The sequence below is a fragment of the Curtobacterium sp. SORGH_AS_0776 genome, assembly GCF_031453355.1.
In the GTDB taxonomy this organism is placed as follows: Bacteria; Actinomycetota; Actinomycetes; order Actinomycetales; family Microbacteriaceae; genus Curtobacterium.
This window is the reverse complement of the sequence record NZ_JAVIYU010000001.1, coordinates 2,834,615-2,892,285: the sequence shown is the minus strand read 5'-3', so window position 1 is coordinate 2,892,285 and position 57,671 is coordinate 2,834,615. Positions and strand designations below refer to the sequence as shown.

Annotated in this window: 48 protein-coding genes and 1 tRNA gene (2 of these 49 running past the window's edge); 42 read left to right on the top strand and 7 right to left on the bottom strand. The window is 71.7% G+C overall.

The window, feature by feature from the left end; translation table 11 throughout:
• The 3 genes from QE359_RS14200 to QE359_RS14190 all read left to right on the top strand — a co-directional run.
• Positions 1-941, top strand: the final stretch of a protein-coding gene (locus tag QE359_RS14200) for a primosomal protein N' (protein ID WP_309779667.1). It extends 1,042 nt beyond the left edge of the window; the window shows 941 of its 1,983 coding nt (coding positions 1,043-1,983); its start codon lies off the left edge, out of view; the stop codon is at positions 939-941.
• 295 nt (positions 942-1,236) lie between these two features.
• Entirely contained in the window at positions 1,237-2,286 is a 1,050-nt protein-coding gene (tdh, locus tag QE359_RS14195; RefSeq protein ID WP_309780439.1) for an L-threonine 3-dehydrogenase, read from the top strand.
• Positions 2,286-3,479, top strand: a complete 1,194-nt coding sequence (locus QE359_RS14190; RefSeq protein ID WP_309779666.1) for a glycine C-acetyltransferase — start codon at positions 2,286-2,288, stop codon at positions 3,477-3,479. Before tdh ends, QE359_RS14190 begins: the two co-directional genes overlap by 1 nt.
• Before the next feature lie 28 nt (positions 3,480-3,507).
• On the opposite strand, the gene QE359_RS14185 is transcribed toward QE359_RS14190, so the two are convergent.
• Positions 3,508-3,966, bottom strand: a complete 459-nt coding sequence (locus QE359_RS14185) for a DUF4383 domain-containing protein (RefSeq protein WP_309779665.1) — start codon at positions 3,964-3,966, stop codon at positions 3,508-3,510.
• 53 nt (positions 3,967-4,019) lie between these two features.
• On the opposite strand from QE359_RS14185, the gene QE359_RS14180 reads away from it, so the two are divergent.
• Genes QE359_RS14180 through QE359_RS14170 form a run of 3 tightly spaced genes read left to right on the top strand, consistent with a single transcriptional unit; the run spans position 4,020 to position 9,488 of the window.
• Entirely contained in the window at positions 4,020-7,004 is a 2,985-nt protein-coding gene (locus QE359_RS14180; RefSeq protein ID WP_309779664.1) for a hypothetical protein, read from the top strand.
• Positions 7,005-7,062: 58 nt separating this feature from the next.
• The gene (locus QE359_RS14175) at positions 7,063-7,998 is read left to right on the top strand and encodes a methionyl-tRNA formyltransferase (RefSeq protein WP_309779663.1); all 936 of its coding nucleotides are present in this window, start codon (positions 7,063-7,065) and stop codon (positions 7,996-7,998) included.
• Positions 7,995-9,488 carry a transcription antitermination factor NusB gene (locus tag QE359_RS14170; RefSeq protein ID WP_309779662.1) on the top strand — a complete coding sequence of 498 codons (1,494 nt, stop codon included), beginning with the start codon at positions 7,995-7,997 and terminating at the stop codon, positions 9,486-9,488. Before QE359_RS14175 ends, QE359_RS14170 begins: the two co-directional genes overlap by 4 nt.
• Positions 9,489-9,516: 28 nt before the next feature.
• Here QE359_RS14170 and QE359_RS14165 read toward each other — a convergent pair whose 3' ends face one another.
• A complete protein-coding gene (locus tag QE359_RS14165; RefSeq protein ID WP_309779661.1) occupies positions 9,517-10,170 on the bottom strand; it encodes an NAD(P)H-binding protein in 654 nt (217 codons plus the stop codon).
• Between the two features lie 62 nt (positions 10,171-10,232).
• Between QE359_RS14165 and QE359_RS14160 the strand changes: the two genes are divergently transcribed.
• The 17 genes from QE359_RS14160 (at position 10,233) to QE359_RS14080 (ending at position 29,724) form a co-directional block, all read left to right on the top strand.
• Positions 10,233-10,835 carry a TetR/AcrR family transcriptional regulator gene (locus tag QE359_RS14160; protein WP_309779659.1) on the top strand — a complete coding sequence of 201 codons (603 nt, stop codon included), beginning with the start codon at positions 10,233-10,235 and terminating at the stop codon, positions 10,833-10,835.
• A 47-nt stretch (positions 10,836-10,882) separates the two neighbouring features.
• A complete protein-coding gene (rpe, locus tag QE359_RS14155) occupies positions 10,883-11,542 on the top strand; it encodes a ribulose-phosphate 3-epimerase (RefSeq protein ID WP_309779658.1) in 660 nt (219 codons plus the stop codon).
• Between the two features lie 101 nt (positions 11,543-11,643).
• The gene (locus QE359_RS14150) at positions 11,644-11,907 is read left to right on the top strand and encodes a phosphoribosyl-ATP diphosphatase (protein ID WP_031259753.1); all 264 of its coding nucleotides are present in this window, start codon (positions 11,644-11,646) and stop codon (positions 11,905-11,907) included.
• A 45-nt stretch (positions 11,908-11,952) separates the two neighbouring features.
• Entirely contained in the window at positions 11,953-12,792 is an 840-nt protein-coding gene (gene hisG / locus QE359_RS14145; protein ID WP_022906699.1) for an ATP phosphoribosyltransferase, read from the top strand.
• Positions 12,793-12,806: 14 nt separating this feature from the next.
• Positions 12,807-13,586, top strand: a complete 780-nt coding sequence (hisF, locus tag QE359_RS14140; protein WP_309779657.1) for an imidazole glycerol phosphate synthase subunit HisF — start codon at positions 12,807-12,809, stop codon at positions 13,584-13,586.
• A 25-nt stretch (positions 13,587-13,611) separates the two neighbouring features.
• The gene (hisI, locus tag QE359_RS14135) at positions 13,612-14,073 is read left to right on the top strand and encodes a phosphoribosyl-AMP cyclohydrolase (protein WP_309779655.1); all 462 of its coding nucleotides are present in this window, start codon (positions 13,612-13,614) and stop codon (positions 14,071-14,073) included.
• Positions 14,070-15,614: an anthranilate synthase component I gene (locus QE359_RS14130; RefSeq protein ID WP_309779654.1), complete on the top strand. Its 1,545-nt coding sequence runs from the start codon at positions 14,070-14,072 to the stop codon at positions 15,612-15,614. Before hisI ends, QE359_RS14130 begins: the two co-directional genes overlap by 4 nt.
• Entirely contained in the window at positions 15,611-16,360 is a 750-nt protein-coding gene (locus tag QE359_RS14125) for a Trp biosynthesis-associated membrane protein (protein WP_309779653.1), read from the top strand. Before QE359_RS14130 ends, QE359_RS14125 begins: the two co-directional genes overlap by 4 nt.
• Positions 16,357-16,596, top strand: a complete 240-nt coding sequence (locus QE359_RS14120) for an HGxxPAAW family protein (RefSeq protein WP_070416235.1) — start codon at positions 16,357-16,359, stop codon at positions 16,594-16,596. The genes QE359_RS14125 and QE359_RS14120 overlap by 4 nt, the downstream gene beginning before the upstream one ends.
• A gap of 16 nt (positions 16,597-16,612) precedes the next feature.
• Entirely contained in the window at positions 16,613-17,398 is a 786-nt protein-coding gene (gene trpC / locus QE359_RS14115; protein WP_309780438.1) for an indole-3-glycerol phosphate synthase TrpC, read from the top strand.
• 56 nt (positions 17,399-17,454) lie between these two features.
• Entirely contained in the window at positions 17,455-18,669 is a 1,215-nt protein-coding gene (gene trpB, locus QE359_RS14110) for a tryptophan synthase subunit beta (RefSeq protein ID WP_070416234.1), read from the top strand.
• Positions 18,666-19,460, top strand: coding sequence for a tryptophan synthase subunit alpha (gene trpA, locus QE359_RS14105; RefSeq protein WP_309779652.1), 795 nt, complete (start codon positions 18,666-18,668; stop codon positions 19,458-19,460). The genes trpB and trpA overlap by 4 nt, the downstream gene beginning before the upstream one ends.
• A 216-nt stretch (positions 19,461-19,676) precedes the next feature.
• On the top strand, positions 19,677-20,675 hold the full coding sequence (gene lgt, locus QE359_RS14100) for a prolipoprotein diacylglyceryl transferase (RefSeq protein ID WP_309779651.1): 999 nt from the start codon (positions 19,677-19,679) through the stop codon (positions 20,673-20,675).
• Between the two features lie 288 nt (positions 20,676-20,963).
• Entirely contained in the window at positions 20,964-25,481 is a 4,518-nt protein-coding gene (gene gltB / locus QE359_RS14095) for a glutamate synthase large subunit (RefSeq protein WP_309780437.1), read from the top strand.
• Positions 25,474-26,931, top strand: a complete 1,458-nt coding sequence (locus QE359_RS14090; RefSeq protein WP_309779650.1) for a glutamate synthase subunit beta — start codon at positions 25,474-25,476, stop codon at positions 26,929-26,931. Before gltB ends, QE359_RS14090 begins: the two co-directional genes overlap by 8 nt.
• A 140-nt stretch (positions 26,932-27,071) precedes the next feature.
• Complete coding sequence (gene pyk, locus QE359_RS14085) at positions 27,072-28,517, top strand: pyruvate kinase (RefSeq protein ID WP_309779649.1); 1,446 nt, start codon at positions 27,072-27,074, stop codon at positions 28,515-28,517.
• 127 nt (positions 28,518-28,644) lie between these two features.
• A complete protein-coding gene (locus tag QE359_RS14080) occupies positions 28,645-29,724 on the top strand; it encodes a VIT1/CCC1 transporter family protein (RefSeq protein WP_309779648.1) in 1,080 nt (359 codons plus the stop codon).
• A 39-nt stretch (positions 29,725-29,763) separates the two neighbouring features.
• On the opposite strand, the gene QE359_RS14075 is transcribed toward QE359_RS14080, so the two are convergent.
• Entirely contained in the window at positions 29,764-30,303 is a 540-nt protein-coding gene (locus QE359_RS14075; RefSeq protein ID WP_070416229.1) for an HdeD family acid-resistance protein, read from the bottom strand.
• A gap of 178 nt (positions 30,304-30,481) precedes the next feature.
• Here QE359_RS14075 and QE359_RS14070 point away from each other — a divergent pair, with 178 nt between their 5' ends.
• From QE359_RS14070 to QE359_RS14060, 3 genes are read left to right on the top strand one after another with little or no spacing between them, the layout of a single operon-like run.
• Entirely contained in the window at positions 30,482-32,023 is a 1,542-nt protein-coding gene (locus tag QE359_RS14070; RefSeq protein ID WP_070416228.1) for an aldehyde dehydrogenase family protein, read from the top strand.
• Positions 32,023-32,490, top strand: a complete 468-nt coding sequence (locus tag QE359_RS14065; RefSeq protein ID WP_309779647.1) for a DUF779 domain-containing protein — start codon at positions 32,023-32,025, stop codon at positions 32,488-32,490. Before QE359_RS14070 ends, QE359_RS14065 begins: the two co-directional genes overlap by 1 nt.
• Positions 32,491-32,535: 45 nt before the next feature.
• A complete protein-coding gene (locus tag QE359_RS14060; RefSeq protein ID WP_309779646.1) occupies positions 32,536-33,711 on the top strand; it encodes a GAF domain-containing protein in 1,176 nt (391 codons plus the stop codon).
• An 86-nt stretch (positions 33,712-33,797) separates the two neighbouring features.
• Here the strand turns inward: QE359_RS14060 and QE359_RS14055 are convergent, their stop codons facing one another.
• Positions 33,798-34,277, bottom strand: a complete 480-nt coding sequence (locus tag QE359_RS14055; RefSeq protein WP_309779645.1) for a hypothetical protein — start codon at positions 34,275-34,277, stop codon at positions 33,798-33,800.
• Positions 34,278-34,436: 159 nt separating this feature from the next.
• On the opposite strand from QE359_RS14055, the gene QE359_RS14050 reads away from it, so the two are divergent.
• From QE359_RS14050 to QE359_RS14030, 5 genes are all read left to right on the top strand, one after another.
• Positions 34,437-35,120 carry a response regulator transcription factor gene (locus QE359_RS14050; RefSeq protein WP_261646531.1) on the top strand — a complete coding sequence of 228 codons (684 nt, stop codon included), beginning with the start codon at positions 34,437-34,439 and terminating at the stop codon, positions 35,118-35,120.
• Positions 35,120-36,610, top strand: coding sequence for a HAMP domain-containing sensor histidine kinase (locus tag QE359_RS14045; protein ID WP_309779644.1), 1,491 nt, complete (start codon positions 35,120-35,122; stop codon positions 36,608-36,610). Before QE359_RS14050 ends, QE359_RS14045 begins: the two co-directional genes overlap by 1 nt.
• An 8-nt stretch (positions 36,611-36,618) precedes the next feature.
• Positions 36,619-36,699: transfer RNA gene (locus QE359_RS14040), tRNA-Leu, on the top strand.
• 44 nt (positions 36,700-36,743) lie between these two features.
• The gene (locus QE359_RS14035) at positions 36,744-37,349 is read left to right on the top strand and encodes an ANTAR domain-containing response regulator (protein WP_022905562.1); all 606 of its coding nucleotides are present in this window, start codon (positions 36,744-36,746) and stop codon (positions 37,347-37,349) included.
• Positions 37,350-37,393: 44 nt separating this feature from the next.
• Positions 37,394-37,864 carry a GNAT family N-acetyltransferase gene (locus QE359_RS14030; RefSeq protein ID WP_309779643.1) on the top strand — a complete coding sequence of 157 codons (471 nt, stop codon included), beginning with the start codon at positions 37,394-37,396 and terminating at the stop codon, positions 37,862-37,864.
• 4 nt (positions 37,865-37,868) lie between these two features.
• Here the strand turns inward: QE359_RS14030 and QE359_RS14025 are convergent, their stop codons facing one another.
• Positions 37,869-38,252 (bottom strand): VOC family protein, encoded by a 384-nt coding sequence (locus QE359_RS14025; protein WP_309779642.1) that lies wholly within the window; start codon positions 38,250-38,252, stop codon positions 37,869-37,871.
• Between the two features lie 30 nt (positions 38,253-38,282).
• On the bottom strand, positions 38,283-38,651 hold the full coding sequence (locus QE359_RS14020) for a hotdog fold thioesterase (protein ID WP_309780436.1): 369 nt from the start codon (positions 38,649-38,651) through the stop codon (positions 38,283-38,285).
• Between the two features lie 100 nt (positions 38,652-38,751).
• Here QE359_RS14020 and polA point away from each other — a divergent pair, with 100 nt between their 5' ends.
• The 7 genes from polA (at position 38,752) to QE359_RS13985 (ending at position 49,459) form a co-directional block, all read left to right on the top strand.
• Positions 38,752-41,424 carry a DNA polymerase I gene (gene polA / locus QE359_RS14015; RefSeq protein ID WP_309779641.1) on the top strand — a complete coding sequence of 891 codons (2,673 nt, stop codon included), beginning with the start codon at positions 38,752-38,754 and terminating at the stop codon, positions 41,422-41,424.
• Positions 41,425-41,526: 102 nt separating this feature from the next.
• On the top strand, positions 41,527-43,206 hold the full coding sequence (locus QE359_RS14010; RefSeq protein WP_309779640.1) for a DUF885 domain-containing protein: 1,680 nt from the start codon (positions 41,527-41,529) through the stop codon (positions 43,204-43,206).
• Positions 43,207-43,395: 189 nt separating this feature from the next.
• A complete protein-coding gene (gene rpsA / locus QE359_RS14005) occupies positions 43,396-44,865 on the top strand; it encodes a 30S ribosomal protein S1 (RefSeq protein WP_070416219.1) in 1,470 nt (489 codons plus the stop codon).
• Positions 44,866-44,960: 95 nt separating this feature from the next.
• Complete coding sequence (coaE, locus tag QE359_RS14000; RefSeq protein WP_229084959.1) at positions 44,961-45,563, top strand: dephospho-CoA kinase; 603 nt, start codon at positions 44,961-44,963, stop codon at positions 45,561-45,563.
• Positions 45,560-46,591: a BPSS1187 family protein gene (locus tag QE359_RS13995; protein WP_309779639.1), complete on the top strand. Its 1,032-nt coding sequence runs from the start codon at positions 45,560-45,562 to the stop codon at positions 46,589-46,591. Before coaE ends, QE359_RS13995 begins: the two co-directional genes overlap by 4 nt.
• Before the next feature lie 22 nt (positions 46,592-46,613).
• Positions 46,614-48,110 carry an AMP-binding protein gene (locus QE359_RS13990; protein ID WP_309779638.1) on the top strand — a complete coding sequence of 499 codons (1,497 nt, stop codon included), beginning with the start codon at positions 46,614-46,616 and terminating at the stop codon, positions 48,108-48,110.
• Positions 48,107-49,459 (top strand): acyltransferase, encoded by a 1,353-nt coding sequence (locus QE359_RS13985; RefSeq protein ID WP_309779637.1) that lies wholly within the window; start codon positions 48,107-48,109, stop codon positions 49,457-49,459. Before QE359_RS13990 ends, QE359_RS13985 begins: the two co-directional genes overlap by 4 nt.
• 161 nt (positions 49,460-49,620) lie before the next feature.
• Here QE359_RS13985 and QE359_RS13980 read toward each other — a convergent pair whose 3' ends face one another.
• On the bottom strand, positions 49,621-50,949 hold the full coding sequence (locus tag QE359_RS13980) for an MFS transporter (RefSeq protein WP_309779636.1): 1,329 nt from the start codon (positions 50,947-50,949) through the stop codon (positions 49,621-49,623).
• A 170-nt stretch (positions 50,950-51,119) separates the two neighbouring features.
• Here QE359_RS13980 and uvrB point away from each other — a divergent pair, with 170 nt between their 5' ends.
• The 4 genes in view from uvrB to uvrC are tightly spaced (at most 48 nt apart) and all read left to right on the top strand, a layout consistent with a single transcriptional unit that may run on beyond the window.
• Entirely contained in the window at positions 51,120-53,192 is a 2,073-nt protein-coding gene (gene uvrB, locus QE359_RS13975; protein ID WP_070419051.1) for an excinuclease ABC subunit UvrB, read from the top strand.
• Positions 53,182-54,126 (top strand): SDR family NAD(P)-dependent oxidoreductase, encoded by a 945-nt coding sequence (locus QE359_RS13970; protein ID WP_309779635.1) that lies wholly within the window; start codon positions 53,182-53,184, stop codon positions 54,124-54,126. Before uvrB ends, QE359_RS13970 begins: the two co-directional genes overlap by 11 nt.
• Positions 54,127-54,174: 48 nt before the next feature.
• Positions 54,175-57,201 carry an excinuclease ABC subunit UvrA gene (gene uvrA, locus QE359_RS13965; protein ID WP_229084949.1) on the top strand — a complete coding sequence of 1,009 codons (3,027 nt, stop codon included), beginning with the start codon at positions 54,175-54,177 and terminating at the stop codon, positions 57,199-57,201.
• Positions 57,202-57,671, top strand: the beginning of a protein-coding gene (gene uvrC, locus QE359_RS13960) for an excinuclease ABC subunit UvrC (RefSeq protein ID WP_396127741.1). The gene runs 1,729 nt beyond the window's last position; only the first 470 of its 2,199 coding nucleotides appear in the window; it begins with the start codon at positions 57,202-57,204; its stop codon lies off the right edge, out of view.

Sequence of the window (57,671 nt, the reverse complement as noted above, 5' to 3'; positions counted from 1 at the left end):
TCCCGAGCTCGGCGTGGCGTGCCGCGCGCGAGGCCAGCCAGCACGGAGCCGTCCTCGTGCAGGTAGCCAGTCCGGGGTTCGGCACCGGGCTCGTCTGCGCCGAGTGCGGTGAGCGCGCGCACTGCCGGATCTGCGGCGGTCCGCTCGGCAGCCCGCACCGGGGCGCGACGCCGCAGTGCCGGTTCTGCGGCGCGCTGGCGGTCGGGTTCCGCTGCCCGACGTGCGGCAACGGCACGGTGAAGCCGGTCGGGCAGGGGGCGCAGCGCACCGCGGACGAGCTCGGCCGGGCGTTCCCGGGCACCCGCATCGTGGTCGCCGACGGCTCCCGTCCGCTCGACGAGGTCCCGGCGCGCCCCTCGGTCGTGGTCGCCACCCGCGGTGCCGAGCCGAGTGTCCCGGGCGGGTACGCGTGCGTGCTCCTGCTCGACGGGGAGCGCATGCTCGCGCGCGAGGGGCTCCGCGTGCAGGAGGACGTCCTGCGCTTCTGGACGAACGCCGCCGCCAAGGGAGCCCCGGGCGCCGAGGCGTACCTCGTCGGCATCGGCGGGAAGCTCGCGACGGCCATGGCGCTGTGGCGGCTCGACGGTCCGGCGCACGACGAGCTCGCCGACCGCCGCGAGCTGCACTTCCCACCGGCCGTGCGGGTCGCGACGCTGACGGGCACGGACGAGGCGGTGACGGCCGCGGTCGAGGCGCTCGACGGCCTCACGGTCGGCCCCGTGCTCGGTCCGGTGCCGGTCGAGGACGACGCACTCCCGGGCACCGTCCGTGCGATCGTGCGCTTCCCGTACGCGCACGGTGCCGAGGTAGCGGCGACCCTCAAGGCCGAGGTGATCCGGCGTGCGTCCACGCGGCGGGTGCTGCCCGGGGGGAACCGACGTCGGGCGGCGCCGGCGCTCCGGGTGCGGCTCGACGACGCGGAGCCCTTCAGCGAGGTCTGACCCGGCCGGCCGCGCGCTGCTGGGCGCGGGCCGTCGCGTCGGACCCGCGCCGTGCCTCCAGGGCGCCTGTCGCGCGCCGCGCGTTGCCTGCGCGCGCATGTTCCGACGTTCCGCCCGTCGATCGACGTGTGTTCTGTCGACGCATGCGCACGCACCGGCCGCCCGGGCGCCCGGGTCCGGGCTGTGCATGCGACATGCGCGGCCCGCGCGCGCGACCTGTGCCAGGGTGGACGACGGCGGTCACGAGCCGCCGACGACACACATCACGCACGACGAGGTGACGCGGATGACGCCGATGAGGGCGCTGTACAAGCCGGACGCTGCTCCGGGACTGATCATGACCGAGCGGCCGGTACCGGTCCCGACGGAGGACGAGGTCCTCATCCGGGTCCTCCGCACCGGGATCTGCGGGACCGACCTGCACATCCGGCGGTGGGACGACTGGGCGGCCTCGGCGGTCACGGCCCCGCTGGTCCCCGGACACGAGTTCTTCGGCGAGGTGGTCGAGGTCGGCTCCGCCGTGCGCGACGTCGCGGTGGGGGACCGGGTCTCCGGCGAGGGCCACATCGTGTGCGGCACGTGCCGGAACTGCCGGGCCGGCCGACGCCAGATGTGCATCCGCACGACGGGCCTCGGCGTGCAGCGGGACGGCGCCTTCGCGGAGTACCTGACGCTGCCCGGCGCGAACGTGTGGGTGCACCACGCCGACGTCGACCCCGAGGTCGGCGCCCTGTTCGACCCGCTCGGCAACGCGGTCCACACGGCGCTCGCGTCCCCCGTCGTCGGCGAGGACGTGCTCGTCACCGGGTGCGGGCCGATCGGCCTCATGGCGATCGCGGTCGCCCGGCACGCCGGTGCCCGGTTCGTGGTCGGCACGGACGTCAGCGCGAACCGACTGCGGATGGCCGAGGCGATGGGCGCCGACCTCGGCGTCGACGTCGGTGCCGCCGGTGACCCGATCCGGGCGGCGCAGGAGCAGCTCGGCATGCGCGAGGGGTTCGACGTCGGCTTCGAGATGTCCGGCGCCCCGACCGCCCTCCCGGCGATGGTCGACAACATGAACCACGGCGGGCGGATCGCCATGCTCGGACTGCCGACCGGCGAGATCGCGGTCGACTGGGGCAAGGTCGTGACGCACATGCTCACGGTCAAGGGCATCTACGGCCGCGAGATGTTCGAGACGTGGCAGACCATGAGCTCGATGCTGCAGACGAGCGAGGTGCTGCGCGACCGCATCGCCTCGATCGTCTCGGGGCGCTTCGCGGCGCGTGACTGGGAGGCAGCGTTCGCCGCAGCGGCGAGCGCGGACGGCGGCAAGGTCGTCATCGACTGGACGGAGATCTGATGTACGGCGCGATCAAGGACCACCTGACGGCCGAGCTGGCGGACATCGAGGCCGCCGGGCTCACGAAGCGGGAGCGCGGCATCGCCGGTCCGCAGCGTGCGGCGATCGAGGCGGACGGTGCTCCGCTGCTGAACTTCTGCGCGAACAACTACCTCGGGCTGGCCGACTCCACCGACCTCGTCGACGCGGCGAAGGACGCCCTCGACCGGTGGGGCTACGGCATGGCGAGCGTCCGGTTCATCTGCGGCACGCAGGACCTCCACCTCGACCTCGAGCGTCGCGTGTCGGCGTTCCTCGGCACCGAGGCCACGATCCTGTACTCGTCGTGCTTCGACGCGAACGGCGGCCTGTTCGAGGTGCTCCTCGGGCCGGAGGACGCGATCATCTCGGACGAGCTGAACCACGCCTCGATCATCGACGGCGTGCGGCTCTCGAAGGCGCAGCGGTACCGGTACCGCAATCGCGACGTGCAGGACCTCGAAGCGCAGCTCGTCGCCGCCGGGGACGCCCGGTTCCGCGCGATCGTCACCGACGGCGTCTTCTCGATGGACGGCTCGATCGCCCCGCTCGCCGAGATCTGCGACCTCGCGGACCGGTACGACGCCCTCGTCATCGTCGACGACTCGCACGCCGTCGGGTTCGTCGGCGAGCACGGCCGCGGGACGCCCGAGCTGTGCGGCGTCGCGGACCGGGTCGACGTGTACACGGGCACGTTCGGCAAGGCACTCGGGGGTGCGAGCGGCGGGTACGTCGCCAGCCGGCAGGAGATCGTCGACCTGCTGCGGCAGCGGTCCCGTCCGTACCTGTTCTCGAACTCGCTCGCGCCGGTGATCGCCGCGGGGACGGTCGCAGCGCTCGACCTCATCGAACGGTCGGACGACGCGCGCGAGCGGCTGCGGGCGAACGCGGCACGCTTCCGGTCGCTCATGACCGACGCCGGGTTCGAGCTGCTGCCGGGGGAGCACCCGATCGTCCCGGTCATGTTCCACGACGCGGCCCTGACCGCACGGATCGCCGACGAGATGCAGGCGCGCGGGATCTACGTGACGGCGTTCAGCTACCCGGTGGTCCCGAAGGGCCGGGCGCGGATCCGGGTCCAGCTCTCGGCGGCGCACACCGGGGAGCAGGTCCGGCGGTGCGTGACGGCCTTCACCGAGGCGCGAGCGGCCGCGGCGCGAGCGGCCGAGGCGTGAGCGGCCGCGGGTCCGGTCGGCGACGCGGTCAGCCCGCGGTGACGGCGGTGTGGCGCTCCCGCGGGAAGACCACGCCGAGCGCCACCATCCCGATCGCCAGCACCAGGTGCAGCCAGTTGTCCGCCCAGTTCAGCGGCACGAAGTTCGCCCCGAAGTCGTGTCCGGCGGTGAACAGCCCGTACACCCACAGCACGAAGTAGACGACCCCACCGATCACGAGGTACATGCGAGACCCGGTCGCGTACCGCGCCGCGAGCAGTCCGACGACCCCGAACAGCAGGTGCACGACGTTGTGGAGCACCGACACCTGGAACAGTCCGAGCAGCATCGCCATCGAGCCGTGCCCCGCCCCGCCGAGGTCGCCCGTCGTCAACCCGGGGACGAACCCGGCGATCCCGACGAGCAGGAAGACGATCCCGACGACGAGTGCGATCGCCTGGATGCTCGAGCCCGCGTAGCGGTTGGTGGACGTGGTGACGTCGGACATGGTGGGCCTCCTCGTTCGGCTGCTGGTGACGGTACCCGTGGCAGACTCGGACGGTGACGACGGGGGAACGCACGAACGACCGCACGGGGGCCCGCACGCTCCCGCTCGCCAGCTGGCGCTACCAGGGCACGCTGCGCACGTACCAACGCGACGTCCTCGACCGGGTGCCGGTCGAACCCGGCGACCCCGTCCACGTCGTCGCGCCCCCGGGGGCCGGCAAGACCCTGCTCGGGCTGCTCCTCGCCGGACGCCACGGTGCGCGCGCCCTCGTGCTCGCGCCGACCGCGACGATCCGCGCGCAGTGGGCCCGATCGGCGTCGGCCCTGGACGGCGACGCGACGGTGTCCGAGGACCCGGACCGGCCCGGCGACCTCACTGCGCTGACCTACCAGATGCTCTCCGTGCTCGACACCGGCAGTCCGCTCACCGACCTCGCCACCGCGGACTGGCGTCGCGAACTCGTCGACGGGGGACGGGACGACGCGGCCGCGGCACGGTGGATCGACGACCTCCGCACCAGCAACCCGGCAGCGTTCCGGAAGGGCGTCCGTCGCCGTTCCCGCGCGATCCGGAAGCGGCTCGCGCGCGAGGACCCCGAGCGCCTCGCCGAGGCCCTGCACCCGAACGCCCGCGCCCTCGTCGACCGGCTCGTGGCACACGGCGTCGAGACCGTCGTCCTCGACGAGTGCCACCACCTCCTCGACCACTGGGCGCTGGTGGTCGCCTACCTGCTCGGCCGCATCCGCGCGTCCGGCCGCGAACCGGTCGTCATCGGCCTGACCGCGACCCTGCCGTCCACCGACGACCGCGACGCCCACGACACCTACACCGCACTGCTCGGCGACGTCGACCACGAAGTGCCGACACCCGCCGTCGTGAAGGAGGGCAACCTCGCGCCCTACCGCGACCACGTCTGGTTCGTCGAGCCGACCCCGGACGAGCTCGCCTTCCTGCGCGACCACGAACGCCGACTCGCCGCGCTGATCCGCGGCGCGCTCGCCGAACCCGACGGGATCGACTGGCTCGAGACGACGCTGCAACCGGAGACCAGCACCGGCGCGGTCCCCGGACCGGACCCCGGCACGCGGCCCGCCACCGCCGAGGAACGACTCGCCGCAGCCTTCGCCGCCGACTTCCCCGTCGCCGAGGCCGCCGCACGCACCCTCGCCGAGTTCCGCCCCGACCACCCGCTGCTCGCGCTCCTGCCCGACGACGTCCGACGCGCCCCCGACGCCGAGGGGCGGATCCGGGTCCTCGCCCGCTACGCCCTCGACCGACTGCTGCCCGACCCCGACCGCGCGGAGCAGTGGCAGCGCATCAAGCGCTCGATCGTGGACTTCGGCTTCACCCTGACCGACCGCGGCGTCCGACGGAGCCGGGACCCGATCGACACCGTGCTCGCATCGTCCGCCGCGAAAGACCGCGCCGTCGTCGACCTGCTCCACCTCGAACTCTCCCAGGACGCCGCCGACCGGGTCCGGGCCGTCGTGGTGACCGACCACGCCACCCACGGCAACACCCGGGGGAGCGCCGTCCCCGCCGCGGGCGCACTCCGGACCTTCGCCACGGTCGCGACGGAGGACCACCCCGTGCCGCTGCGCCCCGTGCTCGTCACCGCACGCCACCTCCGGATCGCCACCCGGGACGCCGACGTCCTGCTCCCCGCACTCGAGCAGCGCCTCGACACGACCTGCACCACGGAGCCGGTGCCCGACGACCCGCACGTGCTCAGCGTCGGGACCCCCGGTGCCGGATCGGCCGCCGTGCTGGCCGCCGTCTCCGCACTGCTCACGGACGGCACCACCCGACTCGTCGTCGGTACCCGTGGCCTCCTCGGCGAGGGTTGGGACTGCCCCGCCGCGAACACCCTCATCGACCTCACCGCCGTCGCGACCTCGTCGGCGACCCAGCAGCTCCGCGGTCGCACGCTCCGCCTCGACCCGGCGTGGCCCCGCAAGGTCGCCCACAACTGGACCGTCACCGCCGTCGTCCCGGCCGACGTCCCGCTCGACGCCGCCCCGGACGTCTCCCGGATGCGCCGGAAGCACGAACAGATCTGGGGACTCCTCCGCTCCGACTCCGCGCAGGTGGTCCGCGGCACGTCGATCGCGCTCACCGACGGACAGGCCCGCCGGCTCGCCGGACTCGTTGCGAAGGACCAGCGGCAGACCGTCCGGGCCCTCGACGAGACCATCGCCGCCGAACTCCCCACCCGGGCCGACAGCTGGGCCGCCTGGCGCGTGGGCGAGCCCTACGCCGACCGCGAGAGCACGGCGACCGTCGTCGAGGAACCACGGACGCAGCCGTTCCGCACCGGACCGACCGCGGAGTTCGTGCTCGCCGTCGTCCTCGGCGCGGTCCTCTGGCTGCTCGCCGAGTCCGCCCGGGGCATCGTCGCCCTCTGGCGGCTCGGCTCGGTGCCCGGCGTGCTCGGGCTCCTCGTCGTCATCGGTCTCGCCGTCCTGCTCGTCTGGCCCGTCGCCCGACAGCTCGGCCTCGCCCTCCGCCAGCGGTTCAGCACCGTCGGCGCGTACCGACGAGCCGTCCGGGTCGTCGTCGACGCGCTGCACCGGGCCGGTCGGGTCCCGGCGTTCGGCGAGGGGGACGTCCGCGTCACCGCGCAGATGGCGGGGAACGTGCCGCAGAGCTTCACGATGGAGGTGCTCGGCGCACGCCCCGAGGACCGCCGCGTCGTCACCGGCGCGCTCGCCGAGTTCTTCGGCCCGGTGCGGACCCCGCGCTTCCTGTTGCAGGTCAGCCGCACCGAGCGCGCGACCGTGCGCCGGGCGCCGTTGCTCGTCGTGGCCCTGGCCGTGGCCCGTGCGGTCACCCCGGGCGACCGGTACTTCGCCGTGCCGACGGCCGTGGGACGTCGCCGTGCCGATGCCGAGGCGTTCGCCGCCGACTGGAGCCGCCGGGTCGGTCCGTGCCGCCTGCACGAGATCGACTCGCCGGAGTCGCTCGTACTGCTGGTCCGTGCCCGCCGGACGTCGGGTGCCGCCACGGCCGCGCCGGTGCTCCGCGACCAGTGGTCCTGACGCGATCGGAGCCGCCGTCGGACGCGGAGCACGCGGGGAACATGGGAGGATCGAACCCATGCGTCTCGTCGTCGCCGGCAGCCCCGCTGCGGCCGTCCCCACCCTCCGCCGCCTCGCGGCGTCCGAGCACGAGATCGCCGCGGTGCTCACCCGTCCGGCGACCCCGCAGGGCCGGAAGCGCGTCCTCACCCCGACCCCCGTCGCCCAGGTCGCACAGGAGCTCGGCCTCCCGGTGATCGAGGCGTCCCGCGTCGACGACGAGGTCACCGCCCGCATCGCCGACCTCGGGGTCGACCTCGGCGTCATCGTCGCGTACGGCGCCCTGCTCCGACGCCCGGCGCTCGACGCCCCGCGGCTCGGCTGGGTGAACCTGCACTTCTCGGACCTGCCGCAGTACCGCGGCGCCGCCCCCGTCCAGCGCGCGGTGATGGCCGGCGACACCCGCACCGCCGCGACGGTGTTCCAGCTCGTCGAGGCGCTCGACGCCGGTCCGGTCTACGCGAGCGACCCGTTCGACATCGATCCCGAGGCCACCTCCGGCGAGGTCCTCGCTGCGATGGCCGAGACCGGCGCCGAGACCGTCGCCCGCGTCGTCGACGACATCGCCGCGGGCACCGCGGTCGCCGTGGAGCAGACCGGCGAGCCCACCCTCGCCCCGAAGCTGACCATCGACGACGGTCGCATCGACTTCGCTGCGCCGGCCACCGTCGTGCACGCACGCCTGCGCGGCGTCACGCCCGAGCCCGGCGCGTACGCCCTCCTCGGCGAGACCCGCGTCAAGCTGCTCCGCAGCAACCGACCGCCAGGAGGCGCGGCAGACCCCGCCCCGTCGCTCGCCCCCGGTGCGCTCAGCGTCCAGGGCGGTCGGCTGCTCGTCGGGACCGCCGACGACCCGCTCGTGCTCACCGAGGTGCAACCCGCCGGCAAGAAGGCGATGGACGCCGCCGCCTGGGCCCGGGGCCTCGGCTCCCTCGACGGGAAGGTCCTGGCGTGAGCGCCGCGAGCACCGGGCAGCGCCGGCACCACGGACCGCGGCAGACGAGCGCCCGCCGTGTCGCCTTCGACGTGCTGCGGGCGGTGCAGGTCGACGACGCCTACGCCAACCTCCTGCTCCCGACCCGGATCCGCCGCGCCGGGCTCTCCGCGCGCGACGCCGGGTTCGCCACCGAGCTGACCTACGGGTCGATCCGGATGCTCGGCCGGTACGACGCGATCATCGCCCTCGCCTCCGGCCGTCGCATCGACAACGTCGAGTCCGACGTGCTCGACGTCCTCCGGCTCGGCGCCCACCAGCTGCTCGGGATGCGCACCCCGACGCACGCCGCCGTGGACGCCACGGTCGAGCTCGCCCGCGAGGTCGGTGCCCGCCGCGCCACAGGCTTCGTGAACGCCGTGCTGCGCAAGGTGGCCGCACGCACCGACGACGAGTGGGACGCGCTCATCACCGAGGGTCGCGGTGGGGATGCACTGCTCGCCACCCGGTGGTCGCACCCCACGTGGGTGGTGTCCGCGCTGCGGGACGCCCTCGCGGCCGAACGCTCGCGGGACGAGCTCGCCGCGCTCCTGGCGGCCGACAACGCCGCACCCCGGGTGCAGCTCGCCGCGCTTCCCGGGCTGGCCACCGACGAGGACGTCGCCGCTGCCCGGGCCCACGCGGCGACCGCGACCGAACACGAGACGGACGCCGACGACGAGACGCAGGTCGCGCCTCCCGAACTGCTCACGGACCCCGAGGCGGACCTGCCGGTCTCGCCCGTCGGCATCCGCGGGATCTCCGGCGACCCCGCCCGCGTGCCGGGCGTCACCGCCGGACGGCTCCGCGTGCAGGACGAGGGCTCCCAGCTCGCGGCACTGGCGCTCAGCCGGTCGTCGGCGATCCGGCCGGGGGAGCGGTGGCTCGACCTCTGCGCCGGGCCCGGCGGCAAGGCGGCGCTCCTCGCGGCCGAGGCCGCACAGGGCGGGGCGACCCTCGTGGCGAACGAACTCGTGCCGGCGCGTGCCGGACTCGTGCGGAAGGCCCTCGCGGGCGCCGGTGACGGCGTGACCGTGGCCGAGGGCGACGGTCGGCGCTTCGGTCGCGACGGCGCCGGGGTGCGGTTCGACCGGATCCTGCTCGACGCGCCGTGCACCGGACTCGGAGCGCTCCGGCGTCGTCCGGAGGCCCGGTGGCGCAAGCAGCCCGAGGACGTCCCCGAGCTCGCCGCGCTGCAGGCCGAACTGCTCGACGCCGCCGTGCGGGTGCTCGCACCGGGCGGGACCCTCGCGTACGTGACGTGCTCGCCGCACCTGGCGGAGACCCGCGGCCAGGTCGACGCCCTGATGGCGCGGCACGGTGGCGAGCTCGAGCAGCTCGACACCGCGTCCGTCGTGCGGTCGGTGGCCGCTCGGGATCCTCGGGTTGCCGACGGGACGACGGTGCAGCTCTGGCCGCACCGCATCGGGACGGACGCGATGTTCATCGCGCTGTTCCGGCGGCTCGGCTAGCCCCAGAGTCCAGCAGCAGGCCGCCGGCTCAGCGTGACCGGCGGTACGCGCTCCCGTCGCAGGTGTGCACGGCGTCCTCGTCGAACAGCGCCCGCAGGTTGTACGCGGCGCAGTCGCGGAAGGTCGCGATGCTGATCCACCGCGCCGAGCGGCGGAGCTCGCCCTTCGCGGGCCCGTCCGAGCCGATGCCGGCCCGGTGCACCGTCCAGGCGATGTCCCGCGCCTCGGCGTCGAGGTAGCGCATCACCGCCTCGTTGTCGGCGTGCTGCCCGCGGTACGCGCGGGCGAGCGTCGCCCGCACGAGCCGCAGCACCGGTGCGAGCCGCCGGCCGGGAGGCGCGCTCAACCCGCCCGCCTGGTAGAGCAGGCGGGTGGCACCGCTCCGACGCATGGCCGGCACGAGCGCCCGGACGAAGGGCGTGTTGACCAAGCGGTCACGCTGCGCGTCGACGTCCCCCAGCATCACGACGACCGCGGTCACGCCGTCCAGCAGTGCGTCGAGGTCGAGGTCGTCGGGGACGGATCCCGGTACGACCTCGAGCTCGTCGTGCTGGATCGTGAGCTTGGCCGGCGTGCGGGCGACCGCGCGCACCCGGTGTCCGGCGTCGAGGGCGAACTGCGTGAAGTGCTGGCCGGTCTGGCCCGTCGCGCCGAAGACGAGCAGGTGCTGTTGGGATGTCATGGTCCCAATCTAGGCAATGCCTAGAAAATAGGCAATGCCTAGTCGCGGGGTAGGGTGGAGCCATGCCGGATCGTCCCTTCCACCACGGGAACCTCCGCGCCGTCCTGCTCGACGAGGCCGTGACGGTCCTGCGTGAGGACGGTGTCGACGGGCTGTCCCTGCGTGACCTCGCGCGCCGTGCCGGTGTGAGCCACGGAGCGCCACGGAGCCACTTCGTCGATCGCCAGGCGCTCCTCGACGCCGTGGCCGAGCTCGGCTTCGACCGGCTGGCCGCCGCGGTGCGCCGAGCGCTGGCCGGGGCCGGTGACCTGGACGACCGCTTCCGCCGGGTCGCCCTCGCGTACGTCGACTTCGCGATCGACGACGCCGCGCTGATGGACCTGATGTTCCAGGCGAAGACGACCACCCGGGCCGAGTCGGTGCAGGCCGCCGCCTCGTCGCTGTTCGAGGTGCTCGACGGCGCGATGGGGAGCGCGATGGCGGACGGCGGCGACGGCGACTCCCGGCACCTCTTCAAGCTCCTGTTCGCCGCCACCATGCAGGGGATCGCCGCGCTCGTGGTCTCGCGTCGGATCGACCGCGCCGAGGGGGAGCGGCTGGTGGACGCCGCGCTGGAGACGATGCTCCGCTCGGACCTCGGCTCCCGCGCGGTCGGCGCGAGCTGAGGCCGGTGCGGAGCGGGCTGACGGACGCACCCCGGTAGGCTCGACGGGTGACGATCCGCATCTCGCCGAGCATCCTGTCCGCCGACTTCGCGAACCTCGAACGCGAGCTCCAGCGCATCGAGACCGCCGACCTGGTGCACGTCGACGTGATGGACAACCACTTCGTGCCGAACCTCACGCTGGGCCTGCCGATCGTGCAGCGCCTGCAGGAGGTCTCCCCGGTGCCGCTCGACGTCCACCTCATGATCACGAACGCCGACACCGAGGCGCCGAAGTACGCCGAGACCGGTGCGTCGAGCGTGACCTTCCACTTCGAGGCCGCCGACGACCCGGTGGCGACCGCCGCGGCGATCCGCTCGAACGGCGCCCGGGCGGCCGTCGCGGTGAAGCCGAGCACCCCGATCACCCAGGTGCTCCACCACCTCGACGCCTACGACATGATCCTGCTCATGACGGTCGAGCCCGGGTTCGGCGGCCAGGCGTTCATGCGCTCGGTGATGCCGAAGCTCGCCGACGCCCGTGCGGCGGTCGACGCCTCGGGGCTGGACGTCTGGCTCGAGGTCGACGGCGGGATCGCGGTCGACACGGTGCCCGAGGCGGTCCGCAGCGGTGCCGACACCCTCGTGGCGGGCTCCGCGGTCTACGGCGGCGAGCCGGCCGCGCGCATCGCGGACCTGCGCGAGGCGGCCGCGGCAGCACGCTCGTGACCGGACCGGCGCCCGAGGTGACGGGTGTGACGGACACGAGCCGCGCCTCCCGTCCGGACGGTACGTCGGCCGTGTCGGCGGGGGACGGTAGCCTGGTGCGCGTGAAGACGTTCGACGACCTGTTCCAGGAGCTCACCGAGAAGGCGCGCACGCGCCCCGAGGGCTCCGGCACCGTCGCCGAACTGGACGCCGGCGTGCACCAGATCGGCAAGAAGATCGTGGAAGAAGCGGCCGAGGTCTGGATGGCGGCCGAGTACGAGGGCGACGAGCGCACCTCGGAGGAGATCTCGCAGCTCGTGTACCACCTGCAGGTGCTCATGGTGGCGAAGGGGCTCACCCCGGCGGACGTCTGGCGACATCTCTGATCCGCTGATCAGCCGCCGACCCTCCACCAGAAAGCAGACCCCCTGATGCTCCGCATCGCCGTGCCCAACAAGGGCTCCCTGTCCGAGACCGCGTCCGACATGCTGCGCGAGGCCGGGTACGCCGGCCGCCGCGACCCGAAGGCCCTCCACCTGCTCGACGAGCGCAACGGCGTCGAGTTCTTCTTCCTCCGCCCGCGCGACATCGCCACGTACGTCGGCTCCGGCGCGCTCGACGTCGGCATCACCGGCCGCGACCTGCTGCTCGACTCCGGCTCCGCCGCGCACGAGGTCGACGCGCTCGGGTTCGCCGACTCGACGTTCCGGTTCGCCGGGACGCCCGGCCGGTTCAGCACGCTGCAGGACCTCGACGGTGTGCGGGTGGCGACGAGCTACCCCGGGCTCGTGGGGGAGTTCCTCGCGAAGCACGGCGTCACCGCGACGCTCGTGAAGCTCGACGGCGCGGTCGAGAGCGCCGTGCGCCTCGGTGTCGCCGACGCCGTGGCCGACGTGGTCTCGACGGGCAGCACGCTCCGGGCCGCCGGGCTCGAGATCTTCGGGCCGGTCATCCTCGAGTCGACCGCGCTCCTCATCTCCACCGACGAGACCATCCCCGGCATCGACGTCCTGCGGCGCCGACTGCAGGGCGTGCTCGTCGCGCGCGGCTACGTGATGCTCGACTACGACATCCCCACCGGGCTCCTCGAGCAGGCGACCGCCGTCGCGTCGGGCATCGAGTCGCCGACGGTCTCGCCGCTGCACGGTCGCGACTGGTCGGCCGTCCGCGTGATGATCCCGCGCGACGACGCGAACCTCATCATGGACGCGCTGTACGACCTCGGCGCGCGCGCCATCCTCGTCAGCCCGATCCACGCCGCACGACTGTGACCGGCTCCGGTGCCGTGCCTCCGGCGCGCGCGGGCGGGGTCGCCGTCCGGGTCATCCCCTGCCTGGACGTCAAGGGCGGCCGGGTGGTCAAGGGAGTCAACTTCCTGGACCTGCAGGACGCCGGTGACCCGGTCGAGCTCGCCGCTCGCTACTACGAGCAGGGCGCGGACGAGCTGACCTTCCTCGACGTGGGTGCCACGGTCGAGAACCGCGCGACGATGTACGACACGGTGACGCGCACGGCCGAGCAGGTGTTCATCCCGCTCACCGTCGGTGGCGGCGTCCGGAGCGTCGACGACGTGTCGCGGCTGCAGCAGTGCGGTGCGGACAAGATCGGCGTGAACAGCGCCGCGATCGCGCGGCCGGACCTCGTCGGCGAGATCGCGGACCGGTTCGGCGCGCAGGCCGTCGTGCTCTCCCTCGACATCAAGCGGTCCGACCGGATGCCGTCGGGCTTCGTCGTGACGACCCACGGCGGTCGGACCGAGTCCGACCTCGACGCGCTCTCCTGGGCGCGCGAGGCCGTCGAGCGCGGCGCGGGGGAGCTCCTCGTCAACTCGATCGACGCGGACGGCACGAAGAACGGGTTCGACGTCGAGCTCGTGGCAGCGGTGCGCGCGGTCGCGTCGGTCCCGGTCATCGCTTCGGGAGGCGCGGGTCGGCTCGAGCACTTCGCCCCCGCGATCGAGGCGGGCGCGGATGCCGTCCTCGCCGCCAGCGTCTTCCATCGCGGCGAGATGACCATCGGTGACGTGAAGGCCGCGCTGCGCGCGACCGGGCACGCCGTCCGCTGATCCGCCGCCGTAGGCTAGGAGTCTCATGACCGACAGCACCAGCACCAGCACGGACGCGGTCCTCGACCGCGCGCGGTTCGGTGCGGACGGGCTGCTCCCCGCCATCGTGCAAGAGGAGTCGTCGAAGGACGTCCTCATGCTCGGCTACATGGACCGAGAAGCGCTCCGCCGCACCCTGACCGAGGGACGGGTGACCTTCTGGTCGCGGTCCCGGAACGAGTACTGGCGCAAGGGCGACACCTCGGGGCACGCGCAGTACGTGCGCGGGGCGGCGTTCGACTGCGACGCGGACACGCTCCTCGTGACCGTCGAGCAGGTCGGCGCCGCGTGCCACACCGGCGCGCACCGCTGCTTCGACGTCGACCCCCTCGAGCCCGTGACGGCGTCCGCGCCCGACGGCGCCGCGTCCGCTCACGCCGATGCGCCGTCCGCTCTCGCTGGTGCGCCGTCCGCTCTCGCCGGCGGGGCCGTGGAGGAGACCCGATGAGCACCGCGACGCTCTCCGACACGCCGCACACGACCTCCCGTCCGGAGTTCGACGCCCTGCTCGACGCCCACCGCGTCGTCCCCGTCGTGCGCGCGCTCTACGCCGACAGCGAGACGCCGGTCGGTGTCTACCGGAAGCTCGCCGACGGTCGGCCCGGTACCTTCCTGCTCGAGTCCGCCGGGCAGGGCGGCCTCTGGTCGCGCTGGTCCTTCGTCGGGGTGCGCAGCTTCGGCGTGCTCACCCAGGACGGCGACCGTGCCGCGTGGATCGACACCGGCATCCCGGCGTCCCGCGCCGTCGACTCGCTCGACGGCGAGCCGCTCGAGGTCCTGGCGCGGCTGCACGAGCGCTGGGCGACCCCGCGGATCCCCGGCACCCCGCCGCTCGTCGGTGGCACCGTCGGGTTCATCGGCTGGGAGGCCGTCCGTCAGCTCGAGCACCTGCCGAACGTGCCGCCGGCCGACTTCGACGTCCCGGGGCAGGCCCTCGCGTTCGTGTCCGAGCTCGCCGCGCTCGACCACCGCACCGGGCTCGTCCTGCTCGTCGCCAGCGTGCTGAACGACGGTGTCGACGACGCCGAGACGCTGTGGGCGGACGCCCAGGCGCGACTCGACCGGATGCAGGCCGACCTCGTGCAGCCCTCCGCCGCCACCGTCGCCGAGGCGTTCGACATCGCCGAGCCGACCCCGACCCACCGGTCCACCCCCGCGGACTACATGGCGGCCGTCGAGCGGTCGAAGGGCTTCATCCGCGACGGGGACGTCTTCCAGGTCGTCATTTCGCAGCGGTTCGACCACGAGGTCACCGCGGATCCCCTCGACGTCTACCGCGTGCTGCGGACGCTCAACCCGAGCCCGTACATGTACTTCCTGTCCCTGGCGGACACCGCCGACGAGCGCTTCTGGATCGTCGGTGCCTCGCCCGAGGCCCTGGTCAAGGTGCAGGACGGCCGGGCGATCACCCACCCGATCGCCGGGTCGCGCCCGCGCGGCGCCACGCCCGAGGCGGACGTCCGTCTCGGCGAGGACCTGCTCGAGGACCCGAAGGAGCGCGCCGAGCACCTCATGCTCGTCGACCTGGCGCGCAACGACCTGCAGAAGGTCTGCGAGCCGGGCACGGTCGCCGTGACCGAGTTCATGACGGTCGAGCGGTTCAGCCACATCATGCACCTGGTGTCGAGCGTCGAGGGCGCCGTGCGGCCCGGTGCCTCGGCGATCGACGTGTTCCGGGCGACCTTCCCGGCCGGCACCCTCTCCGGGGCGCCGAAGCCGCGGGCGCTCGAGATCATCGACGAGCTCGAACCCGCGAAGCGTGGTGCCTACGCGGGCGTGGTCGGCTACTTCGACTTCGCCGGCGACGCCGACCTCGCGATCGCGATCCGCAGCGCCCTCATCAAGGACGGTGTGGCACGTGTGCAGGCCGGGGCCGGGCTCGTGGCCGACTCCGACCCCGAGACCGAGCACATCGAGGCCGTGAACAAGGCCGCGGCACCGCTGCGTGCCATCGCGACCGCGAACCGGATGCGCGGGGTGCACTCGTGACGGCCCGCCGCTCCCGGCCGCTCGTCGTCGTCGCCGGCCTCGCCGTCGCGGGCATCATCATGCTCTCGTGGACGCAGACCTGGTTCACGGTCCACCTCCACGCGGGCGCTGCCGTCGCCGCGAAGGTGGACGCCGACGGTGCGGCCGCGGTCCCGCAGTACACCGCCCTGGCGATCGCGAGCCTCGCGCTCTTCCTGGCGATGACCATCGCCGGTCGGGTCGTCCGGATCGTGCTCGCCGCCGTCGAGATCCTGCTCGGCGTCGGCGTGGTGGTGTCCGGCATCACCGCCCTGGCCGACCCGGTCGCCGCAGCGAAGGGCGCCGTGGGCGAGGTCGCGGGCGTCGCGGACCTGTCCGCCGTCCGCCGGGCCGTGTCGAGCGTGGACGTGTCGGCGTGGCCGGTCGTCGGCATCGTCGGCGGCGTGCTCGCGGTGGCCCTCGGGGTCGTCGTGCTCGTCGTGCAGCGGTCCTGGCCGGGGCCGAGCCGGAAGTACGGCGCGGCCACCGCGGGTGCGGCGGCGGATGCCCGTGCGGTGCCGCCGGTCGAGCGTGACGCCGTCGTGGACTGGGACGACCTGAGCGCCGGTGTCGACCCGACCTCGGACGCGGTCGCAGGCGCCGACAGCGCAGCCGCGGGCCCCGACGACGCGAGCGCGGACGCTGCCGGAGCGGCCCCGGACGACACGGTAGGATCGAACGGACGCCGGTCGAACGACGGCGTCGAAGCAGAACGAGGAGCACCGTGAGCAACACTGAGCCCGCAGAACTCGGCGAAGGCCACTCGCCGGCAGCCTGGACCGCCGTCGTGATCATGCTGATCGGATTCGCGGCCGGCACGCTGTTCTTCTGGTTCGACCAGCCGTGGGGCGTCTGGGCCTCCGCCGGCGTGGTGCTCATCGGCCTCATCGTCGGTGGCGTCATGAAGAAGGCGGGCTACGGCGTCGACGGCCCGAAGTTCGTCCCCAAGCACCACTCCGAGTAGGTCCGGCATGCCGAACGTGCTCGAGACCCTCGTCGCGGGCGCGCTCGAGGACGCCGCGGCCCGTCGCGTCGACCGTCCCTACGCGGACGTCGAACGCGACCTGGACCGCGTCGCGTCCCCGCTCGACGCCCTCACGTTCCTGGCCCCCGGCGACCGGGTGAAGATCCTCGCCGAGGTCAAGCGTGCCAGCCCGTCCCGCGGGTCCATGGCCCCGATCGAGGACCCCGCGTCCCTCGCCGCCGACTACGAGCGCGGCGGTGCCTCGACGATCAGCGTCCTGACCGAGGGGCGCAAGTTCCTCGGCAGCCTCGCCGACCTCGAAGCGGTCAAGGCCCGGGTGAGCGTCCCCGTCCTCCGCAAGGACTTCATCGCCGACCCCTACCAGGTGATCGAGGCCCGGGCGTCCGGTGCCGACGTCGTCCTGCTCATCGTGGCGGCGCTCGAGCAGCAGCAGCTGGTCGAGCTCCACGCCCTGGCGGAAGAACTCGGCATGCGCGTCCTGGTCGAGGCGCACTCGGCGGACGAGGTCTCACGCGGCCTCGACGCCGGCGCCCGGATCCTCGGGGTGAACGCCCGCGACCTGACCGACTTCTCGCTCGACCGCGACCTGTTCGGATCGCTCGCCGACCGCATCCCCGACGGGGTCGTGCGCGTCGCCGAGTCCGCGGTCGCAGGACCGGCCGACGTCGCGCACTACCGTGCCGCCGGCGCCGACGTCGTCCTGGTGGGGGAGGCGCTCGTGACGGGCGACGACCCCTATGCCACACTCGCGTCGTTCATCGCAGCCGCCGACCGCGACTGACCGACGACAGCATCCATCCCAGCCCGGTTCGCCGGGCGTGTCCCGGGAGACCCATCGTGACCTCACTCCGCGACCTGCACGGACCGTACTTCGGCGACTTCGGCGGGCGGTTCGTCCCCGAGTCGCTCGTCCTCGCGCTCGACGAACTCGAAGCGGCGTTCCGCGAGGCCTGGGCGGACCCGGCCTTCCGCGACGAGCTCGACACGCTCCAGCGCGACTACACCGGGCGACCCTCGATCATCACCGAGGTGCCCCGGTTCGCCAAGCACGCCGGCGGGGCCCGGATCATCCTCAAGCGCGAGGACCTCAACCACACCGGCTCGCACAAGATCAACAACGTGCTCGGTCAGGCCCTCGTGGCGAAGCGCCTCGGCAAGACGCGCCTCATCGCCGAGACCGGCGCTGGCCAGCACGGCGTGGCGACGGCCACCGCGGCGGCGCTCTTCGGCATGGACTGCGTCGTCTACATGGGCGCCGTCGACACCGAGCGCCAGGCGTTGAACGTCGCCCGGATGCGCCTGCTCGGTGCCGAGGTGATCCCGGTCGAGACCGGCTCCCGCACGCTGAAGGACGCCATCAACGACGCCCTGCGCGACTGGGTCGCCAACGTCGACTCCACGCACTACCTGCTCGGCACCGTCGCCGGCCCGCACCCGTTCCCCGAGATGGTGCGCGAGTTCCACAAGGTCATCGGCGAAGAGGCCCGCCAGCAGGTCCTCGACCGGGTCGGGCGCCTGCCGGACGCGGTCGCCGCGTGCGTCGGCGGCGGCTCGAACGCCATGGGCATCTTCGAGGCCTTCCTCGACGACGAGTCCGTCGCGCTGCACGGCTTCGAGGCCGGTGGCGACGGCGTCGAGACCGGTCGGCACGCCGCGAGCATCACGCTCGGTCGCGAGGGCGTCCTCCAGGGCACGAAGTCCTACCTCATGCAGGACGAGGACGGCCAGACGATCGAGAGCCACAGCATCTCCGCCGGGCTCGACTACCCGAGCGTCGGACCGGAGCACGCCTACCTCGCCTCGATCGGGCGTGCGAAGTACGAGCCGATCACCGACGACGAGGCGATGGAGGCCTTCCGCCTGCTGAGCCGCACCGAGGGCATCCTGCCGGCGATCGAGTCGTCGCACGCCCTCGCCGGGGCGATCAAGCTCGGCAAGGAGCTCGGTCCAGAGGGCGTCATCCTCGTGAACCTGTCCGGCCGGGGCGACAAGGACGTCGCGTCCGCCAGTCGCTACTTCGGCATCCTCGACGAGAACGCGGTGCAGCTGTGACCACGAACCAGACGGTCGCGACGACGATCGACACCGCCAACGCCGAGCGCGCGGGGGCCGTCGTCGGGTACCTGCCCGCCGGCTACCCCGACGTGCAGACGAGCGTCGACGCCGCCGTGGCCCTGGCCGAGAACGGCGTCGACGTCATCGAGCTCGGCCTGCCGTACTCCGACCCGGTGATGGACGGCCCGGTCATCCAGCGGGCGGCAGAGGAGAGCCTGGCGAACGGCTTCCGCGTCGCGCAGGTCTTCGACGCCGTGCACCAGATCACCGAGCGGGCGAACGTGCCCGTGCTCGTGATGACCTACTGGAACCCGGTGCTCCGGTACGGCGTCGAGCGGTTCGCCGACGACCTCGTCGCCGCGGGTGCCGCCGGGCTCATCACGCCGGACCTCATCCCCGACGAGGGCGCCGAGTGGATCCACGAGTCGGAGCGCACCGGCCTGGACCGGGTGTTCCTCGCGGCCCCGTCCTCGTCGGACTCGCGCATGCAGCAGGCGGTCCGGTCCAGTCGCGGGTTCGTCTACGCCGTCTCCACGATGGGCGTCACGGGCGCGCGCGAGGGCGTCGACGTCGCAGCCCGTACCGTCGTGTCGCGACTCCGTGACGCCGGGGTCGAGCGCACGTGCGTCGGTCTCGGCATCTCGACGGCGGAGCAGGTCGGCGAGGTCCTCGAGTACGCCGACGGCGCCATCATCGGCTCCGCCTTCGTCCGGGCCCTCGCGGACCTCGGCGTGCAGGGCGTGGCCGACCGGGCAGCCGACCTCACCTCGGGCGCGCAGCGCCGCTGACGTCCAGGAGGCGCGGTGCCGGCGACCCCGTCGGCCCACCTGCACCGCGGTGCGGGTGAGCGACGCGTCCCGCCCGCACCGCGCCTGGCGTCGGTCACAGTTTCCACAGGACCGGGTCCCCGGTTCCTGACGCACGCACCTCCCGCGCTACAGTGAGCGGGGCCGACGGCACGTCGGCACCGCGCCCAGCCAGCACCGAAAGGCGACAGCACCTCCATGCCCCTCCTGAGCATCCCGAGCCCGAGCACCGCGTGGCAGTACTTCGACCTGACCGCCTGGCTGCGCGACGCGTTCGGTTGGTCGCTGCCGCTCGACTTCCGCATCCACGCCTACGCGATCTGCATCCTGCTCGGGATCGTCGCCGCCGTCATCCTCGCGAACCGGCGGCTCAACGCGCGCGGCGTCGAGCGCTGGATCATCATCGACATCGCGATCTGGGCCGTCCCCGCCGGGATCATCGGCGGTCGCCTGTTCCACGTGTTCACCCACGTCAGCGACTACTTCGGTCCCGGGCGCGACCCGCTGTCCTTCCTCTACATCTGGGAGGGCGGCCTCGCCATCTTCGGCGCGCTCATCCTCGGCTCGGTCGGCGCCTACATCGGCTGCCGCCAGGTCGGCCTGCGGTTCACCGCGTTCATCGACGCCGTCGTGCCGGGCGTGCTGCTCGCCCAGGCGTTCGGTCGCCTCGGCAACTACTTCAACCACGAGCTCTTCGGCATGCCGACCAGCCTGCCGTGGGGCCTGCAGATCGAGTCGTCGAACGCGGCGTTCCCGAAGGGCCTGCCCGAGGGCACGCTCTTCCACCCGACGTTCCTCTACGAGATCATCTGGAACGTCGTCGGCGTCGTCGTGATCCTGCTGCTCGACAAGAAGTTCCGCCTGCAGTGGGGCAAGGTCCTGGCGCTCTACCTGATCTGGTACGGCATCGGTCGCGCTGTCCTCGAGTCCATCCGCGTCGACACGAGCGAGACGTTCTTCGGCATCCGGACGAACGTGTGGATGTCCTTCGCGGCGATACTGCTCGGCATCATCATCTTCCTCGTCCAGTCCAAGCGGCACCTCGGCAAGGAGCCGAGCCCGTACCTGCCCGGTCGCGAGCCCCGCTCGAAGTCCGGGGTAGACTCGGACGACACCTGGTCAGAGTCCGACGACGACGCTCCGGCGGCCGTCACCGACTCCGATCCGGTCACCAGCAGCACCGCTGGCCGCGCGTAGGAAGCACCCCTCCTGCGTGACCGATCCCGATCGGTCACGAGTGTCAGCAGCACCTCCCGGACCCACCACAAGCGGGTCCGACACCTCGCACGCCGCCAGGGCAACTCACTGACGGCGGGCACGGGCACCAGTTCCGCCCACGCGTCGCGGAACGCACCACCGGGCCACCGCTGTCCCTGTTCCACTCCCTCGTGAGGACGGTTCCCCATGGCGCTCCAGCCACCCCAGTCCCCGGCGGCACTCGTGCCGCCGCACCGTCGGTTCTCCGCGATCCCGGACGCCACCGGCATGTACGACCCGGCGAACGAGAAGGACGCGTGCGGCCTGGCGATGGTCGCGACGCTCCGCGGTACGGCCGGGCACGACATCGTCGACGCCGCCCTCGGTGCGCTGCGCAACCTCGAACACCGGGGCGCGGTCGGATCGGACGCCGGGACCGGCGACGGTGCGGGCATCCTCTGCCAGGTGCCCGACGAGTTCTTCCGCGCCGAGGTGTCCTTCGACCTTCCAGCAGCGGGGGAGTACGCGGTCGGTACCGCGTACCTGCCCGTCGACGAGGACGACCGCCACGCGGTGAAGGGCGCTGTCGAGCGACTCGCGCGTGAAGAGGGCCTTCGGGTCCTGGGCTGGCGCGAGGTCCCCGTCCGACCCGAGGTCCTCGGCACCCTGGCCCGTGCGGCGATGCCCGCGTTCGAGCAGCTCTTCGTCGCCTCGATCCGGCACGACGTGCACGGTGCGTCGTGGAGCGGCGTCGCGCTCGACCGCCAGGCCTTCCGCCTCCGGAAGCGTGCCGAGCACGACACCGAGGTCTACTTCATGTCGCTGTCGAGCCGGACCATGGTCTACAAGGGCATGGTCACGACGCTCCAGCTCGAGCCGTTCTACCCGGACCTCAGCGACGAGCGCTTCGCGTCGAAGCTCGCGATCGTGCACTCCCGCTACTCCACGAACACGTTCCCCTCGTGGCCGCTCGCGCAGCCGTTCCGCACGCTCGCGCACAACGGTGAGATCAACACCGTCCGTGGCAACCGCAACTGGATGCGGGCCCGGCAGTCGCAGCTGCAGAGCGAACTGCTCGGCGACATGGCGCCCCTGCTGCCGATCGTCAGCCCGGGCGCCAGCGACTCGGCGTCCTTCGACGAGGTGCTCGAGCTCCTGACGCTCACCGGCCGGTCGCTGCCGCACGCGGTGTCGATGATGGTCCCCGAAGCGTGGGAGAACCAGGTCGGGATGGACCCCGAGCTCCGGGCGTTCTACGAGTACCACTCGATGCTCATGGAGCCGTGGGACGGCCCGGCAGCCATCACGTTCACCGACGGCACGCTCGTCGGCGCCACCCTCGACCGCAACGGCCTGCGCCCCGGTCGCTTCCTGGTGACCGACGACGGCCTGATCGTCATGGGCTCCGAGACGGGCGTCATCGACGTGCCGGCGGACAAGGTCGTGCGCAAGGGCCGGCTCCGTCCCGGCCGGATGTTCCTCGTCGACACCGAGGCCGGTCGCATCATCGAGGACGACGAGGTCAAGCGCGAGCTGGCCACGTCCGGCCCGTGGGGCGAGTGGCTCGACGGCGGCCGGATCAACCTCGGTGACCTGCCGGACCGCGAGCACATCGTGCACACGCCCGCTTCGGTGACCCGTCGGCAGCGCGCCTTCGGCTACACCGAGGAAGAGGTCCGCATCCTGCTGCGTCCGATGGCGCAGACCGGAGCGGAGCCGCTCGGGGCGATGGGCTCGGACACGCCGATCGCGGTGCTGTCCCAGCGTCCGCGGCTGCTCTTCGACTACTTCACCCAGCAGTTCGCCCAGGTGACGAACCCGCCGCTCGACTCGATCCGCGAGCAGGTCATCACCTCGATGGGCATGGGTCTCGGGCCGGAGCGCAACCTCCTGAGCGCCGGTCCAGAGCACGCGAAGCAGATCACGCTCGACTTCCCCGTGATCGACAACGACGAGCTCGCCAAGATCCAGCACTTCGAGACCGAGTCCGGTCGCCACCTGACCGTGACGATCAAGGGCCTGTACCGCGTCGACGCCGGCAAGAAGGCCATGCAGAAGCGCATCGCCGCGGTCTGCGACGAGGTCGACGCGGCGATCGAGGCCGGCAAGCAGTTCATCGTGCTGTCCGACCGCGACGGCAACGCCGAACAGGCACCGGTGCCCAGCCTGCTGCTGCTCGCCGCCGTGCACCACCACCTGATCCGCACCGAGCAGCGCATGAAGGTCGGGCTCATCGTCGAGGCCGGTGACGTGCGCGAGGTCCACCACGTCGCGACCCTCATCGGCTACGGCGCCTCGGCGATCAACCCGTACCTGGCGATGGAGACCTGCGAGATCCTCGTCCGCCAGGGCATGATCAGCGGCATCACGCCGGAGCAGGCCGTCAAGAACGTGATCAAGGCGCTCGGCAAGGGCGTGCTGAAGATCATGTCGAAGATGGGCATCTCGACGGTGTCGAGCTACGCCGGCGCGCAGGCGTTCGAGGCCGTCGGGCTCAGCCAGGAGTTCGTCGACCGGTACTTCACCGGGACCTCGTCGATCCTCGGCGGCGTCGGCATCGAGGTCATCGCGAAGGAGAACGCCGACCGGCACGCCCAGGCGTACCCGCAGGACGGCGCGGTCCTCTCGCACGAGCGCCTGCAGACGGGCGGCGAGTACCAGTGGCGTCGCGAAGGCCCGCCGCACCTCTTCAACCCGGACACCGTGTTCCGGCTGCAGCACGCGACGCGCTCCCGTCGCTACGACATCTTCCGCGAGTACTCGCAGGCGGTCGACGACCAGTCCGAGCAGCTGATGACGCTCCGCGGCCTCTTCCGCTTCGCGCAGGGTGCCCGCAAGCCGGTCCCGCTGGACGAGGTCGAGCCGATCGAGTCGATCGTCAAGCGGTTCAACACCGGTGCGATGTCCTACGGTTCCATCTCGAAGGAAGCCCACGAGACGCTCGCGATCGCGATGAACCGTCTCGGCGGCCGGTCGAACACGGGCGAGGGCGGCGAGGACGTCGACCGCCTGCTCGACCCCGAGCGTCGGAGCGCGATCAAGCAGGTCGCGTCCGGGCGGTTCGGCGTCACGAGCATGTACCTGACGCACGCGACCGACATCCAGCTGAAGATGGCGCAGGGTGCGAAGCCGGGCGAGGGCGGGCAGCTGCCCCCGACCAAGGTGTACCCGTGGGTGGCCCGCACCCGGCACGCGACCGCGGGTGTCGGCCTGATCTCGCCGCCGCCGCACCACGACATCTACTCGATCGAGGACCTCAAGCAGCTGATCTTCGACGTCAAGCGGGCGAACCCGTCCGCACGCGTCCACGTGAAGCTCGTGAGCCAGTCGGGCATCGGGGCGGTGGCCGCCGGTGTGACGAAGGCCCTCGCCGACGTCGTCCTGGTCTCCGGGCACGACGGCGGCACAGGTGCGTCGCCGCTGAACTCGCTCAAGCACGCGGGCACCCCGTGGGAGATCGGCCTCGCCGAGACGCAGCAGACGCTCATGCTCAACGGCATGCGCGACCGCGTCGTCGTGCAGGTCGACGGGCAGATGAAGACCGGCCGTGACGTCGTCGTGGCCGCGCTGCTCGGCGCCGAGGAGTACGGCTTCGCGACCGCGCCGCTCGTGGTCGAGGGCTGCATCCTCATGCGGGTGTGCCACCTCGACACGTGCCCGGTCGGTGTCGCAACCCAGAACCCCGAGCTCCGCAAGCGCTTCAGCGGCAAGCCGGAGTTCGTCGTGAACTTCTTCGAGTTCATCGCGCAAGAGGTCCGCGAGCTCCTCGCCGAGCTCGGCTTCCGGTCCCTCGAAGAGGCGATCGGCCACGCAGACGCCCTCGACGTCGACCGCGCGGTCGAGCACTGGAAGGCGTCCGGCCTCGACCTCGAGCCCGTGCTCAAGGGACCGCGGTTCGATGCCGACGAGCCCCGCCGGCACCAGCGCGACCAGGACCACGAGCTGGAGCAGCACTTCGACGTGCAGCTCATCCAGCAGACGGCCGACGTCCTCGAGCACGGGGGGACGATCGCGCTCGACCTGCCGATCCGGAACACGGAGCGCGCGGTCGGCACGATGCTCGGCCACGAGGTCACGCTCCGCCACGGCGAGAACGGCCTGCCGTCGGGGTCGATCGACGTGACGTTGCGCGGTTCCGCCGGGCAGTCGCTCGGCGCGTTCCTGCCGGCGGGCATCACGCTCCGCCTGGTCGGGGACAGCAACGACTACGTGGGCAAGGGGCTGTCCGGCGGCGAGATCGTGGTGCGTCCCGACGAGGGCAGCGGCTTCGACCCCGCGCAGAACGTCATCGCCGGCAACGTCATCGGCTACGGCGCGACCCAGGGCAGCATGTTCATCCGCGGCATCGTGGGTGAACGCTTCCTGGTGCGCAACTCCGGTGCGACCGCCGTCGTCGAGGGCGTGGGGGACCACGCGCTCGAGTACATGACCGGTGGACTCGCCCTGATCCTCGGCGAGACGGGTCGGAACCTCGGTGCCGGCATGTCCGGCGGGACCGCGTACGTCCGCGGCCTGCGGGAAGAGCACGTCAACACCGACTCGCTCGCGTCCGGTGAACTCCGGCTCGAGCCGCTCGACAGCGCCGACGTCGAGATCGTGAACGACCTGCTCGCGCGGCACGCTGCCGAGACCGGGTCGACCCTCGCGAGCGAACTGCTCGAGTCCGGTGACCTGAGCGACTTCGTCAAGGTGCTGCCGCGGGACTACGCGGCCGTGCTCGAGACCCGACAGCAGGCCGTCGACGAGGGCCTCGACCCGGACGGCGACGTCGTCTGGAACCGCATTCTGGAGGTGACCGGTGGCTGACCCCAAGGGATTCCTGAAGGTCCAGGAGCGCGAGCTCCCGGCCCGACGACCCGTACCCGTGCGGCTCATGGACTGGAAAGAGGTCTACGAGCAGCAGGAGTCCGGCGCGCTCAAGCGACAGGCCGGCCGCTGCATGGACTGCGGCGTCCCGTTCTGCCACCAGGGGTGCCCGCTCGGCAACCTCATCCCCGAGTGGAACGACCTCACCTGGCGCGGCGAGGGCCGGCAGGCGATCGAGCGACTCCACGCGACGAACAACTTCCCGGAGTTCACGGGTCGGCTCTGCCCGGCACCGTGCGAGGCGTCCTGCGTGCTCGGCATCAACCAGCCGCCGGTGACGATCAAGCAGGTCGAGGTCTCGATCATCGACGAGGCGTTCCAGAACGGCTGGGTCACGCCCCACCCGCCGGAGCGCCTGACCGGCAAGACCGTCGCCGTCGTCGGGTCCGGTCCCGCCGGGCTCGCCGCCGCACAGCAGCTGACCCGCGCCGGACACACCGTCGCGGTGTACGAGCGCGACGACCGCATCGGTGGTCTGCTCCGCTACGGCATCCCGGACTTCAAGATGGAGAAGCGCCAGATCGACGCGCGGCTCGCCCAGATGCAGGCCGAGGGCACCCGCTTCCGTGCGGGCGTCGAGATCGGACGCGACATCACCTGGGACGACCTGAAGTCCCGGTACGACGCGGTCGTCGTCGCCACCGGCGCCACGGTCCCGCGCGACCTGCCGATCCCGGGGCGCGACCTCGCCGGCGTGCACTTCGCGATGGACTACCTCGTGCAGCAGAACAAGGCGAACGCCGGCACGACCGTCGACAACCAGGTCACGGCCGAGGGCAAGCACGTCGTCGTCATCGGCGGCGGCGACACCGGTGCGGACTGCATCGGGACCGCCCACCGGCAGGGTGCGCTCAGCGTGACGAACCTCGCGATCGGCAAGCAGCCGCCGCTGGAGCGTCCGTCCGAGCAGCCGTGGCCGATGTTCCCGACCGTGTTCGAGGTCACGAGCGCCCATGAAGAGGGCGGTGAACGCCACTACCTCGCGTCCACGGTCGAGTTCCTCGCGAACGAGGCCGGCGAGGTCCGGGCGCTCCGCGTCGCCGAGACCGAGTACCTCGACGGCCGCCGGGTCCCGAAGGCCGGCACCGAGCGCGAGATCCCCGCGGACCTCGTCCTCGTCGCCATGGGCTTCACCGGTCCCGAGACCGACACGCTGACGCCGCAGCTCGGACTGCCCGTGACGGTCTCCGGTGCCGTCGCCCGCCAGGCCGACTACACGACCAACGAGCCGGGCGTCTTCGTCGCGGGCGACGCCGGTCGTGGGCAGTCGCTCATCGTGTGGGCCATCGCTGAAGGTCGGGCCGCCGCCGCGAAGGTCGACGAGTACCTCGAGGGCTCGACGATCCTCCCGGCTCCGGTCAAGGCGACCGACCGGGCGATCTCGGTCTGACGATGGACGTCCACCCGATGCCCACCCAGCAGTGAGCGACAGGCCACCGGCACTCGATAGGGTGCTGGTGGCCTCGCTTCGTTCCGCGCGGCCCCACAGCGCGGAAACCCAAGCACCATCCACCACCACGAAGGAATCCATTGAGACGCGCAAAGATCGTTTCGACGCTCGGACCGGCAACGTCGGAGTACGAGACCGTCAAGGAGATCATCGAGGCAGGCGTCGACGTCGCCCGCCTCAACCTCAGCCACGGTGACTACAGCGTCCACGAGGCCAACTACGAGAACGTCCGTCGCGCCGCCGAGGAGCTCGGCAAGCCCGTCGCGATCCTCGTCGACCTGCAGGGTCCGAAGATCCGCCTCGCGAAGTTCGCCGACGGCCCGCACGACCTCGCGGTCGGCGACGTGTTCACCATCACCACCGAGGACGTCGCCGGCTCGAAGGAGATCTGCGGCACGACATTCAAGGGCCTCCCGCAGGACGTCAAGCCCGGTGACCCGCTGCTCATCGACGACGGCCGGGTCCGCCTCCGCGTGCTCGACACCGACGGCGTGCGCGTCCGCACCGAGGTCGTCGTCGGCGGCACCGTGTCCAACAACAAGGGCATCAACCTCCCCGGCGTCGCCGTGAACGTCCCCGCGCTCAGCGAGAAGGACGAGGCGGACCTCCGCTGGGGCATCCGCCAGGGCGCCGACCTCATCGCGCTGTCGTTCGTGCGCAACGCCGCCGACGTCGAGCGTGCCCACGAGATCATGGACGAAGAGGGCAAGCGCCTCCCCGTGATCGCGAAGATCGAGAAGCCGCAGGCCGTCGACGCGCTCGAGGAGATCATCGACGCTTTCGACAGCATCATGGTCGCCCGCGGTGACCTCGGTGTGGAGCTCCCGCTCGAGGCCGTCCCGATCGTGCAGAAGCGCGCCGTCGAACTCGCCCGCCGCATGGCGAAGCCGGTCATCGTCGCGACCCAGATGCTCGAGTCGATGATCTCGTCGCCGATCCCGACCCGCGCCGAGACCTCCGACGTCGCGAACGCCGTGCTCGACGGTGCGGACGCGGTCATGCTCTCGGGCGAGACCAGCGTCGGCGAGTACCCGGTGCAGACGGTCCGCACGATGGCCCGCATCGTCGAGTCCACCGAGGACCACGGCCTCGAGCGCATCGCGCCGCTCGGCACCAAGCCGCGCACCCTCGGCGGGGCGATCACGCTCGCCGCGGTCGAGATCGCGGAGTTCACCGAGGCCTCGTACCTCTGCGTGTTCACCGAGTCCGGCGACTCGGCCCGACGCATGTCGCGTCTGCGCCACGGCCTGCCGATCATCGCGTTCACCCCGAACGAGGCGACGCGTCGCCGCATGGCCCTCACCTGGGGTGTCCGCTCGTTCCTCGTCGAGCGCAAGACCCACACCGACGAGCTCTTCTCGCAGGTGGACGACGTCCTCCTCGAGAACGGCCTCGCCGCCCCCGGGGACCGCGTCATCGTGACGGCCGGTTCCCCTCCGGGCATCGAGGGGTCGACGAACGACCTGCGCGTGCACCGCGTGGGCGACGCCCACGCTGAGGCCGCTCCGGCCTACGTGCGCGACTGACGTCGCGTCGCGTCCCGACAGGGCGCGGACGGGAGGCGCGGTGCGGCGACGCACGCAGCCTCCGGTCCGCGCCCTGTCGCGTTCCGCCCCGCGGCCACGTGACCACGCGGTCGCGCGAGCGGGCAGGATGGCCGGTGTGAGCCTCCAGTCCCGACCCACCGCCCAGCGCACCGACGTCCGACGCTGGCGCCGCTACCTGGCGGACGAACGGGCGGAAGCCGCCGTCTACCGGAACCTCGCCGCCCGGCGACACGGTGAGGAACGCGAGATCCTGTCCGCCCTCGCCGAAGCCGAGGGGCGGCACGAGCAGCACTGGCTCGACCTGCTCGGCGACGACGTGGGTCGGCCGCAGCGCGGGAGCCTCCGCACCCGGGTGCTCGCGTCGCTGGCGAAGCGGTTCGGGTCGGTGTTCGTCCTCGCGCTCATGCAGCGCGCCGAGGACCGCTCGCCCTACGCCGACGACGCCGACGCGACCGCGAGCATGGCGGCCGACGAACGGATCCACGGCGAGGTCGTCCGGGGGCTCGCCAACCGGGGGCGGATGCGTCTGTCCGGCACCTTCCGTGCCGCGGTGTTCGGCGCGAACGACGGCCTCGTGTCGAACCTGGCGCTCATCATCGGCGTCAGCGCGTCCGGGGCCGACCGGCACTTCGTCCTCCTGAGCGGCATCGCGGGGCTCCTCGCCGGCGCGCTGTCGATGGGGGCGGGGGAGTACGTCTCGGTGCGGTCGCAGCGCGAGCTCCTCACGGCATCGGCCCCGCACCCCGAAGCCGGCCGGGCCGTCGCGGACCTCGACGTCGACGCGAACGAGCTCGCCCTCGTGTACCGGGCTCGGGGCATGTCCGAGGCCGAGGCCCAGCAGCACGCCGACGACGTCCTCGGCGGAGCCGCGGTGACGGGTACGGCGCCCGTGGACGACCACGAGGCCATCGGCAACGGCATGAGCGCGGCGGTCTCGAGCTTCTGCTTCTTCGCGTCGGGGGCGATCATCCCGGTGCTCCCGTACCTGTTCGGCCTCGAGGGATGGGCGGCGATCGCGGTCGCGGCGCTCCTCGTCGGGATCGCCCTGCTCGGTACGGGAGCGGTGGTCGGCGTGCTGAGCGGTGCGTCGCCGCTGCGTCGGGCGCTCCGGCAGCTCGCGATCGGGTTCGGTGCCGCGGCGGTCACCTACGGGCTCGGGCTGCTGTTCGGGACGGACAGCGCCTAGCCCGACGACAGCCGACGAGGCCGCGTCCGGCCCACCGGGCTAGCGACGGACGGCCGCCCGGGGCGGGAGCAGCAGCAGGGCCGCGGCGCCGACGACGATGAGCGCGATGCCCGAGAAGACCATGAACACGGTCAGCGCGAGCCCCGGCGCGACCAGCACGACCACGCCCCCGAGGATCGAGAGCACCCCGCTCACGATCGACGGGACCCGCGACGACCCCGGGTGTCCCACGAAGCCGCCGATCAACGACGCGATCCCCTCGACGATGAAGCCGACGCCGGCGAGCACCGCGTAGACGACGAGCGGGACGGCGGGGTCCAGCAGCGTCACGAGTCCGGCGACCCCGACCAGGCCGCCGACGACGCCGGAGGTCCAGCGCCACACCGGCGGCGTGCCGTGGCCCCGCACCGCGGCGAACACCCGCAGTGCGCCGGCCACGACGAGGTACACGCCGAACAGCAGTGCGACGACGACGAGCGACGGCCGCGGCCAGACGATCGCGACGATGCCGAGCGCGATGGCGACGACCGCGGTGACGATGACGAACACGCGGAACGTGCGGACGGCACGAGAGTCCACGAGCACTCCTCCCTGTCAGGTCTGCTCGGTCCGACGCTACCTCGGCCGGCAGCGGTCGGTTCGTCGCGTGGAGGGCGAAGCGTCGCGACGCGGTGCAACCGGATGCAACCTGCGCCGCCGTAGCGTTCGGGCAGGCGCGGACCCAGCGCCCCGACAGAGTCGTCGAAAGGTGTCCACCATGACCATCGCACCGTCACCATCCACCTACGCCGCACCCGGCGAAGAAGGGTCCCTCGTCTCGTACCGCTCCCGGTACGACCACTACATCGGCGGCGCGTACGTCCCGCCGGCCGGGGGACAGTACTTCGAGAACCCCACCCCCGTCACCGGCAAGGTCTTTACCGAGATCGCCCGCGGTGACTCCACCGACGTCGACCGTGCGGTCGAGGCCGCGTGGAAGGCGTTCCCGGCCTGGGGTCGGACGAGCGTCGCCGAACGCGCCGGCATCCTCAACACGATCGCGGACCGGATGGAGCAGAACCTCGAGGCCCTGGCGGTCGCGGAGACGTGGGAGAACGGCAAGCCCATCCGCGAGACCATCGGCGCGGACATCCCGCTGGCGATCGACCACTTCCGCTACTTCGCCGGGGCGATCCGCGCGCAGGAGGGCTCGACGGGGGAGATCGACCACGACACCGTGGCCTACCACTTCCACGAACCGCTCGGCGTCGTCGGGCAGATCATCCCGTGGAACTTCCCCATCCTGATGGCGGTGTGGAAGCTCGCTCCGGCACTGGCGGCGGGCAACTGCGTCGTCCTGAAGCCGGCCGAGCAGACGCCGGCGTCCATCCACGTGCTCATCGACCTGATCGGGGACCTGCTCCCGGCCGGTGTCCTCAACGTCGTGAACGGCTTCGGCATCGAGGTCGGTGCACCGCTCGCGCAGCACCCGGACATCCGCAAGGTCGCCTTCACGGGGGAGACGACCACGGGCCGGCTCATCATGCAGTACGCGTCGCAGAACCTCATCCCCGTGACGCTCGAACTCGGCGGCAAGAGCCCGAACGTCTTCTTCGCCGACGTCGCCCAGCAGCAGGACGCCTTCTACGACAAGGCACTCGAGGGCTTCGCGTTCTTCAACCTCAACCAGGGCGAGGTCTGCACCTGCCCGTCGCGGGCACTCGTGGCGAGGGAGATCTACGACGGCTTCGTCGCGGACGGCCTCGACCGGGTGCGCGCCGTCAAGCAGGGGCACCCGCTCGACCTGTCGACGATGATCGGCGCGCAGGCGTCGAACGACCAGCTCGAGAAGATCCTGAGCTACATCGACATCGGGAAGCAGGAGGGCGCGAAGCTCCTCACCGGTGGCGAGCGGGCGGACCTCGGCGGGGAGCTGTCCGGCGGGTACTACGTCACGCCGACGGTGTTCGAGGGGGACAACTCGATGCGGATCTTCCAGGAGGAGATCTTCGGCCCGGTCCTCGCCCTGACGAGCTTCAGCGGCTACGACGACGCAATCTCGATCGCCAACGACACGCTGTACGGCCTCGGCGCCGGGGTGTGGAGCCGCGAGGCCACCACGCTCTACCGCGCCGGCCGTGACATCCAGGCCGGGCGCGTGTGGGAGAACACCTACCACCAGTACCCCGCCGGAGCGGCGTTCGGCGGCTACAAGCAGTCCGGCATCGGACGGGAGAACCACAAGATGATGCTGGAGCACTACCAGCAGACGAAGAACCTGCTGGTGTCCTACGCCGAGGGCCCGATGGGCTTCTTCTGATGCCCGACACCGACGACCGGCCCGCGACCCACAACGAGCCGACTCTCCGGCCCGCCACCGCCCGCGTGGCGGTGACGCCGGCGGCGGGGGAGCTCCTGCGCTCCCTCGCCGCCCGGCACGGCCCGCTCATGTTCCACCAGTCGGGCGGGTGCTGCGACGGCTCCAGCCCGATGTGCTACCCCGTCGGCATGTTCATGACCGGCTCGGGCGACGTGCTCCTCGGCGCGCTCGAGGTCGACGGCATCGCGCCCGTCGAGGTGTACATGTCGCGGTCGCAGTTCGAGTACTGGAAGTACACCCACCTCACGATCGACGTCGTGGACGGTCGTGGCGCGGGCTTCTCCCTCGAGGTGCCGGAGGGCAAGCGGTTCCTCACCCGCTCCCGGATGCTGGACGACGCCGAGCTCGCGGATCTCGGCCTGCTCAGCGCCGGCCCTGGCCCGAGCGGGGTGCCGGACGTAGGCTGACCGCACCGCTCGCGACGACGCGACGGGGACCGGACAGGAGGGCGCATGCGCGAACCGTCCGGTCTCCGCCCGCTCGTCGCCGCGTCCTGGCGTCGCTCCGCCCGCGTCGACCCCGAGACCGTGCCGACGCCCTCGATCGGCGAGGACGAACTCGACGCCCTCCGCCGTGCCGGTCCGCTCGGCACCGCGCTGCCGGTCGTCCGACGACTGCTGCTCGACGACGTCCGGTCGGCGGGGTGCGTCGTCGCCCTCGCGGACGCATCGGGTCGGCTCGTCTGGGTGGACGGCGCACGGTCCGCCCGGCGCGCCGCGGAGGGCATGGGGTTCGTCCCCGGTGCCGACTGGGCGGAGGAACGCGCCGGGACGAGTGCTCCGGGGACCGCGCTCCGGCTCGGACGCGCCGTGCAGATCCATGCGGAGGAGCACTACGCGACGGCCGTGAAGGGGTTCTCCTGCACGGCGGTCCCGCTCCGCGACGCCGCGGGCACGGTGGTCGGCGCGCTCGACATCACGGGCGACGACCGCGCCGTCGAACGCCACACGCTGCCGCTCCTGACGGCGACGGCCGCGGCGGCCGAGGCCGAACTCGCACTGGCGGCGCTCTCGGCCCGGACCGCGCGCCGTCCGGCTGCGGCTCCGTCCGCCGAGCTCACCCTGCTCGGGTCCGACACCGCGACGCTGCACGTCGGATCGCGGTCGGTCGCGTTGTCCGAGCGGCACTCGGAGATCCTCGCGGTGCTCGCCGCGAACCCGCAGGGACTGGCCGCCGCGGACCTCGCGGTCGCCGTCTACGGCGACCCGCGCGGCGTCCAGACGCTGCGGGCCGAAGTGGTGCGGCTCCGCCGTGTCCTCGCCGACCACGCGCTCGACGCGCGCCTGACGTCCAGGCCGTACCGCCTGGAGGGGATCCGGACCGACGTCGAGACGGTCCTGTCCGCGCTCGACCGCGGGGCGCGCCTCCAGGCCGTCGACCGGTACACCGGACCGGTCCTGCCGGGGTCCGCGTCGCCCGGGGTCGACGACCTGCGTGACCGCGTCCGGTCCCGGTTCCGTGAGTCGCTCCTCCAGGACGGCGGGGTGGACGCGCTGCAGGCGTGGGCACGCACCGCCGACGGCGCGGCGGACGAGCAGGTGCTGCGGGCGCTGCTCGCGGCGTTGCCGCGTCGGTCGCCGCGGCGGGCGGGCGTGGTCGCGGCGATCGAGGCGATCGAGCGTCCCTGAGCGGACGGCTCCGCCGGCTCGGGAGGCACGGCACACGTCGGACCGTCGGCCGACGCCGCGCGCCTCCCGCGGCGGGTGCGGGGTGGTCAGGACCCGCTCGTCGGCTCCGGTGTCGAGGTCGCGTCCGCGTCGGGTGCGGCCGGCGGGGTCGGTGCCTCGCCGTCCTTCGGCGGGGTCGGAACCTTCCCGTCCTTCGGCGGCTTCGGTGCCGTTCCGTCCTTCGGCGGGGTGGGTGCCGTGCCGTCCTTCGGGGGCTTGGGTGCCTTCCCGTCCTTCGGCGGGGTCGGCGCCGTCCCGTCGGCGAGCGGGCTGGCGACGCAGCCGGGGGCGGTGCCGGTGCCGCCCTTCTCGGCGGGCCCGGCGGCGGGTCCGTCCGTGGGCGCGCCGGTCGGTGCGCCGGTCGGTGCGCCGGAGGGTGCTCCGGTAGCCGATGCGCTCGGTGTGGCGGGGGCGGCCACGGCTGCGCTCACCCCGATCCCGCCGAGGACCAGCACGGCCGCCGCTGCGGATCCGAAACCGACCGCGCGGAGGGTCCGGCGACGCTTCGTGCCCTGTTCGTTCTCCATGGTGTTCTCCTGTTCGTCCGTCGGTCGACCGGGTCGGTCCGCCGACGAGGACGACGCTCGGGTTCGAATCTGAAGCAGGACTGAAGCATTCGTGGAGCACAGGGTTTCTCCAGGCCGTTCCATGCTCCGTGCTGGCGGAGCCGACCTACGGTGTCCGCCGTGACCGCACCCGCCCGCATCCTGGTCGTCGAGGACGACGACTCCCTCCGCACCGCCGTCGTGACGACCCTCCGCGCCGAGGGGTTCACCGTCGCCGAGGTCGCGGACGGCCGTTCCATCGCCGCCGACCTCGACCGCACCGCCCCGGACCTCGTCCTGCTCGACTGGATGCTCCCCGGGCCGAGCGGCATCCTGCTCGCCGCCCGCATCCGGGCCCGGTCGGACGCCGCCGTCGTGATGACCACCGCGCGGGACGAGCTCGACGACCGACTGCGCGGGTTCGCCGAGGGGGCGGACGACTACGTCGTGAAGCCGTTCGCGATGGCCGAACTCGTCGCCCGGGTGACGGCGGTGCTCCGGCGCCGAGGACGGGTGCCGTCCGTGATCGAGGTGGGCGACCTCGTGCTCGACCCCGACGGCTCCACGGTCCGCCGCGCCGGCGTGCTGCTCGACCTGACCGCGACCGAGTTCCGACTCCTCCGGTTCCTCGCCGAGAGCCGCGGACGGACGGTGTCGAAGGGGCAGATCACGACCCAGGTCTGGGGCTACGAGGACATCGCACCCAACCTGGTCGAGGTGCACCTCAGCGCACTGCGGCGGAAGATGGAGGCGCACGGGCCGCGGCTCGTGCACACCGTCCGGGGCCTCGGGTACCGGCTCGCGGTGGACCGGGGTGCGGCGTGATGCGCGACGGACGCCTGCGGACCACCTCGCTCCGGCTGCGGACCGTGGTCGCGATCCTCGTGCTCCTCGCGGTCCTGCTGACGGCCCTCGTCGTCGCGGTCGAGGCCGTCCTCGGCGCCCGACTGACCGCGCAGGTCGAGGACCGCCTGCGTGACCGGGCGTCCGCTGCGGCCGCGCTCGTCGGGGTGCTCGACGCGAGCGACCTCGCCGACCGGCTGTCGGCGCAGGGGCTCTCCGTGCGGATCGTCGAACCCGACGGCGCCGCGGTCGAGGCCGGCCCCAGCCCCGAGCAGTTGCGGAAGGGGCCACCCGACCCGACGGGCCTGCCCGGACCGGCGGCCCGGTCCTCGGCGGCTCCGTCGACCACCGGCTCGTCCGACAGTGCCGGCGCCACCATCACGTCGTCGTCGGTGCACGAGGACGACGGCGTGCTGACCCTCCGCTCGGACCTCGAGGACGGCACCCGCATCACGTTGACCGCCGGGACGCGCGACGTGCAGGAGACCCTGGCGCAGCTCGGCTGGGTGATGGGCGGTGCGTCCGCCGCGTTCCTCGGCGTCGCCGTCGTGGGTGTCGTGCTCGTCGTCCGACGCTCGCTGCGCCCGCTCGACGAGATGACCGCCGCCGCCCGCTCCATCACCGCGGGGGACCGCGGACGCCGACTCCGGCCGTCCCGCACCGACACGGAGATCGGCCGGGTGGCGCTCGCCCTCGACGAGATGCTCGACGCGGTCGAGGGTGCGGAGGCGCAGGCCGTCGCCGCCGAGGAACGTGTCCGCGCGTTCCTGTCGGACGCCGCCCACGAGCTGCGGACCCCGGTCGCCGGTGTCCGGGCCGCGGCGGACACCCTCGTGCGCAACGGCCCGGACGATCCGGAGACGAACGAGCTGCTCGCGGTGCACGTCGTGCGGCAGGCCGACCGGGCGGCTCGGCTCGTCGACGACATGCTGACGATGGCGCGGCTGGACCGGGGGATCGCCCTCGACCGGCGCCGGACGGACCTCGTCGACTGGCTCGACACCGAGGCCGAGCGGCTCCGCATCCGGTTGCCCGGCGTGGAGCTGCGCGTCGAGGTCCCCGAGCACCCGGTCGACGCCGACGTGGACCCGGACCGGCTCGCCCAGGTGCTCGGCAACCTGGTCGACAACGCCGCGAGGGCCACCGGGGGCACCGGCACGGTCCGACTCCGCCTCAACGCGGGACCGGAGGAGGCCCGACTCCGTGTCGAGGACGACGGCCCCGGGATCCCGGCAGCCGACCGGGAGCGCGTGTTCGACCGACTCGTCCGGCTCGAGGACGCTCGGGACACCCGCTCCGGCGGCGCCGGCCTCGGGCTGCCGATCGCGCGCGGGATCGCCGTCGCGCACGGCGGTTCGCTCGCGCACGGGGCCGACGGAGAACTCGGCGGCGCGGTGTTCGACGTGCGCCTGCCCGCGAGCGCGACGGTGCCGGCCGGTGCACGTCCGCGAGCGGGCGTCCTGCTAGCCTGATGCCCTACGCGAGTGTGGTGGAATGGTAGACACGGGGCACTCAAAATGCTCTGCTTCACGGCGTGCGGGTTCGAGTCCCGCCACTCGTACAACTGCGCAACTGCGACTTCCGACGTCTAGTAGGCTTCTGGGTGTGAGTGACACAGAAGCAACTGCAACAGCACCCCGTCGCGTCGTCGTCGCCGAGGACGAGTCGCTCATCCGCCTCGACATCGTCGAGATCCTCCGCGACAACGGGTTCGACGTCGTCGGCGAAGCGGGTGACGGCGAGACCGCCGTGCAGCTCGCGACCGACCTCCGTCCCGACCTCGTCGTGATGGACGTCAAGATGCCGCAGCTCGACGGCATCTCCGCCGCCGAGAAGCTCTCGAAGAACCACATCGCCCCCGTGGTCCTCCTCACGGCGTTCAGCCAGAAGGACCTCGTCGAGCGCGCGACCGAGGCCGGCGCCCTCGCCTACGTCGTGAAGCCGTTCACGCCGAACGACCTCCTGCCCGCGATCGAGATCGCCCTCTCGCGGCACCAGCAGATCATCACGCTCGAGGCCGAGGTCGCCGACCTCGTCGAGCGCTTCGAGACCCGCAAGCTCGTCGACCGTGCCAAGGGCCTGCTCAACGAGAAGATGGGCCTCACCGAGCCCGAGGCGTTCCGCTGGATCCAGAAGGCCTCGATGGACCGCCGCCTGACCATGCACGACGTCGCCAAGGCGATCATCGAGCAGCTCAGCGCCAAGAAGTAGCGACCCGGGCGCGCACCAGGCCGACCACCTGGCAGGGTGGAGCCATGGACGACGTGGTGATCCGTGCCTCCAGGCCCGACGACATGCCGGCGGTGGCCGACTTGCGATGGCGGTGGAGCGTCGACGAAGGCGGTGCGACGCCGGGCGTGACGCCGGACGAGTACCGCGAGGCGATGTCGGCGTTCGCCGCCGCCCACCCCGACACGCACCGCTGCGTCGTCGCCGAACGAGACGGCAGTGTGCTCGGCATGGCGTGGCTCGGGCTCGTCGCACGGCCCCCGACGCCGGACCGACCCGGGCGACGGCTGACCGCGGACGTGCAGACCGTCTACGTCCACCCCGACCTGCGGGGTGCCGGCGTCGCGAAGCGCCTCGTGACCGCGTTGCTCGACGCCGCCGACGAGCTCGGTGCTGAGCGGACGTCGGTGCACTCCAGCGTCGAGGGCGAGACGCTCTACCGCCGCCTCGGGTTCGGCGACGCCCGCCTGCTGCTGCAGCGGCCGCCCGAGGACTGACCCGTCATCCGCGCGCCGGGAGCTGCTGCAGCGTCCACGCGTTCTGGTCGGGATCAGTGAAGAAGACGAAGCGGCCCCACGCCATCTCGTCCACCCCAACCGCGTCGACGCCGAGCCCCTGCAGGTGCGCGAGGGCCTCGTCGGCGTCCGGGACGACGACCTGGATCGACTTGAGCGCACCGGGGACGACGTCCGGGGACATGATGCCCTCGCCGAACGCGATGGAGCAGGCGGACCCGGGCGGGGTGGCCTGCACGAAGCGGAGCTCGTCGGAGACGCGCTGGTCGTGGTCGATCGAGAAGCCGATCCGTTCGTAGAACTCGCGGGATCGGTCGACGTCGCTGACGGGGACGAGGATCAGTTCGATCCTCCAGTCGGTGGCGGGCACGGGGCACTCCTTCGTGACGCCCGCCGGGTGTCAGCGGGCTTCGCGGATCATGTTGGTGATGCGCACGGTGGAGCAGCGCCGCCCATGGTCGTCGGTGAGGACGATCTCGTGCGTGGTGAGCGTGTTGCCCAGGTGCAGTGCCGTGCAGGTACCGGTGACCAGGCCGCTCGTGGCGCTCCGGGAGTGCGAGGCGTTCAGCTCGATGCCGACCGCGTACCGGCCGGGACCGGCGTGCACGTTCGCGGCCATCGACCCGAGGCTCTCGGCCAGGACGACGTAGGCGCCGCCGTGCAGGAGTCCGACGGGCTGACGGTTGCCCTCGACCGGGATCGTGCCCACCGCGCGCTCGGCGGTGAGCTCCGCGATGACCATGCCCATCTTCTCGGCGAGCTCGCCCATCCCACGGTCGGCGAGGCGCTCGTCGACGGTCCCGGTGGTGGCAGCTTGGTCGGTCACGCTGGCGGACTCCCGTGTCGGATGGCGTCGGTAGGCTGTCCGGGTGTCGGACTCCGCAAAGCCTACCCTCATGGTCATCGACGGCCACTCGCTCGCCTTCCGGGCCTTCTACGCGCTGCCGGTCGACAGTTTCGTGAACCGTGACGGGCAGCACACGAACGCCATCCACGGCTTCATCTCGATGCTGCTCATGCTCCTCCAGCGCGAGAAGCCGACCCACCTCGCGGTCGCGTTCGACATCTCGCGCTTCTCGTTCCGCACGCGTGAGTACGAGGACTACAAGGGCACCCGCTCCGAGACCCCGCCGGAGTTCAAGGGCCAGATCCCGCTCCTGCAGCAGGCGCTCGAGGCCATGGGCATCACCACCGTCACGAAGGAGGACTACGAGGCCGACGACATCCTCGCCACCTTCGCCCGTCAGGGCGCCGAGCAGGGCTACCAGGTCTACGTCGTGTCCGGCGACCGCGACTCGATCCAGCTCGTGAACGACGACGTCACGCTGCTGTACCCGTCGGTCCGTGGCGTCTCCGAGCTCACCCGGTACGACCGCGACAAGGTGTACGAGCGGTACGGCATCGAGCCGCACCAGTACCCCGACATCGCGGCGCTCGTCGGCGAGACCAGCGACAACCTCATCGGCATCGACAAGGTCGGCGAGAAGACCGCGGTGAAGTGGATCACGGCGTACGGCTCCCTCGACGGTGTCCTCGAGCACGCCGACGAGATCAAGGGCGTCGTCGGCAACAACCTGCGCGAGCAGAAGGACCGGGCGATCCGCAACCGGAAGCTCAACCGGCTCGTGAACGACGTGGAACTGCCCGTCGGGCCGGCAGACGTCGCACTCCGTCCCCTCGACGAGGCCGCGGTGCGCGAGCTCTTCGCGAAGCTCCAGTTCCGCACGCTGCTCGACCGCGTGTTCAAGGTCGCGGGCTCCGGCGAGCCGTCGGAGTCCAGCGCGGTCGAGGGCTCGGTCGACAGCGGTGCGCCGACGCCGCCCGCGGTCAAGACCCTGATCGACGAGGAACTCGGCTACTGGCTCGAGCGGCGCAACGCGGCCGAGGCGGCGAACGGCTACGGCGTCGCGGTCGAGGTCATCGACGGACGCCTCAGCGCGATCGGCATCGCCACGCACGACGACGCCGTCCTCGTCCCGGGCGGCAGCGGCGCGAAGGACTACGAGCAGCTGTCGGCGTGGTTCGCCTCCGACGCCCCGAAGCACTTCCACGACGCCAAGACCGCGATCAAGGCACTCGCCACGGTCGGCTTCGAGGTGAACGGCATCGCCGGCGACGCCCGCCTGACGGGGTGGCTCGCGCAGCCGGGCAAGCAGGGGCAGCCCCTCGCCGACCTCGTCTACCAGGAACTCGGCGAGGAGCTCCCCACGGCCGACCCGAACCAGCTCGTCCCCGAGACCGACCCGGTGAACGTCGGCGTGCACGCGTGGTTCGTGCTCCGGGTCACCACCGCACTGCGTGCGCGTCTCGACGAGTCCTCGCTCACCGTCCTCGACGACATCGAGCTCCCGCTCGTCCCGGTCCTCGCCGGCATGGAGACCACGGGTGTCGCGATCGACCGTCCGGTGCTCACCGGGCTGTCGCACGACCTGGGGGAGCGCGCGGCCGAACTCGCGCAGCAGGCCTTCGCCGAGATCGGGCACGAGGTGAACCTCGGGTCGCCGAAGCAGCTGCAAGAGGTCCTCTTCACCGAGCTCGCGATGCCGAAGACCCGCAAGACGAAGACCGGGTTCTCGACAGACGCCGCGAGCCTCGCCGACCTGCAGGAACAGCACCCGCACCCGTTCCTCGGCCTGCTGCTCCAGCACCGCGACGCCACGAAGCTCCGGCAGATCGTGGACACGCTCGACGCCGCGATCGTCGACGGACGCATCCACACCCGGTACGAGCAGACCGGCAGCAGCACCGGCCGCATCTCGTCGACCGACCCGAACCTGCAGAACATCCCGGTGAAGACCGCGGTCGGGCGCCGGGTCCGGTCGGCGTTCGCCGTCGCCGAGCCCTACACGACGCTCATCACGGCCGACTACTCGCAGATCGAGATGCGCATCATGGCGCACCTGTCCGGTGACCCGGGTCTCATCCAGGCCTTCAACGAGGGCGAGGACCTGCACCGGTTCGTCGGCGCCCGGGTGTTCTCGGTCGAGCCGGCCGACGTCACGCCCGAGATGCGCACGAAGGTCAAGGCGATGTCGTACGGCCTCGCCTACGGCCTCAGCCCGTTCGGCCTGTCGAAGCAGCTCCGCATCGAGCAGTCCGAGGCGCGCACCCTCATGAACGAGTACTTCGCCCGGTTCGGCGCGGTGCGCGACTACCTGCGCGGTGTCGTCGAGCAGGCGCGCGAGGACGGCTACACCGAGACCATCTTCGGTCGCCGTCGCCCGTTCCCCGACCTGAAGAGCCCGAACCGCGTCCTCCGCGAGAACGCCGAGCGCGCGGCGCTGAACGCGCCGATCCAGGGCTCGGCGGCCGACATCATGAAGATCGCGATGCTCGGCGTCGCCGCCGACCTCCGCGACGGCGGGCTCGCGTCGCACCTGCTGCTGCAGGTGCACGACGAGCTCATCCTCGAGGTCGCGCCCGGCGAGCAGGAGCGGGTCGAGGAGATCCTCCGGACCCGCATGGGCGGCGCGGCCGAGCTGACCGTCCCGCTGGACGTGTCCGTGGGCGTCGGCCCGAACTGGGAAGCCGCCGCGCACTGAGGCGCGACCGCTCGCCGGACCCGGAGGCACGGTGCGGGCCCGCACCGCGCCTCCCGTCCCGCGGGTCCCACGTCGTGAGCGGTCGTGGATAGGGTCGTGAGCATGACCGATGACCGTCCCGTCCGCCAGCCCTCCGCCGTCGACCGCGTCGCCGAGGACTGGGTGTCCACCCTCGTCGACCTCGACCCGACCGTCGCCACGTACATCGGCGTCCCGGGGCGCACGGGGGAGTACGGCGACACGTCGCCCGCCGGTGCAGCGGCCATGGCGGACGCGGCGCGCGGCGCGAAGCGTGCGCTGGACGCAGCCGACGCGGTGGACGCCGTCGACGAGGTGACGAAGACCGACCTCGGTGCCGAGCTCGACCTCGTCCAGGAGTCCTTCGACCGCAAGCTCCACCTCCGCGACCTCAACGTCATCGCCAGCCCGGCGCAGTCCGTGCGCGACGTCCTCGACCTCATGCCGACCGCGACCGAGTCCGACTGGCAGGACATCGCGAGTCGGCTGCACGCGCTCCCCGACGCGATCGAGGGCATCCGCGAGACCCTGCTCGAGGGCACGCGCGAGGACGTCACGCCCGCCCGTCGCCAGGTCGCGCTCATCGCCGAGCAGGCCACCCGCACCGGTGCGGCGGACGGCGTCTTCCGGCAGCTGGTCGACGGCGCCGCGTTCGACGACGGCGGTCCGGTGCCCGAGCCGCTGCGGGCCGAGCTCGCCCGCGGGGCCGAGGTCGCCGCTGCTGCGTACCGGTCGTTCGGGCAGTTCCTCGAGCACGAGCTGATGCCGCTCGCGACGCCGGTCGACGCCGTCGGGCGCGAGGCGTACGAGCTGCACTCCCGGCGGTTCCTCGGTGCGGTCGTCGACCTCGACGAGACGTACCAGTGGGGGATCGAGGAACTCGCGCGGATGCGGGACGAGCAGGAGCGCATCGCCGACCGCATCGAGTCCGGTGCGAGCGTCGCCCGCGCGATCGAGGTCCTCGACGCCGACCCGGCGCGGGTGCTGCACGGCACCGACGCCCTGCAGCGGTGGATGCAGGAGACGAGCGACGAGTCGATCCGGGCGATGGACGGCAAGTACTTCGACATCGCCGACCCGATCAAGCGCCTCGAGTGCCGGATCGCCCCCACACAAGAGGGCGGGATCTACTACACCGGACCGTCCGACGACTTCTCGCGCGCCGGCCGCATGTGGTGGTCCGTGCCGCAGGGCGTCACCGAGTTCGGTACCTGGCGCGAGAAGACGACGGTCTACCACGAGGGCGTCCCCGGTCACCACCTCCAGATCAGCCAGGGCGTCTACAACCGCGGCGAGCTGAACACCTGGCGTCGGCAGCTGTCCGGGTCCTCGGGGCACGTCGAGGGCTGGGCGCTCTACGCCGAGCGCCTCATGGAGCAGCTCGGCTTCCTCGACGACGACGGGGACCGGCTCGGCATGCTCGACGGGCAGCGCATGCGTGCGGCCCGGGTGGTGCTCGACATCGGCGTCCACCTGCAGAAGACGAACCCCGACGGTGGTGCGTGGACGTGGGAGTACGCCCTCGACTTCATGCGCCAGAACGTGAACATGTCCGACGAGTTCGTGCAGTTCGAGGTGGCCCGGTACTTCGGGTGGCCCGGGCAGGCACCGTCGTACAAGGTCGGTCAGCGCGTCTGGGAGTCGATCCGCGACGAGGTGGCCGCCCGCGAGGGTGCGTCGTTCGACCTCAAGGCGTTCCACCACCGGGCCCTCGCGCTCGGCAGCATCGGTCTGGACACGCTCCGCAGCGCCCTGCTCGGCTGATCGATCGGGGCCGACATGATCCGACACGCCCGGTTGTGGGCGCTCGCTCGCTGCGGTTAGACTTGTGCGGCGCAATCCGCGCTCACCAAACACATCGCCAGGACGGCTCGAACCGGTATCCGGTTCGGACCAGGGGGTCGCTCCCTCGCCGTCTCGGCCCGACTCATGTCCGTTCGGAGCAATCTCTACATGACAACCACCACGACCAAGGCTCCCAAGCAGGTCGCCATCAACGACATCGGCTCGGCTGATGACTTCCTGGCCGAGGTCGAGAAGACCCTGAAGTTCTTCAACGACGGAGACCTCATCTCCGGCACCGTCGTGAAGATCGACCGCGACGAGGTCCTCCTCGACGTCGGTTACAAGACCGAGGGTGTCATCCCCTCGCGCGAACTCTCCATCAAGCACGACGTCGACCCCAACGAGGTCGTCGAGGTCGGCGACGAGGTCGAGGCCCTGGTTCTCCAGAAGGAGGACAAGGAAGGTCGCCTCATCCTGTCGAAGAAGCGTGCGCAGTACGAGCGCGCCTGGGGCGACGTCGAGAAGATCAAGGAGTCCGATGGCGTCGTGACCGGTACGGTCATCGAGGTCGTCAAGGGCGGTCTGATCGTCGACATCGGCCTCCGCGGCTTCCTCCCGGCGTCGCTCATCGAGCTGCGTCGCGTCCGCGACCTCACGCCGTACCTCGGTCAGGAGCTCGAGGCGAAGATCCTCGAGCTCGACAAGAACCGGAACAACGTCGTCCTGTCGCGCCGCGCGCTGCTCGAGCAGACGCAGTCCGAGTCCCGGACCACGTTCCTCAACAACCTCCACAAGGGCCAGGTCCGCAAGGGCATCGTGTCGTCGATCGTCAACTTCGGTGCGTTCGTCGACCTCGGCGGCGTCGACGGTCTCGTCCACGTCTCCGAGCTCAGCTGGAAGCACATCGAGCACGCCAGCGAGGTCGTCGAGGTCGGTCAGGAAGTCACCGTCGAGATCCTCGAGGTGGACCTGGACCGCGAGCGCGTGTCGCTCTCGCTCAAGGCCACGCAGGAAGACCCGTGGCAGGTCTTCGCCCGCACCCACGCGATCGGCCAGATCGCACCGGGCAAGGTCACGAAGCTCGTGCCGTTCGGTGCCTTCGTCCGCGTTGCCGACGGCATCGAGGGCCTCGTGCACATCTCGGAGCTCTCGAACAAGCACGTCGAGCTCGCCGAGCAGGTCGTCTCGGTCAACGACGAGGTCTTCGTCAAGATCATCGACATCGACCTCGACCGTCGTCGCATCTCGCTCAGCCTCAAGCAGGCGAACGAGGGCGTGGACCCGGAAGGCTCCGAGTTCGACCCGGCGCTCTACGGCATGCCGACCGAGTACGACGACAAGGGCGACTACAAGTACCCGGACGGCTTCGACCCGGAGACGAACGAGTGGCTCGAGGGCTTCGACACCCAGCGCGAGGAGTGGGAGCGTCAGTACGCTGCCGCCCAGTCGCGTTGGGAAGCCCACAAGGCGCAGGTCGCGAAGACCATCGCCGACGAGGCGCAGGGTGGCTTCGACCTCCCGGCGACCGCTTCGTCGTCGTCGTCCTCGACGTTCGCGACCGAGTCGAACGGTCAGGGCACCCTGGCCGACGACGCTTCGCTCGCAGCGCTCCGCGAGAAGCTCAGCTCGACCAACTGATCGAGCGGCGCAGCCGTACCGGAAGCCCGGCATCCCTGAGAAGGGGTGCCGGGCTTCCGGCCGTTCCGGAGGCGGCGGGTCGGTAGCCTGTCGGTGTGCGCATCATCGGTCTCACGGGCGGCATCGCCGCGGGCAAGTCCACCGTCTCCGGCCGTTGGGCCGAGCACGGTGCGGTCGTGGTGGACGCCGACCGGCTGGCGCGCGACGCCGTCGCTCCCGGCAGCCCGGGCCTCGCGCAGGTCGCCGAGCGGTTCGGCCCCGGCGTGATCGCACCCGACGGTTCGCTCGACCGGCCGGCACTCGGTGCGATCGTGTTCGCCGACGCCGCGGCGCGGAAGGACCTCGAGGGGATCACCCACCCCGAGGTCTGGCGTCTCGCCCAGGCGGCGTTCGACGCAGCCGAGGCAGCGGACCCGGACGCCGTCGTGGTCTACGACGTGCCACTGCTCGCCGAAGCCCGGGGGAGCCGGCCGCTGCGGTTCGATGCGGTCGTGGTGGTCGACGCACCCGCTGCCCAGCGGATCGAGCGGCTCGTGGAGCACCGCGGCATGCCCCGCGACGAGGCCGAGCGCCGCGTCGCCGCACAGGCGAGCGACGCCGACCGCCTGGCACTGGCCGACCACGTGGTGGACGCCACCGGCACCCTCGCCGACACGATTCGATCCGCCGACGAGGTCTGGGAGCGCATCGGCCGATGAAGCACCGGGTGCTCCTGGTCCTCGCGGCCGTCCTCCTCGTGGCGATCGGCGCCGCGTCGCTCGTCGCGGCGAACGTCCTCGGTGGCGATCGGGTCGCGGAGCACGGCCGGGTGTCCGCAGCCGACCGACCGCGCGGCGACGAGCACGGTCCGGTCGGGGAGTTCCACCGCTTCCGCCTCGGCACGATCAACGGCCAGCGCCTCGAGCCGAACCGTGACGACTTCGCTGCACGCACCGACTCCGGCGGCCCGCTGCTGCTGTTCCTGCCGGCGACCCGCGCCCGGCCCGCCGACTACCAGCTGTTCCTGTCCGCGGCACTGCGCGACGGGTACCACGTGCTCGGCCTCGACTACTGGAACCTCGGCAAGACGCTGTCGGGGACGTGCGAGGCGGATCCGCACTGCTACGGGCAGGTGCAGCGGAACCGGTTCGACGGCACCCGGCCGTCACGGTTCAGCTCGGTGCAGCCGGCCGGTTCGATCGTCTCGCGGTTCCGCGACGCGATCGCCTACCTCGACGACCACGACCCGGACGGCGGGTGGGGACGGTTCGTCCAGGGCGACTCGGACATCGCCTGGCAGGACATCGTGGTGGCCGGACACTCGCAGGGCGGCGGCGAGGCGGCGTACATCGCGCACATCCGGCCGGTGCAGGGCGCGCTGATGTTCTCCTCGCCCGTGGAGTCGTTGGGCAGCGAGCACGCGGCCTGGATGGACCGCCCGGGGCGGACACCGGTCGCCCGGATGTACGCGATCGACGACGTGCGCGACGTCTTCGGCCCCCGGATCCGCGGCTCCTGGAAGGTGCTCGGGCTCGACGGTCCCGACGGGCCGTTCCGGACCGACACCGCGCCGCCCGGACCCGACGAGGACCCGCACGCGATCCTCACCGACATCGCGGTCGGGTCGCCGGCCGAGTCGCACTCCCGCACGATCAAGGACACGACCCCGATCGGCCGCGACGGGCTCCCGCGGATGGAGGCGCTGTGGCAGTGGCTGCTCCACCGGTTCTCATCGGACCCGTCATAGGATCCCGCAATACTCTGAGTCCGTGCAGCAAGCAGGCGAAGGACCCGACCTGCGCTCGACCATCCGTGCCCGCGCGGCGCAGGACGGGGAGCGCAGCTACCTCGAGGACGCACGCAGTGACCGCGTCCTGACCTACCGCGCGCTCGAGGACGCGGTGTCGGCGTGGTCGTTGACCTTCGACGCGATCGGGGTCGCGCCGTCCGGGGCGGTCCTGGTCGACCTCGCCGACCCGCTCTCGTTCGCGGTCGTGCACCTCGCCGCCCTCGCGACCGGTCGGCGGGCGATCCCCGTCGACACCGGACAGCCGACCTCGGAACCCGGCCGTCTCGCCGACCTGATCGGCGGTGCCTCGCTCGTGGTGTCGGACCGCGCCGTGGACGCGACCGTCCCCGGGGCGCCGGCGAGCGGGATCGACGCGACCACGTTCCTCCCGGCAGCCGTCCGCGACGGCGACCTGCCGTCGGAGAACCCGGACGCACCCGGCGAGGGGTCCGTCGTGCTCTTCACCTCCGGCTCCACCGGCACCCCGAAGGGCGTCGAGCTGCCCGAGTCGCAGCTGCTGTTCGTGGCCCGGGCCGTGGCGCAGCACAACCGCCTCACGCCGGAGGACCGCGGGTTCAACTCCCTCCCGCTCTTCCACGTGAACGCCGAGGTCGTCGGGTTGCTGGCGACCCTCGTGGCCGGCGGGACCCTCGTGCTCGACCGACGGTTCCGTCGCACCGGCTTCTGGGAGCTGCTCGCCGAGCGCCGGATCACCTGGCTGAACGCGGTCCCGGCGATCCTCGCGGTCCTCGCGAAGACCGGTCCGCTCGACTTCCCCGAGGGCCTCCGGTTCGTCCGCAGCGCCTCCGCTCCGCTGCCCGATCCGGTGCGGCAGGCGCTCGGCGACGTCCCGCTCGTCGTCAGCTGGGGGATGACCGAGGGGGCGTCGCAGATCACCGCCACGCCGCTCGGTGCTCCCGCACGCGTCGGGACCGTCGGCGTGCCGGTCGGGTCCGAGGTGCAGGTCCGGGGCGAGGACGGCACGGTGCTGCCCGCCGACGAGGTCGGGGCCCTCTGGATCCGCGGCGAGGGCATCGTCGACCGTTACCTCTTCGGTCGCGCAGCCGAACGGTTCGACGCGGACGGCTGGTTGCGTACGGGCGACGTCGGATCGGTCTCGGCGGACGGCTGGGTGTCGCTCGCCGGTCGCTCGGACGACGTCATCAACCGGGGCGGCGAGAAGGTGTACCCCTCCGAGGTGGAGGACGTGCTGCTCGGCGACGACCGCGTGCTCGAGGCCGTGGTCGTCGGGCGGCCGCACGAGGTCCTCGGCGCGGTACCGATCGCCTACGTGATCCCGCAGCCGGACGAGGCCGTGGACGCCGAGGCCCTGGTCGCCGACCTCACCGCGCGGGCCGAGGCGCACCTCACACGGTTCCGCCGTCCGGTCGAGATCGTCGTCGTGCCCGACCTGCCGCGCGCGCCGACCGGCAAGGTGCAGCGGGCGAAGGTGCGGACGATGGCCGAACACCCGTGACCGACGCCGCCACGCCCACCGCCGACGCCGCCACGCCCACCGCCGACGCTGCCGACCGTCGGGTGCAGACGCCGACCCGCACCGCCGAGGGGAAGCCGCGGCACCTCTACGAGGTCGACGTCCTCCGCATCCTGACCTTCGCCTGCGTCATCGGCGTCCACACCACGAGTCACACGGTCTCCGCCGACGACGTCCCGCTGAACGCCCTGCTCGGCCTGCTCCACTTCACCCGCCTGGTCTTCTTCTCGCTGACCGCCTTCGTGCTCGTCTACAGCTACACGCTCCGACCGCGGCCGATGGCCCAGTTCTGGCCGAAGCGCTTCCTGCTCGTCGGCGTGCCCTACCTGGCGTGGTCCTTCGTCTACGTGGCGTCGTCCTGGCTCCTCAGCGCCACCCGCCGGGGCGACGTGCCCGACCTCGTGCGCACGTACGCCGAGGGAATCGTCACCGGCGTCTCCTGGTACCACCTCTACTTCCTGCTCGTGACGATGCAGGTGTACCTGCTCCTGCCGGTCATCGCGTGGCTGGTGCGGAGGACGCGCGGCCACCACGTCGCGGTCCTCGCCGTGACGCTCGCGTTCCAGCTCGTGGTCTTCGCCGGGTACAAGTACTTCCCCGCCAGCGACGCGTGGATGCACGGCTACCAGAAGCAGTTCTTCTTCTCGTACGTGTTCTTCATCGTCTCCGGCGCGATCGCCGCCGACCACGCGGACGCCTTCCTCCGGTTCATCCGGGTGCACCGCCGCGCCGTCCTCTGGGGCTTCGCGGGCGCCGGCGCGCTCACCCTCGGCGTCTGGTGGCTGCAGGTCGGTCTCGGGCAGTCGCTCTACGCCGCCGGCACGCCCCTGCAGCCGGTCCAGGTGCTCTGGAGCAGCGCCGTGTTCGTCGGGTTCCTGGCGATCGGCGCGCGCTGGGCGGATCGGCGCCGGCCCGGGAGCGCGCTCGCCCGCGTCGTCGACTACGGCTCGGACCGGTCGTTCGGCATCTTCCTCAGCCACCCGTTCGCGATCTGGATCCTGCTCTACGGCGACAGCTGGCTCGAGCGCGTCGTCCCGAAGCCCTGGCTCACGCTGGTCACCTACGTGCTCGTGCTCGTGCTGTCGGTGGCCGTGACGGAGCTGTTCCGGTGGACGCCGTTGAGCGTGCCGCTCACGGGGCGGCCGTCCTTGTCGTCACGTGGGCAGCGGGCGGCGCTGGCGCGGAAGCGGGAGGCGGCTGCTCGGGGTGCGGGTGCTGGTGCCGTGCCGGTGGTCGCCCCGGAACCGCGGGTCGAGCCGGTCGAGCCGGTCGAACCGGACGATGCGCTCGTGGGGGAGACGGACGACGTCGGACCGCGGTCGACGCGCTGAGCGCGTCCGCCGATGGGGCGTCGCCCGCATCGCGCGGGGACGGGAGGCGCGGGTCGGGCCGGCAGCGCGCCTCGCGTCGTGCGCAGTGCCGGACGGGAGGCGCGGGTCGGCCTGGCACCGCGCCTCCCGTCCGCAGCGTGCAGCGGTCGTCGCGACGCGGATCAGCCGGCGTGCTGCTCGGCCTTCGGGACGCCGATCTCGAGGACGCCGTCCGTCATCGTGAGCCGCTTCGGCTTCATGAACCACGCGACCACGGCCGCGGCGGCGAGCAGCACGCAGGAGAGGGCGAAGGGCAGCTGCCAGCCGGAGGCGTCGATCAGCGCGCCGAACACGATCGGCGAGATAACGCCGGCGATGCCGAAGCCGGTGTTCATGAACCCCGACGCGGTGCCGGACCACTGCGGGGCGACGTCCATCGGGATTGCCCAGAGGTTGGCGTTGCAGAGTTCCAGGAAGAAGAACGAGAGGGCGAGCGAGATCGTCGCGACGACCAGGCCCTGCCCGATCACGAGGGGGACGAGGCAGACGAGGGAGCCGCCGAGGCCGATGACGAGGACGATCCTCCGGGCGTTCCGGCTGTCCCCGCCGCGGTGGATGATCCGGTCGCTGAGCATCCCGCCGACGGTGTCGCCGATGACGCCCGCGAGGAGCACGAGCGTGGTGAAGAGGGCGAACTGGCTGATCGGCAGGCCGTAGGTGTCGCTGAGGAACGTCGGGATCCAGGTGAGGAACACCCAGAGCACCCAGCCGTACCCGAAGTCGACGAAGGTCACCGGGGAGATCTGCCGGGCCAGCGTGCGCCACGGGACGGGCGGCCGGGTGGCGCGGGTCTCGACCGGCGGCAGCTCGTCGAGCTCGACCTGCTGGATGCCGGTGGTGTCCTCGGGCTTGTCGCGGAACCAGACGAACCAGACGATCGCCCAGGCGATGGACAGGACGGCCGTCGCGAAGAACGCCCACCGCCAGCTGCCGGTCGCACCGATGACCCAGGCGACGAGGAGCGGCGCGAGGGCGTTGCCGAGGCGCGCCGCGGAGTGCACGACGCCCTGTGCGAAGCCGTTGCGGTCGCGGGGGATCCAGCGGCTCATCGCCTGGGTCGCGGCGGGGAACGCGGCCGCCTCGCTCAGGCCGAGGAGCGCGCGGGCGGCGAAGAGCGTCCAGAAGCCGACCGAGAACCCGGTCCAGAGGGTGGCGACCCCCCAGATCACGGTGATGACGAACAGGGCCTTCCGGGGACCGAACTTCTCGGCGATCGTGCCGCCGAAGACCTGCAGCAGGGCGTAGGGGAGTGCGAAGGCGGAGACGATGAGCCCGGCGGTCGTCTCGTTGAAGCCGAAGTCCTCGGTGATGTGGGGGAGCGCCGTGGAGATGTTGGTGCGGTCGATGTACGAGATCGCGTACATGCAGCACAGCAGGATGAGCACTCGTCCGCGGATGCGTCCGCGGAACGGGGTGCCCTTCGTCGGTGCGGCGGGGGTCGCCGTCGTCATGGGGGCCTCTTCGGGGAGTGAGAGCGAGTCGGGTTGCTGAACGGATCGGAGGCTATGCCGGGTCCCTATCAGCGGTCTCGGAGCGTGCTTGGCGTGGACGATACGCCGAGGGCGAGCAGACGGCTCCGGTGTCAGGGGTGCCGACTACCGTGGTGGGCATGGCAGTGTCAATCGAGCCCACGCGCGCGGTCCGCCCGTTCGAGGTCATCAGCGAGTACTCGCCGAGCGGCGACCAGCCCGCGGCGATCGCCGAACTGGCCGGTCGCATCAACGCCGGTGAGACCGACGTCGTGCTGCTCGGTGCGACCGGTACGGGCAAGTCGGCGACGACCGCGTGGCTCATCGAGCAGGTGCAGCGGCCGACGCTCGTGCTCGCGCACAACAAGACCCTGGCGGCCCAGCTCGCGAACGAGTTCCGGAGCCTGCTGCCGAACAACGCCGTCGAGTACTTCGTCTCGTACTACGACTACTACCAGCCCGAGGCCTACGTCCCGCAGACGGACACCTTCATCGAGAAGGACTCGTCGGTCAACGCCGAGGTCGAGCGGCTCCGGCACTCGACGACGAACTCGCTGCTCAGCCGGCGCGACGTCGTGGTGGTCTCGACGGTGTCCTGCATCTACGGCCTGGGGACGCCGGAGCAGTACATGAACGCGTCGGTCGCGCTGCACGTCGGCCAGACGATCTCCCGCGACCAGCTCGTCCGCAAGTTCGTCGCGATGCAGTACCAGCGGAACGACGTCGACTTCGCACGAGGGACCTTCCGGGTCCGCGGCGACACGCTCGAGATCATCCCGATGTACGAAGAGCACGCGATCCGCATCGAGATGTTCGGCGACGAGGTCGAGGCCCTGTCGTACCTGCACCCGCTCACCGGCAACGTGATCGAGGACATGCCCGCCGTGTCGATCTTCCCGGCGTCGCACTACGTCGCCGACACCGAGGTCATGCACCGGGCGATCGCCACGATCAAGGACGAACTCGCCGAGCGCCTGGCCGAGCTCGAGGGGCAGGGCAAGCTGCTCGAGGCCCAGCGGCTCCGGATGCGCACCACGTTCGACATCGAGATGATGGAGCAGATCGGCTTCTGCTCCGGCATCGAGAACTACTCGCGCCACATGGACGGCCGTGCCGCGGGGGAACCGCCGCACTGCCTGCTCGACTTCTTCCCGGACGACCTCCTCATCGTGATCGACGAGTCGCACGTCACCGTGCCCCAGATCGGCGCGATGTACGAAGGGGACGCCTCCCGCAAGCGCACGCTGGTCGAGCACGGCTTCCGCCTGCCGAGCGCCCTCGACAACCGACCGCTCACCTGGGAAGAGTTCCTCGAGCGCTCCGGCCAGAAGGTCTACCTGTCGGCGACCCCGGGCCGCTACGAACTCGGCGTGACGGACAGTGTCGTCGAGCAGATCATCCGCCCGACGGGCCTGGTCGACCCCGAGATCGTCGTGAAGCCGAGTGACGGCCAGATCGACGACCTGCTCGAGGAGATCAACCAGCGCGTCGAGAAGGACGAGCGCGTCCTCGTCACGACGCTGACCAAGCGCATGGCCGAGGAACTCACCGACTTCCTCGGCAACGCCGGCGTCCGGGTCCGGTACCTGCACTCCGACGTCGACACCCTCAAGCGCGTCGAGCTGCTGACCGAACTGCGCCAGGGCGTCTACGACGTGCTCGTCGGCATCAACCTCCTGCGCGAGGGGCTCGACCTGCCCGAGGTCTCCCTCGTGGCGATCCTCGACGCCGACAAGGAGGGCTTCCTCCGCTCGTCGACGTCGCTCATCCAGACGATCGGTCGTGCCGCCCGCAACGTCTCGGGCCAGGTGCTGATGTACGCCGACAAGATGACCGACTCGATGAAGACCGCGATCGAGGAGACCGACCGGCGCCGCGAGAAGCAGGTGGCCTACAACACCGAGCGCGGCATCGACCCCCAGCCCCTGCGCAAGAAGATCGCCGACATCACCGAGATCCTGGCGCGTGAGAACGACGACACGAAGGCGCTGCTCGAAGGTCGCCCCGGAGCGGACGGCCGACGCTCGCCGACGCCGAACCTCAAGCGCGGCGGGATCGCGGGCGAGGGGGCGATGCAGCTCGAAGCGACCATCGGCGACCTCAACGAGCAGATGCTGCAGGCGGCGGCCGAGCTGAAGTTCGAACTCGCCGCACGGCTCCGCGACGAGGTGCAGGACCTCAAGAAGGCGCTGCGCCAGATGGAGTCGGCGGGCCATGTCAGCTGACGCCGGCGCGCGCGCCGCGCGCGACGGGTCTCGTCGCACGGTCGTCGTCACCGGTGCGAGTGCTGGCCTCGGGTACTTCGCCGCGGAGCAGCTCGCCGCCGCCGGTCACCGCGTCGTCCTCGCGACCCGCAGCCGCGAGCGCGCTGCGGCGGCCGAGCGGAGCATCCGTCGCCACGTGGACGGCGCCGACCTCGCGCACGTGCACCTCGACCTCGCCGACCTCGACAGCGTGCGGGCAGCCGCCGACGAGCTCGCGGCGCTGCAGCCGGAGGGTGTCGACGCGACCGTGAACAACGCCGGCGTGGTGGGCGCGAGCACGATGCAGCGGACGGCCCAGGGCACCGAGCTGCAGGTGGGCACGAACCACCTCGGGCACTTCGCCTGGACGGCGCTGACGCTCCCGCTGCTCGACCGCCGCGCGGGGCGCGTGGTGCACCTCGGGTCGATCGCACACCGGTGGGCACGGCTCGACCCGGCGGACCCGCTCGGCGCGAGCCACTACTCCAGCTACCGCCAGTACGGGCGGAGCAAGCTCGCGGTCATGCTCTTCGGCTTCGAGCTCGCCGAACGCCTCGCCGATGCCGGGTCACCGGTCTCCAGCGTCGTCGCGCATCCCGGGTTCTCGCTCGACCTGCTGTCACCCGAGCGTCCCGACGTCGCATCGTCCCGATCGGAGCCGGCGTGGACCCGTCCGGCGCAGCGGCTGTACGCCCAGGGCAAGGACGCCGGCGCCGACCCGCTCGTGCACGCGGCGATCGCCGACGGCGTCCGGTCCGGCGAGTACTGGGGGCCGTCGGGCTGGATGCAGCTCCGGGGGCCGGCAGCGGTCGTCCGGGCCGAACCGCGGGCCCACGACCGGACCGAGGCCGCCCGGCTCTGGGTGGCGAGCGAGCGTGCCGCCGGGGTCGCGTTCGCTCTCGACGCACTCGTCTGACCGTCCATCGCGGCCGAATGTCGGTGCCGCTTCGTAGAATCGACGACGATGACCATCACCTCTGACCGCGGAACCTCGACGTCGGGCCGGAATGCCTTCGGCGAGCCCGTAGACCTCCACATCCCCGGCGGCACGGCACCGCACAGCACCTCCACGCTCAGCGTGCGCGGTGCCCGCGTGCACAACCTGCGCGACGTCGACCTCGAGATCCCACGCGACTCGCTCGTCGTGTTCACGGGTCTGTCCGGATCCGGCAAGTCCTCGCTGGCGTTCGACACGATCTTCGCCGAGGGACAGCGCCGCTACGTCGAGTCGCTGTCCGCGTACGCGCGCCAGTTCCTCGGGCAGGTCGACCGCCCGGACGTCGACTTCATCGAAGGGCTCTCGCCCGCGGTCTCGATCGACCAGAAGTCGACGAACCGCAACCCGCGATCGACGGTCGGCACCATCACCGAGGTCTACGACTACATGCGTCTGCTCTGGGCGCGCATCGGCATCCCGCACTGCCCCGTCTGCGGTGAGGTGATCAGCAAGCAGAGCGTGCAGCAGATCGCCGACCAGCTCATGGAGTTCGAGTCGGGCACGCGGTTCCAGGTGCTCGCGCCCGTCATCTCCAAGAAGAAGGGCGAGTTCGTCGACCTCTTCCAAGAACTGGCGGCGTCCGGCTACGCCCGCGCGATCGTCGACGGGGAGCGCATCCAGCTCAGCGACCCGCCCAAGCTCAAGAAGCAGGTCAAGCACGACATCTCCGTCATCGTCGACCGTCTCGTCGCGAACGAGGACATCCTCGGACGTCTGACCGACTCGCTCGAGACGGCACTGCGCCTGACCGACGGCACGGTCGCGATCGACCTCGTCGACGCCGAGGGACCCGGTGCGGTCCGGACCTACTCCGAGAACCTCTCCTGCCCGAACAACCACCCGCTGGCGCTCACCGAGATCGAGCCCCGCACGTTCTCGTTCAACGCGCCGTTCGGTGCGTGCCCCGAGTGCTCCGGCCTCGGTACCCGCATGTCGGTCGACCCGGACCTCGTCCTCGGCGACCCCGAGGCGTCCCTGCGCGACGGCGTCCTGCTGCCGTGGACGGGCACGAGCGGGCTGTACTCCTACTTCGAGAAGCTCCTCGCCGGCCTCGGCAAGGACCTCGGGTTCGACCTGGACACCCCGTGGAGCCGTCTCGACGCCTCGGTGCAGGCAGCGATCCTCACCGGCAAGGACTTCCAGGTGTCGGTGTCCTGGCGCAACCGGTTCGGCCGCGAGATGCGGTACACGAGCGGGTTCGAGGGCGTCATGCCCTACATCGAGCGCAAGTTCGCCGAGGCCGAGTCGGACTCGCAGCGGCAGCGCTTCCAGGGCTACCTGCGCGAGGTCCCCTGCCCGGTCTGCGACGGCACGCGTCTCAAGCCCGAGGTGCTCGCGGTGACGGTGGACGGCCGCAGCATCGCCGACGTGACGGACATGTCGCTCGACAACGCGTACGGCTTCATGGAGAGCCTCACCCTCACCGAGCGCGAGGCGCACATCGCGGCCGCTGTCCTGCGCGAGATCCGGGCGCGGCTCGAGTTCCTGCTCGAGGTCGGCCTGAACTACCTGACGCTCTCCCGTGGCGCGGGCGGACTGTCCGGCGGCGAGGCGCAGCGCATCCGTCTGGCCACCCAGATCGGGTCCGGTCTGACCGGCGTGCTCTACGTCCTCGACGAGCCGAGCATCGGGCTGCACCAGCGCGACAACCGGCGGTTGATCGACACCCTGGTGAAGCTCAAGGACCTCGGCAACACGCTCATCGTCGTCGAGCACGACGAGGACACGATCCGCACGGCGGACTGGGTCGTCGACATCGGGCCCGGCGCGGGTGTGAACGGCGGCAACGTCGTCCACTCCGGCTCGTACGAGGGGATCATCGAGAACCGCGAATCGATCACGGGCGACTACCTCGCGGGTCGACGTGCGATCGAGGTCCCGGCCGAGCGTCGCAAGGTCAACCTCAAGCGCACGATCAGCGTGCAGGGTGCGCGGGCGAACAACCTCAAGTCGATCGACGCGGACTTCCCGCTCGGGGTGTTCACCGCGGTCACCGGGGTGAGCGGCTCGGGCAAGTCGACGCTCGTCAACGACATCCTCTACAAGGTGCTCGCCAACCAGCTCAACGGCGCACGGCACATCGCGGGCAAGCACACCCGCGTGAAGGGGCTCGACCAGCTCGACAAGGTCGTGCACGTCGACCAGGCGCCGATCGGTCGGACCCCGCGGTCCAACCCGGCGACCTACACGGGTGTGTTCGACCGGATCCGACAGCTCTTCGCCGAGACACCCGAGGCGAAGGCGCGCGGCTACCAGCCCGGTCGCTTCAGCTTCAACGTCAAGGGCGGTCGCTGCGAGAACTGCTCCGGTGACGGCACGATCAAGATCGAGATGAACTTCCTTCCCGACGTCTACGTCGCGTGCGAGGTCTGCGGCGGTGCGCGGTACAACCGCGAGACGCTGCAGGTGCACTACAAGGGCAAGGACATCTCCGAGGTCCTCGACATGCCGATCAGCGAGGCAGCCGAGTTCTTCGAGCCGATCTCCGCGATCCACCGGTACATGGCGACCCTCGTCGACGTCGGACTGGGCTACGTCCGGCTCGGACAGAGCGCAACGACGCTCTCCGGGGGCGAGGCGCAGCGCGTCAAGCTCGCCACCGAGCTCCAGCGCCGGTCGAACGGCCGGACGGTCTACGTCCTCGACGAACCGACCACCGGTCTGCACTTCGAAGACGTCCGCAAGCTGCTCCTCGTGCTGCAGAGCCTGGTCGACAAGGGCAACACGGTCATCACGATCGAGCACAACCTCGACGTCATCAAGTCGGCGGACTGGCTGATCGACATGGGACCCGAAGGTGGATCCGGTGGCGGGACGGTCCTCGCGACGGGGACGCCCGAGCACGTGGCGAACGTGCCCGAGAGCCACACCGGGGTCTTCCTCAAGGAGATCTTCGACGCGCAGGACGCGCGGGTCGGCAAGGAACAGGCGGTCGGCGCACGCACGGCCAGCCAGAAGCGTCCGAAGGCGAAGCAGAAGGCGGGTGCTCGGTAGGTGGCGGACACCGTCCCGTGGCGTCCGAAGGCGGGGGAGATTCCCACTGATCCGGGCGTCTACCGCTGGCGTGACGAAGCCGGCCGGGTGCTCTACGTCGGCAAGGCGAAGAACCTCCGTGCCCGGCTGAGCAACTACTTCGCACCGCTGCCGACGCTGCACGAGCGCACCCGGCGCATGGTGCTCACGGCACGGAGCGTCGAGTGGACGACGGTCGGTTCCGAGATCGAGGCGCTGCAGCTCGAGTACACGTGGATCAAGGAGTTCGATCCGCCCTTCAACGTCAAGTTCCGGGACGACAAGTCCTACCCGTACATGGCGATCACCCTGGGCGAGGAGTCGCCCCGGGTGATGGTCACCCGGAACCGGAAGATCAAGGGCGCGAAGTACTTCGGGCCGTACCCGAAGATCTGGGCCGTGCACGACACGATCGACCTGATGATCAAGGTGTTCCCGATCCGCACCTGCTC

What these genes read in the sequence shown, in the direction of transcription:
- QE359_RS14185 (WP_309779665.1), bottom strand. Translation starts at nt 3,966, where the DNA reads ATGTCCGACGTCACCACGTCCACCAACCGCTACGCGGGCTCGAGCATC.
- QE359_RS14165 (WP_309779661.1), bottom strand. Translation starts at nt 10,170, where the DNA reads ATGACATCCCAACAGCACCTGCTCGTCTTCGGCGCGACGGGCCAGACC.
- QE359_RS14130 (WP_309779654.1), top strand. Translation starts at nt 14,070, where the DNA reads ATGAGCACCGCGACGCTCTCCGACACGCCGCACACGACCTCCCGTCCG.
- QE359_RS14045 (WP_309779644.1), top strand. Translation starts at nt 35,120, where the DNA reads ATGCGCGACGGACGCCTGCGGACCACCTCGCTCCGGCTGCGGACCGTG.
- QE359_RS13995 (WP_309779639.1), top strand. Translation starts at nt 45,560, where the DNA reads ATGAAGCACCGGGTGCTCCTGGTCCTCGCGGCCGTCCTCCTCGTGGCG.
- tdh (WP_309780439.1), top strand. Translation starts at nt 1,237, where the DNA reads ATGAGGGCGCTGTACAAGCCGGACGCTGCTCCGGGACTGATCATGACC.
- QE359_RS14175 (WP_309779663.1), top strand. Translation starts at nt 7,063, where the DNA reads ATGCGTCTCGTCGTCGCCGGCAGCCCCGCTGCGGCCGTCCCCACCCTC.
- QE359_RS14030 (WP_309779643.1), top strand. Translation starts at nt 37,394, where the DNA reads ATGGACGACGTGGTGATCCGTGCCTCCAGGCCCGACGACATGCCGGCG.
- QE359_RS13980 (WP_309779636.1), bottom strand. Translation starts at nt 50,949, where the DNA reads ATGACGACGGCGACCCCCGCCGCACCGACGAAGGGCACCCCGTTCCGC.
- gltB (WP_309780437.1), top strand. Translation starts at nt 20,964, where the DNA reads ATGTACGACCCGGCGAACGAGAAGGACGCGTGCGGCCTGGCGATGGTC.
- QE359_RS13970 (WP_309779635.1), top strand. Translation starts at nt 53,182, where the DNA reads ATGTCAGCTGACGCCGGCGCGCGCGCCGCGCGCGACGGGTCTCGTCGC.
- QE359_RS14020 (WP_309780436.1), bottom strand. Translation starts at nt 38,651, where the DNA reads ATGGGCGAGCTCGCCGAGAAGATGGGCATGGTCATCGCGGAGCTCACC.
- hisG (WP_022906699.1), top strand. Translation starts at nt 11,953, where the DNA reads ATGCTCCGCATCGCCGTGCCCAACAAGGGCTCCCTGTCCGAGACCGCG.
- QE359_RS14010 (WP_309779640.1), top strand. Translation starts at nt 41,527, where the DNA reads ATGACCGATGACCGTCCCGTCCGCCAGCCCTCCGCCGTCGACCGCGTC.
- lgt (WP_309779651.1), top strand. Translation starts at nt 19,677, where the DNA reads ATGCCCCTCCTGAGCATCCCGAGCCCGAGCACCGCGTGGCAGTACTTC.
- QE359_RS14190 (WP_309779666.1), top strand. Translation starts at nt 2,286, where the DNA reads ATGTACGGCGCGATCAAGGACCACCTGACGGCCGAGCTGGCGGACATC.
- QE359_RS14160 (WP_309779659.1), top strand. Translation starts at nt 10,233, where the DNA reads ATGCCGGATCGTCCCTTCCACCACGGGAACCTCCGCGCCGTCCTGCTC.
- QE359_RS14055 (WP_309779645.1), bottom strand. Translation starts at nt 34,277, where the DNA reads ATGGAGAACGAACAGGGCACGAAGCGTCGCCGGACCCTCCGCGCGGTC.
- QE359_RS14060 (WP_309779646.1), top strand. Translation starts at nt 32,536, where the DNA reads ATGCGCGAACCGTCCGGTCTCCGCCCGCTCGTCGCCGCGTCCTGGCGT.
- uvrA (WP_229084949.1), top strand. Translation starts at nt 54,175, where the DNA reads ATGACCATCACCTCTGACCGCGGAACCTCGACGTCGGGCCGGAATGCC.
- QE359_RS14065 (WP_309779647.1), top strand. Translation starts at nt 32,023, where the DNA reads ATGCCCGACACCGACGACCGGCCCGCGACCCACAACGAGCCGACTCTC.
- hisI (WP_309779655.1), top strand. Translation starts at nt 13,612, where the DNA reads ATGACCGACAGCACCAGCACCAGCACGGACGCGGTCCTCGACCGCGCG.
- QE359_RS14080 (WP_309779648.1), top strand. Translation starts at nt 28,645, where the DNA reads ATGGCCGGTGTGAGCCTCCAGTCCCGACCCACCGCCCAGCGCACCGAC.
- QE359_RS14070 (WP_070416228.1), top strand. Translation starts at nt 30,482, where the DNA reads ATGACCATCGCACCGTCACCATCCACCTACGCCGCACCCGGCGAAGAA.
- rpsA (WP_070416219.1), top strand. Translation starts at nt 43,396, where the DNA reads ATGACAACCACCACGACCAAGGCTCCCAAGCAGGTCGCCATCAACGAC.